Source organism: Xanthomonas sp. NCPPB 1128 (assembly GCF_001043115.1).
Classification (GTDB): domain Bacteria; phylum Pseudomonadota; class Gammaproteobacteria; order Xanthomonadales; family Xanthomonadaceae; genus Xanthomonas_A.
Window position 1 is genome coordinate 162,289 of record NZ_LFME01000002.1, and the last position, 55,649, is coordinate 217,937.

Annotated in this window: 54 protein-coding genes, 1 tRNA gene and 1 pseudogene (1 of these 56 running past the window's edge); 29 read left to right on the plus strand and 27 right to left on the minus strand. The window is 69.0% G+C overall.

Annotated features, from left to right (window positions below; all coding sequences use genetic code 11):
• From ACP93_RS02750 to ACP93_RS02760, 3 genes are all read left to right on the plus strand, one after another.
• Positions 1 to 381, plus strand: the 3' portion of a protein-coding gene (locus ACP93_RS02750) for a type III pantothenate kinase (protein ID WP_048489258.1). Its footprint begins 375 nt before the window's first position; only the last 381 of its 756 coding nucleotides appear in the window; the start codon falls outside the window, past its left edge; the stop codon is at positions 379 to 381.
• Positions 382 to 508: 127 nt separating this feature from the next.
• A complete protein-coding gene (locus tag ACP93_RS22050) occupies positions 509 to 1,360 on the plus strand; it encodes a hypothetical protein (RefSeq protein WP_053069675.1) in 852 nt (283 codons plus the stop codon).
• 101 nt (positions 1,361 to 1,461) lie between these two features.
• Positions 1,462 to 1,537, plus strand: a tRNA-Thr gene (locus ACP93_RS02760).
• Between the two features lie 10 nt (positions 1,538 to 1,547).
• On the opposite strand, the gene ACP93_RS22435 is transcribed toward ACP93_RS02760, so the two are convergent.
• Positions 1,548 to 1,673, minus strand: coding sequence for a hypothetical protein (locus ACP93_RS22435; RefSeq protein ID WP_255347923.1), 126 nt, complete (start codon positions 1,671 to 1,673; stop codon positions 1,548 to 1,550).
• A gap of 219 nt (positions 1,674 to 1,892) precedes the next feature.
• On the opposite strand from ACP93_RS22435, the gene ACP93_RS20980 reads away from it, so the two are divergent.
• Positions 1,893 to 3,614: a hypothetical protein gene (locus tag ACP93_RS20980; RefSeq protein ID WP_082143351.1), complete on the plus strand. Its 1,722-nt coding sequence runs from the start codon at positions 1,893 to 1,895 to the stop codon at positions 3,612 to 3,614.
• A gap of 185 nt (positions 3,615 to 3,799) precedes the next feature.
• Here the strand turns inward: ACP93_RS20980 and ACP93_RS02770 are convergent, their stop codons facing one another.
• Positions 3,800 to 4,135, minus strand: coding sequence for a hypothetical protein (locus tag ACP93_RS02770; protein ID WP_228135943.1), 336 nt, complete (start codon positions 4,133 to 4,135; stop codon positions 3,800 to 3,802).
• Positions 4,136 to 4,317: 182 nt separating this feature from the next.
• Here ACP93_RS02770 and rocF point away from each other — a divergent pair, with 182 nt between their 5' ends.
• The 4 genes from rocF (at position 4,318) to ACP93_RS02790 (ending at position 6,175) form a co-directional block, all read left to right on the plus strand.
• Positions 4,318 to 5,241, plus strand: a complete 924-nt coding sequence (gene rocF, locus ACP93_RS02775; RefSeq protein ID WP_048489260.1) for an arginase — start codon at positions 4,318 to 4,320, stop codon at positions 5,239 to 5,241.
• 142 nt (positions 5,242 to 5,383) lie between these two features.
• Positions 5,384 to 5,536, plus strand: a complete 153-nt coding sequence (locus ACP93_RS02780; protein WP_048489261.1) for an entericidin A/B family lipoprotein — start codon at positions 5,384 to 5,386, stop codon at positions 5,534 to 5,536.
• A 103-nt stretch (positions 5,537 to 5,639) separates the two neighbouring features.
• A complete protein-coding gene (locus ACP93_RS02785; RefSeq protein WP_010341024.1) occupies positions 5,640 to 5,774 on the plus strand; it encodes an entericidin A/B family lipoprotein in 135 nt (44 codons plus the stop codon).
• A 185-nt stretch (positions 5,775 to 5,959) separates the two neighbouring features.
• Positions 5,960 to 6,175: a CsbD family protein gene (locus ACP93_RS02790; RefSeq protein ID WP_010341025.1), complete on the plus strand. Its 216-nt coding sequence runs from the start codon at positions 5,960 to 5,962 to the stop codon at positions 6,173 to 6,175.
• A 70-nt stretch (positions 6,176 to 6,245) separates the two neighbouring features.
• Here ACP93_RS02790 and ACP93_RS02795 read toward each other — a convergent pair whose 3' ends face one another.
• On the minus strand, positions 6,246 to 7,148 hold the full coding sequence (locus ACP93_RS02795) for a hypothetical protein (RefSeq protein WP_228135933.1): 903 nt from the start codon (positions 7,146 to 7,148) through the stop codon (positions 6,246 to 6,248).
• A gap of 150 nt (positions 7,149 to 7,298) precedes the next feature.
• Between ACP93_RS02795 and ACP93_RS02800 the strand changes: the two genes are divergently transcribed.
• The 3 genes and pseudogenes from ACP93_RS02800 to ACP93_RS02810 all read left to right on the plus strand — a co-directional run.
• On the plus strand, positions 7,299 to 8,591 hold the full coding sequence (locus ACP93_RS02800) for a tryptophan--tRNA ligase (RefSeq protein ID WP_048489263.1): 1,293 nt from the start codon (positions 7,299 to 7,301) through the stop codon (positions 8,589 to 8,591).
• 298 nt (positions 8,592 to 8,889) lie between these two features.
• Complete coding sequence (locus tag ACP93_RS02805) at positions 8,890 to 9,822, plus strand: MBL fold metallo-hydrolase (RefSeq protein WP_048489264.1); 933 nt, start codon at positions 8,890 to 8,892, stop codon at positions 9,820 to 9,822.
• Between the two features lie 108 nt (positions 9,823 to 9,930).
• Positions 9,931 to 10,041: pseudogene (locus tag ACP93_RS02810) on the plus strand (peptidase); the annotation flags it as partial.
• A 383-nt stretch (positions 10,042 to 10,424) separates the two neighbouring features.
• Here ACP93_RS02810 and ACP93_RS02815 read toward each other — a convergent pair.
• Positions 10,425 to 10,916 (minus strand): hypothetical protein, encoded by a 492-nt coding sequence (locus tag ACP93_RS02815; RefSeq protein WP_228135934.1) that lies wholly within the window; start codon positions 10,914 to 10,916, stop codon positions 10,425 to 10,427.
• Between the two features lie 509 nt (positions 10,917 to 11,425).
• Between ACP93_RS02815 and yedA the strand changes: the two genes are divergently transcribed.
• Positions 11,426 to 12,328, plus strand: coding sequence for a drug/metabolite exporter YedA (gene yedA, locus ACP93_RS02820; protein ID WP_048489267.1), 903 nt, complete (start codon positions 11,426 to 11,428; stop codon positions 12,326 to 12,328).
• Entirely contained in the window at positions 12,325 to 13,242 is a 918-nt protein-coding gene (rarD, locus tag ACP93_RS02825; protein ID WP_048489268.1) for an EamA family transporter RarD, read from the plus strand. Before yedA ends, rarD begins: the two co-directional genes overlap by 4 nt.
• 41 nt (positions 13,243 to 13,283) lie before the next feature.
• On the opposite strand, the gene ACP93_RS02830 is transcribed toward rarD, so the two are convergent.
• The 5 genes from ACP93_RS02830 to ACP93_RS02850 all read right to left on the minus strand — a co-directional run bounded on the left by ACP93_RS02830 (position 13,284) and on the right by ACP93_RS02850 (position 20,113).
• Positions 13,284 to 14,432: an alpha/beta hydrolase gene (locus tag ACP93_RS02830; protein ID WP_048489269.1), complete on the minus strand. Its 1,149-nt coding sequence runs from the start codon at positions 14,430 to 14,432 to the stop codon at positions 13,284 to 13,286.
• Positions 14,433 to 14,582: 150 nt separating this feature from the next.
• Positions 14,583 to 15,893, minus strand: a complete 1,311-nt coding sequence (locus ACP93_RS02835; protein WP_048489270.1) for an ABC transporter permease — start codon at positions 15,891 to 15,893, stop codon at positions 14,583 to 14,585.
• Between the two features lie 64 nt (positions 15,894 to 15,957).
• The gene (locus ACP93_RS02840; RefSeq protein WP_048489271.1) at positions 15,958 to 17,115 is read right to left on the minus strand and encodes an ABC transporter permease; all 1,158 of its coding nucleotides are present in this window, start codon (positions 17,113 to 17,115) and stop codon (positions 15,958 to 15,960) included.
• A 13-nt stretch (positions 17,116 to 17,128) separates the two neighbouring features.
• On the minus strand, positions 17,129 to 17,818 hold the full coding sequence (locus ACP93_RS02845) for an ABC transporter ATP-binding protein (protein WP_048489272.1): 690 nt from the start codon (positions 17,816 to 17,818) through the stop codon (positions 17,129 to 17,131).
• Positions 17,819 to 18,865: 1,047 nt separating this feature from the next.
• Complete coding sequence (locus ACP93_RS02850) at positions 18,866 to 20,113, minus strand: efflux RND transporter periplasmic adaptor subunit (RefSeq protein ID WP_048489273.1); 1,248 nt, start codon at positions 20,111 to 20,113, stop codon at positions 18,866 to 18,868.
• A gap of 251 nt (positions 20,114 to 20,364) precedes the next feature.
• On the opposite strand from ACP93_RS02850, the gene ACP93_RS02855 reads away from it, so the two are divergent.
• The 5 genes from ACP93_RS02855 (at position 20,365) to ACP93_RS02875 (ending at position 25,832) form a co-directional block, all read left to right on the plus strand.
• On the plus strand, positions 20,365 to 21,267 hold the full coding sequence (locus ACP93_RS02855; protein WP_048489274.1) for an ABC transporter ATP-binding protein: 903 nt from the start codon (positions 20,365 to 20,367) through the stop codon (positions 21,265 to 21,267).
• The gene (locus ACP93_RS02860) at positions 21,264 to 22,049 is read left to right on the plus strand and encodes an ABC transporter permease (protein WP_048489275.1); all 786 of its coding nucleotides are present in this window, start codon (positions 21,264 to 21,266) and stop codon (positions 22,047 to 22,049) included. The genes ACP93_RS02855 and ACP93_RS02860 overlap by 4 nt, the downstream gene beginning before the upstream one ends.
• A 100-nt stretch (positions 22,050 to 22,149) precedes the next feature.
• Positions 22,150 to 23,352 (plus strand): sensor histidine kinase, encoded by a 1,203-nt coding sequence (locus ACP93_RS02865; protein ID WP_048489376.1) that lies wholly within the window; start codon positions 22,150 to 22,152, stop codon positions 23,350 to 23,352.
• A 52-nt stretch (positions 23,353 to 23,404) separates the two neighbouring features.
• On the plus strand, positions 23,405 to 24,007 hold the full coding sequence (locus ACP93_RS02870; RefSeq protein ID WP_026143841.1) for a response regulator transcription factor: 603 nt from the start codon (positions 23,405 to 23,407) through the stop codon (positions 24,005 to 24,007).
• A gap of 103 nt (positions 24,008 to 24,110) precedes the next feature.
• Positions 24,111 to 25,832, plus strand: coding sequence for a sensor domain-containing diguanylate cyclase (locus tag ACP93_RS02875; RefSeq protein WP_048489276.1), 1,722 nt, complete (start codon positions 24,111 to 24,113; stop codon positions 25,830 to 25,832).
• On the opposite strand, the gene fhuE is transcribed toward ACP93_RS02875, so the two are convergent.
• The 3 genes from fhuE to ACP93_RS02890 form a co-directional block, all read right to left on the minus strand.
• Positions 25,816 to 27,972 carry a ferric-rhodotorulic acid/ferric-coprogen receptor FhuE gene (gene fhuE / locus ACP93_RS02880; RefSeq protein ID WP_048489377.1) on the minus strand — a complete coding sequence of 719 codons (2,157 nt, stop codon included), beginning with the start codon at positions 27,970 to 27,972 and terminating at the stop codon, positions 25,816 to 25,818. The two genes, ACP93_RS02875 and fhuE, sit on opposite strands and share 17 nt — an antisense overlap.
• 385 nt (positions 27,973 to 28,357) lie before the next feature.
• A complete protein-coding gene (locus ACP93_RS02885) occupies positions 28,358 to 28,936 on the minus strand; it encodes a cytochrome b (protein WP_048489277.1) in 579 nt (192 codons plus the stop codon).
• The gene (locus ACP93_RS02890) at positions 28,933 to 30,030 is read right to left on the minus strand and encodes a catalase family peroxidase (RefSeq protein ID WP_048489278.1); all 1,098 of its coding nucleotides are present in this window, start codon (positions 30,028 to 30,030) and stop codon (positions 28,933 to 28,935) included. The genes ACP93_RS02885 and ACP93_RS02890 overlap by 4 nt, the downstream gene beginning before the upstream one ends.
• Before the next feature lie 206 nt (positions 30,031 to 30,236).
• Here ACP93_RS02890 and ACP93_RS02895 point away from each other — a divergent pair, with 206 nt between their 5' ends.
• Positions 30,237 to 31,187 carry a calcium/sodium antiporter gene (locus ACP93_RS02895; protein ID WP_048489279.1) on the plus strand — a complete coding sequence of 317 codons (951 nt, stop codon included), beginning with the start codon at positions 30,237 to 30,239 and terminating at the stop codon, positions 31,185 to 31,187.
• A 135-nt stretch (positions 31,188 to 31,322) separates the two neighbouring features.
• On the opposite strand, the gene ACP93_RS02900 is transcribed toward ACP93_RS02895, so the two are convergent.
• The 6 genes from ACP93_RS02900 to ACP93_RS02925 are packed head-to-tail and all read right to left on the minus strand — an operon-like array spanning position 31,323 to position 37,232.
• The gene (locus tag ACP93_RS02900) at positions 31,323 to 31,694 is read right to left on the minus strand and encodes a Na+/H+ antiporter subunit G (protein ID WP_048489280.1); all 372 of its coding nucleotides are present in this window, start codon (positions 31,692 to 31,694) and stop codon (positions 31,323 to 31,325) included.
• Complete coding sequence (locus ACP93_RS02905; protein ID WP_010341381.1) at positions 31,691 to 31,975, minus strand: K+/H+ antiporter subunit F; 285 nt, start codon at positions 31,973 to 31,975, stop codon at positions 31,691 to 31,693. The genes ACP93_RS02900 and ACP93_RS02905 overlap by 4 nt, the downstream gene beginning before the upstream one ends.
• Positions 31,972 to 32,475, minus strand: coding sequence for a Na+/H+ antiporter subunit E (locus ACP93_RS02910; RefSeq protein WP_048489281.1), 504 nt, complete (start codon positions 32,473 to 32,475; stop codon positions 31,972 to 31,974). Before ACP93_RS02910 ends, ACP93_RS02905 begins: the two co-directional genes overlap by 4 nt.
• A gap of 1 nt (position 32,476) precedes the next feature.
• Entirely contained in the window at positions 32,477 to 34,039 is a 1,563-nt protein-coding gene (locus tag ACP93_RS02915) for a monovalent cation/H+ antiporter subunit D (RefSeq protein ID WP_048489282.1), read from the minus strand.
• Positions 34,036 to 34,401, minus strand: coding sequence for a Na+/H+ antiporter subunit C (locus ACP93_RS02920; RefSeq protein ID WP_010341385.1), 366 nt, complete (start codon positions 34,399 to 34,401; stop codon positions 34,036 to 34,038). The genes ACP93_RS02915 and ACP93_RS02920 overlap by 4 nt, the downstream gene beginning before the upstream one ends.
• Positions 34,401 to 37,232 carry a monovalent cation/H+ antiporter subunit A gene (locus ACP93_RS02925; protein ID WP_048489283.1) on the minus strand — a complete coding sequence of 944 codons (2,832 nt, stop codon included), beginning with the start codon at positions 37,230 to 37,232 and terminating at the stop codon, positions 34,401 to 34,403. The genes ACP93_RS02920 and ACP93_RS02925 overlap by 1 nt, the downstream gene beginning before the upstream one ends.
• Positions 37,233 to 37,670: 438 nt before the next feature.
• On the opposite strand from ACP93_RS02925, the gene ACP93_RS02930 reads away from it, so the two are divergent.
• On the plus strand, positions 37,671 to 38,606 hold the full coding sequence (locus ACP93_RS02930; protein ID WP_048489378.1) for an NAD-dependent epimerase/dehydratase family protein: 936 nt from the start codon (positions 37,671 to 37,673) through the stop codon (positions 38,604 to 38,606).
• A gap of 134 nt (positions 38,607 to 38,740) precedes the next feature.
• On the opposite strand, the gene ACP93_RS02935 is transcribed toward ACP93_RS02930, so the two are convergent.
• From ACP93_RS02935 to ACP93_RS02960, 6 genes are all read right to left on the minus strand, one after another.
• Positions 38,741 to 39,223 carry an Mpo1 family 2-hydroxy fatty acid dioxygenase gene (locus ACP93_RS02935; protein WP_048489284.1) on the minus strand — a complete coding sequence of 161 codons (483 nt, stop codon included), beginning with the start codon at positions 39,221 to 39,223 and terminating at the stop codon, positions 38,741 to 38,743.
• A 504-nt stretch (positions 39,224 to 39,727) separates the two neighbouring features.
• Entirely contained in the window at positions 39,728 to 41,515 is a 1,788-nt protein-coding gene (locus ACP93_RS02940; RefSeq protein WP_048489285.1) for a peptidoglycan-binding protein, read from the minus strand.
• Between the two features lie 107 nt (positions 41,516 to 41,622).
• Positions 41,623 to 42,186: a hypothetical protein gene (locus tag ACP93_RS02945; protein ID WP_228135935.1), complete on the minus strand. Its 564-nt coding sequence runs from the start codon at positions 42,184 to 42,186 to the stop codon at positions 41,623 to 41,625.
• A gap of 222 nt (positions 42,187 to 42,408) precedes the next feature.
• Positions 42,409 to 42,891: a DUF4348 domain-containing protein gene (locus ACP93_RS20995; RefSeq protein WP_228135936.1), complete on the minus strand. Its 483-nt coding sequence runs from the start codon at positions 42,889 to 42,891 to the stop codon at positions 42,409 to 42,411.
• 177 nt (positions 42,892 to 43,068) lie between these two features.
• Positions 43,069 to 43,749 (minus strand): hypothetical protein, encoded by a 681-nt coding sequence (locus tag ACP93_RS02955; RefSeq protein WP_228135937.1) that lies wholly within the window; start codon positions 43,747 to 43,749, stop codon positions 43,069 to 43,071.
• Between the two features lie 168 nt (positions 43,750 to 43,917).
• On the minus strand, positions 43,918 to 44,844 hold the full coding sequence (locus ACP93_RS02960) for a phosphoribosylaminoimidazolesuccinocarboxamide synthase (protein WP_048489287.1): 927 nt from the start codon (positions 44,842 to 44,844) through the stop codon (positions 43,918 to 43,920).
• 141 nt (positions 44,845 to 44,985) lie between these two features.
• Here ACP93_RS02960 and ACP93_RS02965 point away from each other — a divergent pair, with 141 nt between their 5' ends.
• From ACP93_RS02965 to ACP93_RS02995, 7 genes are all read left to right on the plus strand, one after another.
• On the plus strand, positions 44,986 to 45,318 hold the full coding sequence (locus ACP93_RS02965; protein WP_010341396.1) for a J domain-containing protein: 333 nt from the start codon (positions 44,986 to 44,988) through the stop codon (positions 45,316 to 45,318).
• 9 nt (positions 45,319 to 45,327) lie between these two features.
• Positions 45,328 to 45,996: a ribulose-phosphate 3-epimerase gene (gene rpe, locus ACP93_RS02970; protein WP_048489288.1), complete on the plus strand. Its 669-nt coding sequence runs from the start codon at positions 45,328 to 45,330 to the stop codon at positions 45,994 to 45,996.
• A gap of 1 nt (position 45,997) precedes the next feature.
• Positions 45,998 to 46,480 (plus strand): GNAT family N-acetyltransferase, encoded by a 483-nt coding sequence (locus ACP93_RS02975; RefSeq protein ID WP_048489289.1) that lies wholly within the window; start codon positions 45,998 to 46,000, stop codon positions 46,478 to 46,480.
• Positions 46,481 to 46,697: 217 nt separating this feature from the next.
• On the plus strand, positions 46,698 to 47,636 hold the full coding sequence (yegS, locus tag ACP93_RS02980; protein ID WP_048489290.1) for a lipid kinase YegS: 939 nt from the start codon (positions 46,698 to 46,700) through the stop codon (positions 47,634 to 47,636).
• A 435-nt stretch (positions 47,637 to 48,071) separates the two neighbouring features.
• A complete protein-coding gene (trpE, locus tag ACP93_RS02985) occupies positions 48,072 to 49,547 on the plus strand; it encodes an anthranilate synthase component I (RefSeq protein ID WP_048489291.1) in 1,476 nt (491 codons plus the stop codon).
• Positions 49,478 to 50,617, plus strand: a complete 1,140-nt coding sequence (locus ACP93_RS02990) for a threonine aldolase family protein (RefSeq protein WP_228135938.1) — start codon at positions 49,478 to 49,480, stop codon at positions 50,615 to 50,617. Before trpE ends, ACP93_RS02990 begins: the two co-directional genes overlap by 70 nt.
• A 21-nt stretch (positions 50,618 to 50,638) precedes the next feature.
• On the plus strand, positions 50,639 to 51,418 hold the full coding sequence (locus ACP93_RS02995; protein ID WP_048489293.1) for an SIMPL domain-containing protein: 780 nt from the start codon (positions 50,639 to 50,641) through the stop codon (positions 51,416 to 51,418).
• Positions 51,419 to 51,514: 96 nt separating this feature from the next.
• On the opposite strand, the gene ACP93_RS03000 is transcribed toward ACP93_RS02995, so the two are convergent.
• From ACP93_RS03000 to ACP93_RS03010, 3 genes are read right to left on the minus strand one after another with little or no spacing between them, the layout of a single operon-like run.
• Positions 51,515 to 52,297 carry an alpha/beta fold hydrolase gene (locus tag ACP93_RS03000; protein WP_053069676.1) on the minus strand — a complete coding sequence of 261 codons (783 nt, stop codon included), beginning with the start codon at positions 52,295 to 52,297 and terminating at the stop codon, positions 51,515 to 51,517.
• A gap of 21 nt (positions 52,298 to 52,318) precedes the next feature.
• Positions 52,319 to 52,642, minus strand: coding sequence for a YciI family protein (locus ACP93_RS03005; protein WP_048489294.1), 324 nt, complete (start codon positions 52,640 to 52,642; stop codon positions 52,319 to 52,321).
• Between the two features lie 28 nt (positions 52,643 to 52,670).
• Positions 52,671 to 53,372, minus strand: a complete 702-nt coding sequence (locus ACP93_RS03010) for an FMN-dependent NADH-azoreductase (RefSeq protein WP_275452263.1) — start codon at positions 53,370 to 53,372, stop codon at positions 52,671 to 52,673.
• 60 nt (positions 53,373 to 53,432) lie between these two features.
• On the opposite strand from ACP93_RS03010, the gene ACP93_RS03015 reads away from it, so the two are divergent.
• Positions 53,433 to 54,338 carry a LysR substrate-binding domain-containing protein gene (locus tag ACP93_RS03015; protein WP_048489295.1) on the plus strand — a complete coding sequence of 302 codons (906 nt, stop codon included), beginning with the start codon at positions 53,433 to 53,435 and terminating at the stop codon, positions 54,336 to 54,338.
• Between the two features lie 697 nt (positions 54,339 to 55,035).
• On the plus strand, positions 55,036 to 55,617 hold the full coding sequence (locus tag ACP93_RS03020) for an anthranilate synthase component II (RefSeq protein WP_019799299.1): 582 nt from the start codon (positions 55,036 to 55,038) through the stop codon (positions 55,615 to 55,617).
• Positions 55,618 to 55,649 lie beyond the last annotated feature (32 nt).

Sequence of the window (55,649 nt, forward strand, 5' to 3'; positions counted from 1 at the left end):
GACTTGCTCGATCGCGACGGCCTGCACCATGGCGGCCGCATCGCACCGTCGCCGACCGTGATGCGTCAGGCGCTGCAGCAGAAGGCGGCGCAGCTGCCGGCCGAGGGCGGCGATTACCACGAGTTCGCTGCCGACACCGCCGACGCACTGGCCTCCGGCTGCGACGGCGCCGCGGTGGCGCTGATCGAGCGCAGCCTGCAGCAGGGCGAGGCCTTGCTGGGACGGCGACCGCGGCTGCTGCTGCATGGCGGTGGCGTGCCGCCGCTGTTGCACGCGCTGCCGGTGGCCGAGCTGCGCCCCGCGCTGGTCCTGGACGGGCTGGCGCTGTGGGCGCAGGCGCACGCTGCGGCCGGTGCCGGTGCCGGTGCCGGTGCCGCCTGAGCGGGCCGGCGCAGGCGGCCGCGATGCGGCGCGGCGTGGCCGAGGCAGACAGTGCGCCGAGGCGGCCAGGCCCCACACAGACGCCACTGTCTCTCCCAAGCTGCATCGCACGCTCTAGAATCCGGCCATGCTCGTTCGCGCCCTGCTCGTCGTCCTGACCATCCTCAACCTCGGCGTCGCGGTGTGGTGGGCGATGCAGCCGCCGACCCCGCCGGCGGTGCCGATGCCGGCCGTACCGGCCGGGGTGGCGACGCTGCAACTGGTCAACGAGGCGCCGGCACCGGCTGCTGCGCCAACTCCGCCGGCGGCCGCGCCTGTCGCCGCGCCAGCCGATGCGCAGGCCGACACCGCCGTCGCCGCCGATGCGGCCGACTCCACCCCAACACCGGCCAGCACACCAGCGGCTCCCACCACCGTCGCACCCGAAACCGCGCCCACGCCACCCGCCGTCGCCGCCCCTGCGCCCGCTCCCACCCAGACCCAGACCGATCCTGCGGCCAAGCCCGCCGCCGACGCGGCGGTGTGCCTGAGCGTGGGACCGTACGCGGACCGCGATGCGGCGCAGGCGGCCGTCGCCGCGCTGGCGACCGGGGGGGCGCGTCCGCGCCTGCGCGAGGACGCCGACAGCGGCGTCACCAGCTTCCGTGTGGTGCTGCCGACCATCGGCGGCGAAGATGGCCTCAGGCAGGCTACCGAGCGCATCGTCGCCGCCGGCATCCGCGACTATTACCCGTTGCGCCAGGGCGAGGCCGGCAATGCCATCGCCCTGGGCCAGTACCGCAGCCGCGAAGGCGCCGAGCGCCGCCGCCAGGAACTGGCCCGTGCCGGCTTCAACGCCGACCTGATCCCCAGCGGCGGCAATGGCCAGTCGCGCTGGTGGCTGGATCTGCGCGCCGACTCCGCGGCGCAGGCCGCGGCCTTGCGCCGCCAGCTCGGTGCGGCGCGCCAGCGCAGCGTCGACTGCGCCACGCTGCGCTAGAATGCCGCGCCTGTCGGTGTGTAGCGCCTTGTCTTGGGACGTGTCGAGGCCCGCGTCAGCAGGTAGACTGACCCGGCCCGCCCGCGGGCGTCGTGCACCTTGCCGCTTTAGCTCAGTCGGTAGAGCAACTGTCTTGTAAACAGTAGGTCATCCGTTCGATTCGGATAAGCGGCACCATACTTCGTAGTCAACGCCGTTTCGCGCTTCTCTTCCTGGACCTGGGGTGCAGCTTGGTCGCACGCTGCTCCAGGTACTCGCCCAGCAGCCCGAGCGGCTCCACGCCGAGCGCCTCGGCGAACTCGACTAGCTCCACGGCGTCGATCCGGGGCTCCCCGTGCACGCACTTCGGCACGAACGTCTGCGTGTTGCCCAGGCGCTAGGCCAGTTCGACCTGCACAAGCCAATCCGCTTGCTGGCCGCTGGCGCTGGCATAGGTAGGGCCGTGCCTATAGCCGGCTGGTAATGATAGTCCTTCTTGCATTGTTCAACGCGGAAAGCATCATTAGGGGAGGGGAAGCTAAGAAGGGCAGATATGTCGGTCGAACAATGCTTTGCAGGAGCATGTTTCACTTCTTTGGATGCTAGTGCTCCGAAGATATTTGGGTTCTCGGAGTTCCTTGCGGGTCTCGCGCTCATGATTTTGGCGTGGACTATCGCTGACGTTCGCTATCGTTTCCGCATCAGAACGGCACCGATTCCTCTTCAAGGGTTGACCTTTGGTGTCGTGGTCACGGTTGGGGTGCTCGCTCTCTTGACCGACTTGTGGCGTGCGGAGGAATGGTTGGTGCCGCGAGGCAAATTACTTTCGCCTGCGTCTTGGCAAGCAATTCTGGCGGGCTTGTTCCTGCTGACGTTCCTGACCTGGGCATGGTTCGCCTTCATCAAGCCACCTATCTATGGCAAACGAAATGCAGAGAGCTTCGCTCAAACGCTTTACCGGTTCGTTCTCAAAGGGTCGCCTACTGATCTTGCAGTGGTGGCGGATGAGCTTGCGCACTCGGCTAAGTCACTCGTCAAATCTGCTACGAACAGAGTTCGGTTTGAACGCTTCCGGGAAGAAGAAAATGACCATGGCCAACGCACTGAGCCTCCAATGGTGGAGGCATATGCCAATGACATTCTTCTGCTGATTGCAGATAAGAGACTTTGCCGGGCGATTGTCGGTTCCTCACCAGCCACCGCGTTGGCCATCTTTCAGGAAATTGGTCGAACGAAGAAGTATGGGATCCAGATTGAGGCATTTGCCAAAAACATAGTAAACGAGGCGTTAGCCAACAAAGAGTCCTTCTTGTATCACGAAGCTGAAGGCTATGAATCTGGTTTGATTGGATATATCAAGCCACTTAGCCAGGCAATGTTTTCGAATCATGAGATGGTCGAGGAAGTGCAGACTATGCTCGACCCCGACATTTGGAAGAAGTCGGAATGGGATTCCGATCAATGGAAGGCATACTGTCGAGTGGTTCTGATGACCTTCCAAGACTACGTGGAAAGAGGATTCTGGAATCACTCCTCTGTTTTGTATCGTGCCAAGGGTTACATCGAGCACGCGGCATCTGACCTATACAAAATCAACGGACTCTCTAGAGCTTGGGATAACGATTCGGTTCGCCGCCTTCGTGTTGTCATTGAATTTATTCAAAACGCAGTGAAAATTCTGGATGGGAAGGAGGTGCCAGAGCACTTCCGGCTGCGAATAAGGGAGAAGTATGGCCACCCTCACGAATCATTCTATGATCACATTGCCAGCCTGATCTTCGAGGTGATATTCCATGCATCAGCTGTAAGGTCGCCTCAATGGGAGTGTTGGACGATTCAGCACAATTCGGTGTGGGGAGAAATTTTCAGCTTTCACCACTTGGATAATCCTGCTGGTAAAGTCATCAAATTCAAACTTCGGCGTCTCCTGTACGACGAAGTCGCAGACATGAGAAGGTTTCCTAATTTCAAGGGTGCAAAGATTCTCGCTTTTTGCTTAAACGTAATGGGACTGAGGTTGAGTCAAGGTAACCATGATAAGGATAGTCGAGCTCTGCATAAGGTCATCCTTGCTTGGACAAAGCGGAACTATGCTTGGCTACACGAGTACAATCCGAGAATCGCGGAGCACTGTCTTGTTGATGGCCTTACGTTCGAGGTCGACAGCCTTAGGATCGTAAAAACCTACCCAGCGGAAGGGCTGAGGCGAGAGCCTACATATGTGTACCTTGATGTCGATCCTGTGCCGCCTGGAGACGGGCCATCTGCTGGATAAGCATGTCGAATCATTAGGCCTTCCGTGTAGCGTCCAGTACGCTTTAGCCTGATACTGAGCAACGCGGACCGAACTGGACGACATAGGCTCACCTGGGAGCCCGAACGCAATTGCGAAGCGACAGCCATTCGCCGAAGCCTACCTGGATCGCTGCGCAATGCCTGGGAGTTGTACTGCTGCCGGACCTACGGGCTTCGCGGCATGAGCAAGGGCTGCGCACGCGCGGAAAGCGGGCACCCCTGCTGCTGCAAGAAGGCGATGGCCTCTCTGGTGCGCCGGAGCAGCCCGGTGTTCGCGATGAAGGTCGTCTTCGCTCCCTGGAACTCCAACACGACGTTCTCGGTTCCACGCGCCTTCCGATAGTCCATCCTGGCGATCTCACGGTACGGACGGGTGCGCGTGCGCAGGACGCGATACTCCACGAGGTCCGCGTGCAGGATCAGCGTGGGGTTGAGGCTGTTGTGCGCCCATGCGAACCAGGGAAGGAACGTGGACCCGGCGAACGCGGCCTCCAGGGTCACGATCAAGGGCTCTTCCAAGGCGATCTCCAGAAACGGCGGAGCAGCTTAGCCAGCCAGCGCCGTGGGCGTCCAACCGCACGCCTTTGGCAGCCGCAATGTACATGCCGCCTGCTGCGGCGCGGCGAGTCGTGTCATGCCGGTCCCGCTAGACTGGGTCACTTTTTTGGCTGGAGCGTATGCGCATGAAGTCGTCTTTTCTGCCGGTGTCCCTGATCGGCGTTCCCACCGACATCGGGGCCGGCCACCGGGGTGCGCGCATGGGGCCGGAGGCGCTGCGCATCGCCGGCCTGCACGAGGCGCTGGCCAATCGCGGCGTGGAGGTGCGCGATATCGGCAACATCGACGGCCCGCGCAATCCCTGGCAGGCGCCGGTGGACGGCTATCGCCACCTGGACGAGGTGGTGGCCTGGAATCGTGCGCTGATGGAAGCCAGCTATGCCGAACTGCGCGCCGGGCGCATGCCGATCGTGCTCGGCGGCGACCACTGCCTGGGGATCGGCTCGATCACCGCGGTGGCGCGGCATTGCCGCGAGCAGGGCCGCAAGCTGCGCGTGCTGTGGCTGGACGCGCACTCGGACTTCAACACCAGCGAGGTCACCCCGTCGGGCAACGTGCACGGCATGCCGGTGGCCTGCCTGTGTGGGCTGGGCCCGCAAGCATTGACCGAACTCGGTGGCAGCGCGCCGGCGCTGCGTCCGGAGCAGGTGCGGCAGATCGGCATCCGCTCGGTCGACCCGGACGAGAAGCGGCTGATCAAGCAGCATCGCGTCGACGTGTACGACATGCGCTACATCGACGAGATGGGCATGAAGCGGACCATGGAGGCGGCGCTGGACGGGCTCGACGCCGACACCCACCTGCACGTCAGCTTCGACGTGGACTTCCTCGACCCCAGCATCGCCCCGGGCGTGGGCACCACCGTGCCGGGCGGGCCCAACTACCGCGAGGCGCAGCTGGTGATGGAGATGATCGCCGACAGCGGGCGCATGGCCTCGCTGGACATCGTGGAGCTGAATCCAGTGCTGGACCACCGCAACCTGACCGCGGAACTGGCGGTGGACCTGGTGGAGAGCCTGTTCGGCAAATCGACGCTGATGCGGGACTGATCAGCGCGGCCTCAGCCTGAATGGGTCGCCGGTTCATTCACGTGAAATCCACAGTCGTGACGGCAGATTCACCGCCAGACGGTAGTGCGGCGACGCCTATCGCCGCCCACCCGACCACCTGCGATTGACGAGGACGACCACGATGAAGCGACTGACCACCCTGTTGATGTTGACCCTGTTCTGCGCTGGTGTCCTGACCGGCTGCAACACCGTTGCCGGCGCCGGCAAGGACATGCAGAAGGCGGGCCAGAAGGTGGAAAACAAGGCGGACGATTGCAGCGCCGGCAAGTGCTGAGCGCCCCGGTCGATCGCGGCGGCGACGCGCTCCGCGCCCGACCGATCCACGAGTTTCGTGCGGCCGTGGTGGCCGCGTTCCATGACCATGAAGGAGTGAACCTATGAAGCGTACGTTTGCGTGGATGCTGCTGGCGATGTTCTCGGTGGGCCTGCTGTCCGGCTGCAACACCGTTGCCGGTGCCGGCAAGGACGTGCAGAAGGCGGGCGAGAAGGTCGAAGACGCCGCCAAGAACTGAGCCTCGTCTCAGCTTCGAAAAACGGGTCGGCTTGCCGGCCCGTTTTTTTTGCTCGGCTAGCGTCCACGGCGTAACGGTTCACGATGCTCATGCATCGCTGACGCTGCGTTGATCGGCTCGCGACGAGCGCCGCGCGATGCTGCGCGGGCGGCGTACGGCGCCGCTTACACATCACGAGAGATGCCATGAACAAAGACATCATTGCCGGCAAGTGGACCCAGCTCAAGGGCAAGATCAAGGCGCAGTGGGGCGATCTGACCGACGACGACTTTGACGTCGCCGAAGGCAACACGCAGTACCTGGCCGGCAAGCTGCAGGAGCGCTACGGTTGGGCGCGCGATCGCGCCGAGAAGGAAGTGCACGCGTTCCGCGACAGCCTGGGCAAGGAATACCACGACTGAGGCGCCCGCCGCCGCAGCGTCGTCGACACGGGCCGCCTTGCGGCCCGTGCTTTTTGGGCGCGCGGGAAGCTCAGCGCTCCGGCGGATCGGGCACGTAGTCGCCGGGAAACGCGCTTGGCGCAACCGCCACGCGCCGCGGCGGCAGGTTCCGCGGCAGCACGCCGCGTGCGATCAGCCGCGCGCGGCTGTCGTAGCGCAGCTCTGTCCGTTGCATCGGCACGTCGCTGGCGCGCTCGAATTCGGTGACGTGCGAGGGCGACCATTCGCGCGCGCCATGGCCGGTGCCCAGACGTTGCTGCACGGAAGGAGCGGCGCTTTCCTCGCGCGCATATGCCCGCGCGTCGGCCGCCGGCGCTGCCGCGAGCGGCGCGGCCGCACTGCGTTGGGGAATGTTTGCGGCCGCTGCCGGTGCAGGTATCGCATCCGAAGCGGGGACGCTCGGCCTTGCCGCGCGCGCGGTCTCGGCGGCGACCTTCGCGGCGTCGATTCCCGGTTCGCCCAGGGCGGTCTCGGGCCATGCCTGCGCTTCGTCGAACACCGCCATGCCGATCACGCCCACGTTGCGCGGGCGCCCGGTACGTGCGGCATAGCTGTCCTCCAGGTCGGTGAACACGAACTGCGCCACGTCGTCGGACGATTTGCGCCAACCGGCGATCTCGGTCTGTTGCCATGGCGCCAATACATAGCCGCGCTGGTCGCTGGCCGCGGTCTGGCCGCTGACCGCGTTGACGCCGTCCACCGACAGCACCACCAGCACCCGCGCACCGGTCAGGTTGGTCAGGCGCAGCGCGTAGCGATGGCCGGGCGTGGCGGCGATCCAGCGCTCGCCGCGCCAGGCATGCGCGGGCAGCGGATCGTCGCCGGCATCGCGATCGATCACCTGCAGCTGCACCGCCGGCGCCGAGGTCGGCGGCGCAGGCCATGGACGGAAGCCGCACAGCCCGCCGATGCACACCAGAGCGAAGGCGAGCACGGCGAGGGAACGACGGGGCAAGGACGGAGCAAGAGCATGCATCGCGGTGACTCCAGGACGGGGACGCCGGATTGAACGCACCACGCGCCGGAACGGGGTTGTCGCGCAGCGGGTAAACTCGCCGGGTTTCCCCCGAGCCGTCCATTCCGCATGACCACCCGCGTTCTCACCGGCATCACCACCTCCGGCACGCCGCACCTGGGCAACTACGTCGGCGCCATCCGTCCCGCGCTGCAGGCCAGCCGGCGCCCTGGCATCGAGAGTTTCTTCTTCCTGGCCGACCTGCACAGCCTGATCAAGGCGCAGGACCCGGCGCGGACCCAGCGCTCGACCCTGGAGATCGCGGCGACCTGGCTGGCGGCGGGGCTGGATCCGAAGCAGGTGTGGTTCTACCGCCAGTCGGACGTGCCGGAGACCAACGAACTGACCTGGTTCCTGACCTGCGTCGCCGGCAAGGGCATCCTCAACCGTGCGCACGCCTACAAGGCCGCGGTGGACAAGAACCGCGCCGACGGCGAGGACGACGATGCCGGGGTCACCGCCGGCTTGTTCATGTACCCGGTGCTGATGGCCGCCGACATCCTGCTGTTCAAGGCGCAGCAGGTGCCGGTCGGCCGCGACCAGATCCAGCACATCGAGATGGCGCGCGATTTCGCGCAGCGCTTCAACCACGTCTACGGCCGCGAGCACTTCGTCCTGCCCGACGCGCTGATCGACGAGCAGGTGGCGACGCTGCCCGGGCTGGACGGGCGCAAGATGAGCAAGAGCTACGACAACACCATTCCGCTGTTCGCCCCGCGCGAGGAGTTGAAGAAGCGGGTGTTCGCCATCGTCACCGATTCGCGCGCCCCCGGCGAGCCGAAGGACACCGAGGGCTCGGCGCTGTTCCAGCTGTACCAGGCCTTCGCCAGCGCCGAGGAGACGGCCGCGTTCGCGCAGGCGTTCGCGACCGGCATCGGCTGGGGCGAGGCCAAGCAGCAGCTGTTCGAGCGCATCGATGCCGAGATCGCGCCGATGCGGGTGCGCTACGAGGCGCTGATGGCGCGCCCGCAGGACATCGAGGCGATCCTGCGCGACAACGCGCAGCGCCTGCGCGAACGCTATGCGATCCCGTTCCTGGCCGAGCTGCGGCACGCGGTGGGCTTGCGCGACCTGTCGGCGCAGGCCGGCGGCGCCACCGAAGCGGTGACGGCGAAGCCAGCGCTGCCAAGCTTCAAGCAGTATCGCGAGGCCGACGGCCAGTTCTACTTCAAGCTGCTCGATGGCGAGGGCGTGCTGCTGTTGCAGAGCGGCGGCTTCGCCTCGCCGCGCGACGCCGGGCAGACCATCGCCGCGCTCAAGCAGGCCGCGCAGTCGGACGTGCTGCAGGCAGCGCCTGTGACCCTGGAAGCACCGGCCGAGACGGTGCTGGCAGCGCTGGCGCGGCTGCGCGAGGCGGGCTGAGCGCTCGCACGGCGGTCCTTCGTAGGAGCGGCTTCAGCCGCGACGCCTCAACGGCAAAGCGTCGCGGCTGAAGCCGCTCCTACAAGGTCCTACACGTCACACGGCGCGTCCTGTGGCGATACCAAGCGCGGGTGTCCGCCGGCCGCATGCCGTCGGGACTGAAGTCCCTCCCACCATGGGCGCTCGCGGTCGTCGGGGCGGTTCCGTCATCCGTCCTCATTCGGCCCTTGCCGCACAGCACTCGCAGCGCCCTCCATACCGCCTAGAATGGAGCCTCGCCCAGCCACGCTTCTGCGCCATGCCACGCGATCCCAGCATCCATCTCGTCGATACCGGCTTCCAGCGCGCGCAGTTCGATGCCGCCTACCTGATCGTGGAGAACGGGCGCGGCGCCTTCGTCGACTGCGGCACCAGCCATGCCGTGCCGGTGCTGCTGGACGCCCTGGCGCACGCCGGTCTGGCGCCGGCCGACGTGGACTGGCTGATCCTCACCCACGTGCACCTGGACCACGCCGGTGGCGCCGGTGCGCTGCTGCAGCACCTGCCGAACGCGCGCCTGCTGGTGCATCCGCGCGGCGCGCCGCACATGATCGATCCGGCGCGGCTGATCGCTGGCGCGACCGCGGTGTACGGCGAAGCGGAGATGGCGCGCAGCTACGGCACCATTGTGCCGGTGCCGGCAGAGCGTGTGGTGGTAGCCGAGGACGGTCATCGTGTGGCGCTGGCTGGGCGCGAACTGCTGTGCATCGACACGCCCGGGCACGCGCGCCATCACCTGTGCTTGTGGGACGCACGCAGCCGCAGCTGGTTCAGCGGCGACACCTTCGGCCTGTCCTACCGCGAACTGGACAGCGCGCGCGGCGCGTTCGCGATCCCGACCTCGTCGCCGGTGCAGTTCGAGCCGGAGGCGATGCAGGCCTCGATCCAGCGCATGCTCGGCTACGCGCCGCAAACGCTGTATCTCACCCATTACGGTCCGGTGGAGGGCGCCGACACGCTGGCGGCGGAACTGCTGGAGCAACTGGAGGCGATGGTGGCGATCGCGCGCGGCTGCGACGGCCGCTCCGACCGCCATCGCTGCCTGGTCGCGGCGCTGACCGCGCTGTATCTGGAGCGGGCGCGGCTGCATGGCTGCCCGTTGGACGATGCCGGCGTGGAGCGCGTGCTGCACATGGACATCGAGCTCAATGCGCAGGGCTTGGCCTGCTGGCTGGATCGTCCCGCGCGCTGAACGGCGCTTCGATCCCACGCACGCGGCTGCGTCGCCGCGCTGTCTCGGCACGACGTCATTCTCTACACTGTGTGGCCCCCTTGTTGCCAGGTCGTGACCGTGAACCCGATGCGCATGTTGCTGCTGTCCGCTTCCCTGTTCATGGGAGGTGCGGCACAGGCGGCCAACGATGCGCTGGCAGGCGATGCGGGCGGCGATGCCGACGCGCTGGAGCGGCACGCGTTGCCGGCGTCCTGCGATCCCTCCGAAGCCTGTGGTCCGGCGATGCCGGGCTGAGCGATGTCGCGTCGAGCGACACACAAGTGCCATCGCAGCACGTTGGCTGCGCAGTGCCGGGGCCGTTGGCGATGGCGGGCGACGCGGGCGTTGCGCTGGGTGCGCGGTAGAAGTGGATCTTCGCTGGCGGCGCAAGGCCACCCGTAGGAGCGGCTTCAGCCGCGACGGGGCGTTACCAGCAATGCCTGTCGCGGCTGAAGCCGCTCCTACGAGAGAACAGCGCGGTGTTCGGCAAGGCCGCGAAAAGCGCGCTCTAGAAGTGATCTGAAACCGTTTCTACCGTGCCAGGCGCATGCGGTCGCCGCAAGGCGACCATGCCGCACTGCTCAGGCGGTGGTGTCGATCAACCCGCCGATGATGCCCTGGTTGAGCATGTCGCCGGTCACCGTGCCACTGAGGCTGGGATTGGCTTGCAGCAGCGACGACAGCTGCGGGGTAAGGCCCTGGCTGCTGAAGACGCCGTTGGCGTTGTACAGGCCCGGCGTCGACGGTGGCGCGGTGATGGTGCCGAGCAGGCCCTGGTCGTAGGTCTGGGTGGCCTGGTCGAGGCTGGGATACGGCGAGGTGGCCGCCGAGGTCGACGTGCCGGTGCCGGTGGTCGGCGTCGAAGACCCGGTGGTGGAACCGGCGGTGCCGTTGGCCGAGGCCGCATCGGCCGGGCCGGCGCTGACGATGCTGTTGAACAACCCGGCCGCGTTGTAGGTCAGGCCCGTGTCGGCCAGGGTGCTTCCCGCAAGGCCGCCGAGGCTGAAGATCACCGAGGCCTCGCCGGACAGTTCCACGGCCTGCTGCACGGCCGCCGGATCGTTACTGCTCACGACCGGATTGCCGGCCTCACCCGCGTCATTGGAGGCGCTCGATGCGGGAAAGCCATAAGGCGATGTGCCGTAAGGATTGACGGTGCCGAGCGGCGACAGTGCAGTCTCGATGGCCATGGTCGGGGCCCAGCGCGCAGAGGTATTGGCGCACTGATACGCCCATCCGGCTGAACGGACTCTTAGGTGTTTCTGGATGTCGCGATGTACCTGCACCGGCGACGGCTGCGCTGCCATGGACGTCCCGGTGCAGTCGGCGCGAGAGCATCCGAACCGTATCCCGCGACACGCTGCGGACGCGAAGTCGATTCCATTTCCCTGCCGGCGCGTGGCGCGGGCGTGGGACGACCTGATGGGGTGCCTGCGACTGCCGCCGAGGACTGGACGAAGCATGGGCAGCCGTCCCGCAGCGGGATTGCGCAAAACAGCGTGCCGTCGGCGGCACCGCGCGTGGCTGTCGCCGCCCGTGGCCGCTGCCCTAGAATTGCGCCATACCCGTTCCGCGTGCACGCATGTCTTCCCCTTCTTCCACGGTCGCCGCCGCACCTGCGCGCGGTGGCTTCGTCGTTCTCGCCCTGTTCCTGGTCTATGTCGTCTGGGGCTCGACCTATCTGGCGATCCGCTTCGCCCTGGAGGGCGGCGCGCCGCCGCTGAGCGTGGTCTCCGGAACCCGCTTCGTGATCGCCGGCAGCGTGCTGTACGCGGTGCTGCGCTGGCGCGGGGTGGCCGCACCCACGCGCGCGCAGTGGCGGCCGCTGGCCATGCTCGGTGCGCTGATGCTGGTCTGCGGCAATGGCCTGGTGGTGCTGGCCGAGCGCCAGGTGTCCTCGGGGCTGGCGGCGGTGGCGGTGGCCTCGGTGCCGCTGTGGATGGCGCTGTTCGGCACGCTGCGCGGCCATCACGCCAGCCGCGGCGAATGGCTGGGGATCGTGGTCGGCTTCGCCGGCGTGGTGTGGCTCAATGCCGGCAGCAGCCTCAATGCCAGCCCGCTGGGCCTGGTGCTGCTGTTGATCGCGCCGGTCGGCTGGGCGTTCGGCTCGGTGTGGTCGCGCGGGCGCGACCTGCCGATGCCGTTCATGGCCGCCGCCGGGCAGATGCTGTGCGGCGGCGTGATGCTGGTGGCGATCGGCCTGTTGAGCGGCGAGCGCCTGCACACCTTGCCGAGCGCACAGGGGATGCTGGCGGTGGCCTACCTGTGCGTGTTCGGCTCGATCGTGGCCTTCACCGCCTACGTGTGGCTGCTGCAGAACGTGCGCCCGGCGCTGGCCGGCAGCTATGCCTACGTCAATCCGGTGATCGCGGTGGCGCTGGGCAGCTGGCTCGGCCAGGAGCGTTTCAGCGCCAGCGACTTCGGCGCGATGGCGGTGATCCTGGCCGGCGTGGTGGTGATCACCGTGGCGAGGACCCGGCGATGACCGTGGTCGCCGGGCAGGAGGCGCGGCGCGGGCTGTGGATCACCGCGGCGACCTTCGCACTATGGGGCGTGGTGCCGGTGTACTGGCACCTGCTGCAGGCGGTGCCATCGCCGCACATCATCGCCCACCGCATCGTCTGGAGCACGCTGCTGGTGGTGGCCTGGCTGGTGTACAGCGCGCGCCTGCAGTGGTGGCGACGCATCGCCGCGCAGCCGCGCGCGCTGGCCACGCTGGCGCTGAGCAGCCTGGCGATCGCCTTCAACTGGGGCCTGTACATCTGGGCGGTCAATGCCGGCCATGTGATCGAGACCAGCCTGGGCTACTTCATCAATCCGCTGGTCAACGTGCTGCTCGGGGTGCTGGTGCTGCATGAGCGGCTGCGCCCGTTGCAGTGGCTGGCGGTGGCCTGCGCCGCGCTCGGCGTGGCCTGGCTGACCGTCGACGCCGGCACGCTGCCGTGGATCGCGCTGGGCCTGGCCGGCTCGTTCGGGCTGTACGGCCTGCTGCGCAAGCTGGTGCAGGTGGACGCGGTGGCCGGGCTGGGCGTGGAGAGCCTGTACCTGTTCCTGCCGGCGCTGGGCTTCGTGCTGTGGGGCGAGGCCGGCCACGGCGGCGGCTTCGCCGGCGAGTGGGGCTGGCGCAACGACCTGCTGCTGGTGTTCGGCGGCGTGGTCACCGCGGTGCCGCTGATCGGCTTCGCCTATGGTGTGCGACGCATCCCGCTGTCGCTGGTGGGGTTGCTGCAGTACATCGCGCCGAGCCTGCAGCTGTTGCTGGGCGTGTGGTTCTTCCGCGAACCGTTCGACGCCGGCAAGGCGATCGGCTTCGCCGCGATCTGGATCGGGTTGCTGTTGTTCGCCGGCGAAAGTCTTTGGCGGTCGGGCGTGTGGCGGCGAGCGGGGATTAGGGATTAGGGATTCGGGATTGGCAAGAGCAGAAGCAGCGCAGCCCGCTGTTACGAATCCCCAATCCCGACTCCCGAATCCCGTTTCACCGTCAGCTGCAGCTCGGGGTCTGCGCGCGGCGGCAGCGGCTGCGGACAGCGACCGTCGTGGCGCTGCGCCGGCAGGTCGGCGAACCAGTCCTCCACGGTCGGCGCGGGCAGGTCCAGCCGCATCGGCAGGCTCAGGTGGTTCTCGCCTGGCATTTCCAGGTAGTGCGCGCGCGGCGCGTCCAGCGCCAGCAGGCGGCCGTGCGCCACCGGGATGTGCTGGTCGGCGCTGCCGTGCAACAGCAGCACGCAGGCCGGTGCGGCGCGTGCGGCGGCGGTGACGTCCACCTGGTCCAGGTTCAGCGCCAGGCGCTGGTTGGCGTTGGCGATCACCGCGTCCAGGTTCTGCCCGCCATAGCGCCAGCGCGCCAGGTCCATCGCCGCGCTGGCCATCCAGCCGCGCGGGCGGCTGGCGAGCATGTGCGGGATCATGTCGCGGATGCCACGGCCGGCGTTGGCGAAGGACTCCATCGCGACCACCCCGTCGACCTGGTCGCCGAGCTTCTGCGCGGCGAACAGCGCGGTGGCCGCGCCGTAGGACACGCCGAACAGGTATACCGGGCCCTGCACCTCGCCGCTGGCGCGCAGGGCGCGGATCACCGCGACCACGTCGTCGGACTCGCGGGTGCCGTAGCCGGCCGGGCCGCCGCCGGAGCGGCCGTGGTTGCGCAGGTCGATGCTGATGCTGCGGTAGCCGGCCTGGGCCAGGTCCAGCGACCATGGCAGCAGCGAGTCGCCGTCCATCATCCAGCCGTGCAGCAACACCACGGTGCCGCGCGGGGCCATGTGCGTGGCCGGCGCCGGCGTGCCCACGTCCATGGCGAAGTCGGCATGCTCGTGGCCGCCGGCGTCGCGGCCGGCGTGTTCGTAGCGATACCGCATGTGGTAGTCGCCCGGGTCGATGGCGCGCCAGAAGATCGGGATGCCGCCCGGCACCACCACGTGGCCGCTGCGGTTGGGCAGGGTCGCCAGCAGGCTCTGGATGCGTTCCTCGTCCATCAGCGGCGACACGCCGCCCGGCGCGACCAGGCGGTCGCTGAGCGAGGTGGAGGAGCAGGCGCTCAGCCACAGGCTGGCGCAGAGGACGAGCAGCAGGCGCAGGCGCGAGGACATGGGGGTGGCGGCGTGGAACCAAATGGCCGCGCAGGCTAGCGCCTCGGCGGCGGCCGTTCTACCGCGTTTCGATGACGAAACGATGACGCGTCAGCGGCCATTGGGCCGGGCCGGGACGGCGGTCCCGGCCCAGCGCGTTCAGCCGTGGCGCTACAGCGCGCGCAGGGCGGTGGTGATCGGCAGGCGCGCGGCGCGCAGCGCCGGGAACAGGCCGCCGACCAGGCCGATGCCCAGCGCCCACTTCAGCCCGGTCCACAGCAGCGGCGGCGAGACCTTGAACTGGAACACCACCTGGCTGAAGTTGCTGCCCAGCGTGGAGACGCTGTAGCCGTTGAAGATCGCCCAGGCGATCAGTCCGCCCAGCACCCCGCCGAGCAGCGCCAGCAGCATGGTCTCCAGCATCACCGCCACCACCACCGGCAGCCCGCGAAAGCCCAGTGCGCGCATGGTGGCGATCTCGCGGGCGCGGGTGGCGACCGCGGCGTACATGGTGTTGAGCGCGCCGAACACCGCGCCGATCGCCATGATGGTGCCGATGAAGGTGCCCAGGACCTCCAACACCTTGCTCAGGTTGCCGCCCTGCTTGCGGTAGTACTCGCGGGTGGTGAACACGTCCAGTTTCAGCCGCGGGTCGGCGTCCATCGCCGCCTTGAACTGGCGGAAGCCGTCCTGGCCCTGGGTGCGCACGCTGATCGACTGGTAGGCGCTGCGGTTGTAGGTGGTGGCCAGGGTCTGGGTGTCGGTCCACAGCTCCGAGTCATGCGCGTCGCCGCTGGCGAACACACCGACCACGGTCCAGGCCTGGTTGCCCAGGGTCAGGGTCTGGCCGAGCTGCAGGCCGCGGAACTGCGACTGCGCACCCTTGCCGACCACGATCTCGCGCAGGCCGGGGGTGAAGCGACGGCCCTGCACGATCTTGACCTTGTCGTGCACCGCCCAGCCCTGCTCGCCGACGCCGCGGAACTGCGCGTTGACGTCGGTGCCGTCGGACTTGGACTGCAGGTTCACCACCTGCGACAGTTCCGGCGAGACCAGCGGACGGTTGTCGGCGCCGCGCGCCACGCCGGCCAGGCTGGCGATCAGCGGCACCTGGTCGCGGATGATGACCGAGTTGGTCTCGGCCTGGGAGCCGCCGCGCAGCACGATGGCGGTGGTGTCGTCGCCGGTGCTGTCCAGGGTGGTCTGGAAGCCCTGGCCCATCGCCAGCATCGCCACCAGCACGCCGACCACGCCGGCGATGCCGACCACGATCACCGAACTGGCGCCCCAGCGCTGCGGCAGGCTGGCGATGCCGATGCGCGCGGCCGCCAGCGACAGCCGGCCGCTGCGGGTGACCAGCAACAGGACCGCCAGCATCGCCACCAGCGCCAGCACCAGGAACCAGGGCAGGGCGATCCAGATTCCCAGGCCGATCGCCAGCGCCGCGATCGCCAGGACATTCCATAACCATTGCATCTTCATTGCGTTGTTCCTCGGGTCTGCGTTGCCGTCCGTGGCAGCGATGTGCTGGAGAGAAGGCGCGGGCTCAGCGCCCGGCCAGGGCGTCGACGATCTTCAGCCGCTGCGCGCGCAGCGCCGGCAGCAGGCCGACCACCACGCCGATGACCAGCATCAGCACCGCGCCGATCAGCCAGGTCTGTGCCGGCACCGCGTGCACCGGCAGCGCGCCGCGGCTGGCGCTGGCCAGCACCGGGGCCGCCGCCGCCGCCAGGGCCATGCCGAGCAGGCCGCCGAGCACGATCAGCAGCACCGACTCCACGATCACCAGGGTCAGCACCGTGCGGTCCTGGAAGCCCAGGGTCTTGAGCGTGGCCAGTTCCGGGATGCGTTCGCGCACCGCCTGCGCCATGGTGTTGCCGGTCAGCAGCACCAGGGTGAAGAACACCGCGCCCATGATCGAGGTGACGATCAGGCCGATGTCGGCGAACTGCTTGACGAAGGCCTGCTGGAACGCCGACTCGGTCTGCGACTTGGTCTCGTGGTCGGAGTTGGCCGACAACGCATCGATCGCCTGCGCCACGCGCGAGGCGTGCTCGGGGTTGTCCAGCCGCACCGTGTACCAGCTGACCTTGCCCTTGATGTAGTCGTTGCTCTCGTCGAAGTACTTCCAGTTCATCATCAACTGGTTCTCCGCCTGCACGTTGGCGCGGTCCTTGGCGCGGAAGATCGCCTTCAGCTCCAACGGCCAGTCGTTGCTGCCGCCGCGCGGGAAGATGGTGGCCTGCAGCGGGATCACGTCGCCGACCTTCCAGCCGTGCTTCTTCGCCAGCGCTTCGCCCACCGCCGCCCCGGTGCGGGTGTCGCGGAAGGCCTTGAGCTGCTCCGGCGGCATCTCGTATTCGCTGTACACGTCGAAGAAGTTCGGCGCGACCGAGAAGTTGGGGAAGAAGTCCTTGGGATCCTTGTAGATGCCGCCGAACCACATCGCATAGGTCACGTCGCGCACGCCCGGCACGCTGCGGATCTGCGATTCCAGGCGCACTGGCAGCGACTGGGTAATCGACAGGCGCGAGGCCACGACCAGGCGGTTGACCCCTTCCACCGAGCCGCCGGCGGTGAACGCCACGCGCACCGAGTCGAGCAGGCCGAACAGCAGGAACGCGACGATCACCGAGAACAGGGTCAGCAGCGTCCGTGTCTTGCTGCGGAACAGTTGCGCCCAGATCAACGAGAAATACTTCATGGCATCGCCTCGCTCAGTGCGCGGCCGGCGCGTCGGCCAGCTCGCCCTTGTCCAGGTGCACGGTATGGGTGGCGTACTCGGCGGCCTTGGGATCGTGGGTGACCATGACGATGGTCTTGCCGTGGCTGCGGTTGAGTTCCTGCAGCAGGCCCAGCACGTCCTCGGCCGAGCGCCGGTCAAGGTCGCCGGTGGGTTCATCGCAGATCAGGAAGGTGGGATCGGAGACGATGGCGCGGGCGATGGCCACGCGCTGCTGCTGGCCGCCGGACAGTTCGCTGGGCTTGTGGTTGCGGCGGTCGGCCAGGCCGACCAGGGTCAGCGCGATCTCGGCGTTGCGCTTGCGCTGTGCGGCGCCGAGCGAAGTCAGCAGCAGTGGCAGTTCGACGTTCTTCTGCGCGGTGAGCATGGGCATCAGGTTGTAGAACTGGAACACGAAGCCGACGTGGTGGCTGCGCCAGGTGGCGAGCTGTCCGCCGCTCATGCGGTCGATGCGCTGGCCTTCGATCTCGATCTCGCCACCGCTGGGCGAGTCCAGCCCGCCGATCAGGTTGAGCAGGGTGGTCTTGCCGGAGCCGGACGGTCCCATCAGGGCGACGAAGTCGCCGCGGGCGATATCCAGGTCGATGCCGTGCAGGACCTGGACTTTCTCGGGGCCGCGCTGGTAGGTCTTGGTGACGTTGCGCAGGGTGACGAGGGTGGACATGGTGGTGTTCCTGGCGGTGGACGAGGTGGAGGCGATGCGGTCGCCGATGACGGCGAGGGATTACCGTTGCGGTTGCGGTTGCGGTTGCGGTTGCGGTTGCGAGTGCAGTTGTTGCTTTTGCTTTTGCTTTTGCTGTTGCTTCTGCCGTTGCCGTTGTTCTTGCTTTTGACTTGTCGGGTTCCCTTCCGAAGCGGCGGCCAGCGCGGGGAAAAACCCGAAGGGCGGCGTACATGGATGTACGCCGTCCGCGGCAGGGGCAGGATGCCCCTTCCGCGGATCCCCGGGCTGGACGCGGACCCGGAGCGCGCAGCGCGGAGGGCGCGAAGGCAGGGTGTGCTTTCTTTTGGTTACTTTTCTTTGCACAAGCAAAGAAAAGTAACTCGCCGCAAGGCGAAAGCTTTGCTCTTGCAATTGCTCTTGCACTTGCTGCTACTGCGGCGGCCGCTGGATCGTAGGAGCGGCGTTAGCCGCGACAGACATGACCAATTACGTTTGTCGCGGCTAACGCCGCTCCCACAGTTTTTCTCATCTGACACCAAAGCTTGGAGCAAAGGCTTTCGCCCTTTCGGGCGAGTTACTTTTCTTTGCTCGCGCAAAGAAAAGGTAACCAAAAGAAAGCGCGCCCTGCCTTGCGCCCTCCGCGCTACGCGCTCCGGGTCCGCGGATGCACCGGGGATTCGCGGAAGGGGCATCCTGCCCCTGCCGCGAACGGCGCACATCCATGTGCGCCGCCCTTCGGGTTTTTCCCCGATCCATCCGCCGCTGCGGAAGGGAACCCGGTAGAGCAAAAGCAAGAGCAACAGCTACAAACAACAGCAACAGCAACAGCAACAGCAGGAGCAGGAGCAGGGAGCGTCACTCGGGTGGCCGCCTTCTCGTGGAGACTGCGCCGAAAAGATCGCCAAAGCACAAACGCAAGGACTGCAACAGCAACTGCATGGACTGGAGCTAGAACGGTGTGGCTGCGGTGGGACGCCGTTGGAAAGTGCCCCCCTTCGAGTGCGACATCGGGTGCTGACGCAATGCGCAGCACACCATCGTGCTTCGCTACTGTGCCGCGGCCTCCGCCATCTTTACCTGCATGCCGGCATGCAAAGCCTCCGGCGGATCCAGGACCACCGTGTCGCCTGCGGCCAGGCCGGACAGCACCTGGCGGTCGTCGCCCAATGCGATGCCTGTCTTCAGCGCGCGCTGTTCGACCGTGTTGTCCTCCTTGACCGCGAATGCCACGTCCTGGCCGGCGCGCTTGACGATCGCCGCGCCCGGCACCCGCACGCCCTGCGGCGTGTTCTGCGCCTGCGGCTGCGGCGCTTCCAGGAAGCTGACCCGTACACCCATCTCCGGCACGATCCGCGCGTCCTTCTGCTTCAGCGCCACGCGCACCTTCACCGTGGCCTTGCCGCGGTCGGCGGAGGGGATGATCGCGATCACCTCGGCCGGGATCTTCCAGTCCGGATACGCATTGAGCACGGCTTCCACCGGCATGCCCGGCTTGACCCGGCCGATGTAGGACTCGCCCACCTCGACCTCGATCTCCAGCGACTCCATGTCGACGATGGTGCCGATGCCGGTGCGGGTGAAGCCGCCGCCGGCCGACAGCGGCGAGACGATCTCGCCCGGCTGCGCCGCCTTGGCGGTGACCACACCGGAGAACGGCGCACGCACGATGGTGTTGTCGACGTTGAGATCGGAGATCGACAGCTGGTTGCCGGCCACCGCGACGTTGCGCTGCGCGTTCTGCAACTGCGCGCGCAGGGCGTCGCGCTGCGCCACTGCCTGCTCGTACTGCGAACGCGAGACCAGTTGCTGGCCGGCCAGGGTCTGCAGGCGCTGCGCATCGGCATCGGCCTGGCGCACCTGTGCCTGCATGTTGGCGACCAGGCTGCGCGCCGCATCCAGTTGCGAGGCCGACAGCACCCGCTGCGCGTTGGCGTCGATCGGGTCCAGCGTCGCCATCACCTGGCCCTGCTCGACGCGCATGCCTTCCTCGATGCGCACCTCGCGGACCTTGCCGGTGATCTTGGCCGACACCGTGGCCATGCGCCGCGCCACCACGTAGCCGCTGGCATCCAGCACCGAGGCGCTGCTGCTGCCGGGGGCGATCGCCACTACCGCGGCGGTGCGCACCTCCAGCGGCTTGCTGCGGCCGAACAGCAGCCAGGCGCCGGCACCCAGGGCGAGCAGCACCACCAGCAGCACCACGGCGATCCACAGCCCGCGCCGCGACGGCGGCTCGCTCGGCGGCGCCTTGCGGTCGATACGGAGTTCCTTGAGCAGGTCGGAGGAAGTACTCATCGTGTCCTTGAACGAAAACGGTCGGCGCGCTGCAGTGTGCGAGCCGCCGGTTGCCCTGGGCATGGCCGGAAGTCACTTTCTGCGATGCGCTGTAGCGGGAGAACGCCGCCCCTCGGCGTGGATCGCAGCATGCGGCAATCGTGCCGGGGCTGCCAGTGACAGATGTCATTCGATGCAGTTGACGCGCCGCACTGGGCGCCGTCCCCGCCGCGGCGCAGCCTAGGCACTCCCTGCCATCACTGGAGTTGTCCATGCCTGACCACGATGCGTTGCCGCTGGCGCAGCTCAGCGGCGTCCACAAGCGCTATGGGGCGCTGGTCGCGCTGGACGGGGTCGACCTGCAGCTGCGCCGCGGCCAGTTGCTGGCGTTGCTGGGCGCCAACGGCGCCGGCAAGAGCACGGCGGTGAGCCTGCTGCTCGGGCTGCAGACGCCCGACGCCGGCAGCGTGCGCCTGTGCGGGCAGGATCCGCGGGCGCTGGCGGCGCGACGCCAGGCCGGGGCGATGCTGCAGACCGCCGGGTTGCCGGAGACGCTGCGCGTGGGCGAACTGCTGCTGCAGGCGCGCGGTTACTACCCGCAGCCGCGCAGCGTCGCCGACTGCGTGGCGCTGGCCGGGCTGGACGGGCTGATGGCGCGCCGCTACGGCCAGTTGTCCGGCGGCCAGCAGCGGCGCGTGCAGTTCGCGATGGCGATCTGCGGGCGGCCGCGGGTGCTGTTTCTGGACGAGCCCAGCACCGGCCTGGACATCGAGGCGCGGCAGGGCCTGTGGCGGGCGATCCGCGAACTGGTCGCCGACGGCTGCGCGGTGCTGCTGACCACGCACTATCTGGAAGAGGCCGAGGCGCTGGCCGACCGGGTGGCGGTGCTGCAGCGCGGCACGCTGATCGCCGAGGGCAGCGTCGCCGAGCTGCGGGCGCGCTTCGAGCAATGCACCATCCGCTGCCGCAGCGCGCTGCCGGCGGCGCAAGTGGCGCAATGGCCGCAGGTGCGCCGCGCCGACACCCGCGACGGCGTGCTGGAGGTGGTCGCCGAGCCGGCCGAGCCGGTGGTCGCGCGGCTGCTCGCCAGCGATCCGGCGCTGCAGGCGCTGGAAGTCCGCCGCGCCGGCCTCGCCGACGCCTTTCTCGCCATCACCCGTGCGGAGGCCGCATGAACCGGATCGATGTTTCCGTTGCTCCGCCGGCGGCCGCCTGGTCGTTGCGCGACCAGGTCGCGCTGCTGCTGCGCGAGATCCGCTACGAGGTGCTGCGCTGGCTGCGCACGCCCTCGTTCGCCGTGCCGACGCTGCTGTTCCCGCCGCTGTTCTACCTGCTGTTCGGGGTGCTGCTCAATCATGGGCGCCACGACGCGGCGGTGTACCTGATGGCCAGCTACAGCGTGTTCGGGGTGATGGCGCCGGCCCTGTTCGGGTTCGGGGTCGGCCTGGCGCTGGACCGCGAACGCGGGCTGTTGGCGCTCAAGCGCGCGATGCCGGTGCCGCCGCTGGCGCTGCTGCTGGCGCGCACCGCGCTGGCGATGCTGTTCGCCCTGGCGATCGGGGTGCTGCTGCAGGCGCTGGCCGCGCTGCTCGGCGGGGTCGTGCTGACCCCGGGCCAGCGGATCTGGCTGCTGCTGGTGGACGTGCTGGGCACGTTGCCGTTCTGCGCGATCGGGCTGGCGCTGGGCGCCTATGCCGGCGGCAGCGGCGCGCCGGCGCTGGTCAACCTGATCTACCTGCCGATGGCGTTCCTGTCGGGGCTGTGGATCCCGCTGCGGATGCTGCCGGCGTGGCTGACCACACTGGCGCCGCTGTGGCCGTCCTACCACCTGGGCCAGCTCGCGCTACAGGTGGTCGGGCAGGACGACCGCCGTGGCAGTGCCGGCCATGTCGCCGCGCTGCTGGCGGTGACCGTGGTGTTCTACGCGCTGGCGCAGCGGCGCCTGCGCCGCGGCTGATGGCGCGCCGCGCCGATCCCGGTGCCGCCGCGCAATCCCGCGTGGCGGCGCCTTCGCTAAGCTATGCGCCGCGGCGGCCGTGCCGCCCTGGGAGCCCGACGTGATCGCCTTGCTGCACGCCTCGCCCGACTCGCTGATCGCCCGCCGCATCGGCTGGAGCTCGGCCAAGTCCAGCACCCACTGGTTCGTATGGCTGTCGCTGGTGTGGTCGATCTGGCTGTTCGTCACCCCGCTGTACGAACCGCATTACTTCCGCAACTGGGTCGCGCCGACGCTGGCCAGCTATGCGGTGTTCCTCGCCTTGTACTACGTGGCCTATTACCGCCACCGGCGCTACCTGCCCTGGTGCGTGGCCGGCATGGCGGCGCTGGCGTTGCTGCTGTTGCCGTACAACCCCGGTGCGCAGTGCTACATCATCTATGCCTGCGCCTTCCTGGCGTTCTGCCTGGAGCCGATGCGCGCGGTGGCGGCGATGCTGGCGTTGCTGGCCTTGTTCGCGCTGGCCTGGACGCTGCGCGGCTGGTCGCCGCTGTACATGGTCAGTGCGGTGGTGATCGGCCTGTCGGTGGGGCTGATGAACATCAGTTTCGAGCGCCGTGCGCGCGGCGAGGCGCAACTGCGCCTGAGTCACGAGGAAGTGCGGCGCCTGGCGGCGGTGGCCGAGCGCGAGCGCATCGGCCGCGACCTGCACGACCTGCTCGGCCACACCCTGTCGCTGGTGGCGCTGAAGTCGGACCTGGCCACGCGCCTGCTCGCCCACGATGCGGCCGCGGCGCAGCGCGAGATGGAGGAAGTGGGCCAGGTTGCCCGCGAGGCGCTGAGCCAGGTGCGGCGCGCGGTCAGCGGCATCCGCGCGGCGCAGCTGGCGGCGGAGCTCGCCTCGGCCAAACTGCTGCTGGAGTCGTCGGGGGTGACCTTCCGTTACCAGGTCGAGGCGTTGCCGCCGTGCCCGCAGCTGGAAACGGTGTTCGCGCTGGTGCTGCGCGAGGCCGCCACCAACATCCAGCGGCATGCGTCCGCCCGCAACGCGCAGCTGCGGTTGTGGTGCGAACGCGGCCAGGCCCTGCTGGAACTGCGCGACGACGGCCGCGGCGGGGCGCTGCAGCCGGGCACCGGGCTGAGCAGCATGCGCGAGCGGCTGGAGGCGGTGGGCGGCAGCCTGCGCATCGCCTCCGAGCGCGGCCTGGGCACCTGCCTGGTCGCCGCCGCGCCGTTGCCGCGGGTCGAGGCGGCCGTCGTGCCGGAGGCCGCAGCGGCGACGCGGATGCCCACGCCGGCGGACCAGGACGCCGCGCTCGGCTGAGCGCCGGCCTGGCCCGGGCACTACAATGGGCCGACAAGGACCGGGGGGTGCCGTGATTCGTTTAGTGCTGGCGGAGGACCAGGCGATGGTGCGCGGTGCGCTGGGCGCACTGCTGGGCCTGGAAGCGGATCTCGACCTGGTCGCCAGCGCGGCCGACGGCGAGGCCGCCTGGCGCGCGCTGCAGGCGCATGCGCCGGACCTGCTGGTCACCGATATCGAAATGCCCGGCCTCAGCGGCCTGGAACTGGCCCAGCGCATCCAGCGCCAGCAGTTGCCGGTGCGCGTCATCATCGTCACCACCTTCGCCCGCCCTGGCTTCCTGCGCCGCGCGCTGGACGCCGGGGTCGGCGGTTATCTGCTCAAGGATGCGCCCCCGCAGCGGCTGATCGAGGCGATCCGCCAGGTGCACCGCGGCGGCCGCGCGATCGATCCGGAGCTGGCGCTGGAAGCCTGGTCCGAGGCTGACCCGCTCAACGACCGCGAGCGCCAGGTGCTGCGCCTGGCCGGCGAGGGCGCCTCGGCCGGCGACATCGCCACGCAGTTGGGTCTGTCGTCGGGCACGGTGCGCAATTACCTGTCCGAGGCGATCGGCAAGCTCGGCGTCGGCAACCGCATCGAGGCGGCGCGGCTGGCCCGGCAGAAGGGCTGGCTGTGACGCGGCGCGCGGTTCGGCCTGAAACTTGCATGGCTCCCTGCGCTTGACTGCGCAGCGCAGTGCGGGGCGCGCGCGGCCTTCCTTCCACCCACTGGCCGACGCCATGCCCTCCACCACGATCAACCGCTATGGCGTGCCGCTGGCCCTGCTGCTGCTGTTGGGCATCAGCGGCGGGGTGCTGGTGGGCAGCGAACGCTTCCTCGCCGATGCGGCTGCCGTGCAGCGCAGCCATCAGGTCATCGCCGAGATCAACGGCCTGCAGCTCAACCTCGCCGACTGCGATGCCTCGCTGCGCGGCTTCCTGCTGCTGGACAGTCGCGAACACCTGGCCGACTTCCAGGCGTGCCAGCGCGCGCTGCCGCCGCGGCTGCAGCAACTGGCCGTGCTGCTGCAGGGCAACCCGGCCCAGCAGCAACGGCTGCAGCAGGTGCAGGCCCAGATCCAGACGCGCATGCGCGACAGCGCGCATGCGGTGGCCCGCTTCGAGGGCAAGGCGGTGGGGGCGCGCAAGCCGGATCCGGTGCGCGCGCGCCTGGGCCGCGAGATGTCGCAGGCGATCCGCCGCAACACCGACCGCATGGTGCGCAGCGAGCGCGCGGCGCTGGCCAGCAGCGCCCGCTCCACCGCCGCCAACGCCGACCTGTTGCGCCGGCTGGCGGTGGTCGGCATCCCCGCGGTGTGCGCGCTGACCCTGTGCCTGTACCTGCTGCTGCGCCGCGAGATCGGCCGCCGCAGCCAGGCCGAGCAGCGCGGCCACCATGCCAATGCGCTGCTGGTGGGCACCGTGCAGCAGATGCAGCGCACCGAACAGGATCTGCGCACGCTCAACCGCTGCAGCCGCGGGCTGCAGAGTTGCGTGCAGCAGGACGAGGCGGTGGAGGTCGCGCGGCAGGCGCTGGAGCGCCTGCTCGGCACTGCCGGCTGCAGCGTGTACTGCACCGACGCGGCGGGCGAGCAGGCCATTTGCGTCGCCCACTGGGGCGAGGATGCGGTATGCGCGCCGGCGCTGTCGCTGAGCGGCTGCGAAGGGCTGCGCCGCCGCGCCACCCAGATCCAGCGGCCGGGCGAGGCACCGGCCTGCGCGCACGCCGCCGGCGGCGCGCGGCATGGCACCTGCGTCCCGATGATGGTGCAGGGCGAACCGCTGGGCCTGATCCATCTGTCCAGCCGCGATCCGACCGTGCTGGAGCGCCTGCACCTGGTCGAGGTGGTGGCCGAGCAACTGGCGATGGCGTTGCACAACCTGCAGTTGCGCCAGCGCCTGCGCACGCAATCGATCCGCGATCCGCTGACCGGGCTGTACAACCGCCGCTACCTGGAAGAATCGCTGCTGCGCGAGCTGGCCCGCTGCGAGCGTCGCGACCAGCCGCTGGCGCTGATGATGCTGGATCTGGACCACTTCAAGGCGCTCAACGACCGCCTCGGCCATGCCGGTGGCGATGCCTTGCTGGCGGCATTCGGCCAGTTGCTGGCCGGGCTGGTGCGGCCGGAGGACATCGCCTGCCGCTACGGCGGGGAAGAATTCACGGTGATCCTGCCCGGCGCCAGTGCCGAGGTGGCGAAGCGCCGCGCCGAGCAGATCCGCGCCGCGGTGGCGGCGCTGCAGGTGCAGCACCAGGGCCAGACACTGCCGCCGGTGACCGTGTCGATCGGCGTGGCCGCCTATCCCGACCACGGGCGCAGCACCGCGGAACTGCTGCGCTGCGCGGATGCGGCGCTGTACCGCGGCAAGCGCAGCGGCCGCAACCGCGTCGCCGCCGCCGGCGACGCGCCATTGCGCGCCGAGACGGACCCCGGCGTTCGCCTGCTCAGAACGACCAGCTGAAGCTGAGCGTGCCGCTGCGCGGTTCGCCCCAGGCGCCGTAGCCGTAGATCTGCGCGTAGTAGCGCTTGTCCAGCAGGTTGTTGAGGTTGAGCTGCACCGAGAACGCCGACGACAGGCGGTAGCGCGCGAAGGCGCTGACCAGCGCGTAGCCGCTCTGTTCGAAACGGCCATAGGTGGCATCGACGTAGTAGATGCGGTTCTGCCAGTTGACGCCGCCGCCGACGGTCAAGTCGCTCAGGCTGCGCGGGGTGTAGCTGCTGTAGAGCTTGAGCGTGGTCTGCGGCAGCTGGCTGTTGATGTCGGCGCCGGCGACGTCCTTGGCGACGTAGCGCGCCGCGCCGAAGGTGGCGTTCCAGCCCGGCGCCAGCTCGCCGTTGAGTTCCAGTTCGAAACCGCGGCTGACCGTGCCCTGCGCCGCGACGTAGGCGGTCTCGGTGGTGCCCTGCACGAATCCGCTGGTGGCCTGGGCGACGTTGTCCTGGTCGATGCGGAACACCGACAGCGCGGCGTTGAGGCGGTCGTCGAACCAGGCGCCCTTGATGCCGGCCTCGTAGCTCTTGCCGATCACCGGGTCCAGGTAGGCGCCGCTGGCGGTGCGCGCGGTCTGCGGCTGGAAGATGTCGGTGTAGCTGGCGTAGACCGACCAGACGTCGTCGAGCGTGTACACCAGGCCGGCATAGGGCGTGGTCTTCTCCTGATGCAGGACATAGCCCGCCCCGCTCTCGCTGCCGTCCACCTTCCAGTCGGTGTAGCGCGCGCCCACGATCAGCTTCAGCGGATCGGCCAGCGACAGCCGTGCCGCCGCATAGCCGGCCTTCTGGGTGACGGTGCCGCGGCTGAACTCGCTGATCGGCGACCAGGCCGGCTCCGGGTACGCGCCGGTCCAGCCCAGGTAGCTGGGCAGTGGCCCGGGGAAGTCGAACGCGCCGGTGTTCACGTAGCGGCGGCGGTTGTAGCTGACTCCGGCCATCAGTTCGTGTTCGCGTCCGCCCAACTGGAACGGGCCTTCGGCGTAGGCATCCAGGCCGTCGACCTTGCGCCCGGTGATGTAGTAGCCCGAATACGGCACCACGCCGGCGCCGGTCTGCCGGTCGAAGCCGTAGATCGTGTAGTACGGGTAGAACAGCTTGTCGGTGACGTCGGTCTGGTCGTGGGTGGCGTTGAGCTTGAGTTGCCAGCCATTGCCGAAGGCGTGCTGCAGGGTGGCGAAGGCGCGCTTGCTGGTGGTGTCCCAGAACGTCCAGTCCGCGGCCGGGTTGAACCAGCGCGGGTAGTCGGTGCGGCTGCCGTCGGCGTACCACAGCGGAAAGCCGCCCCACGTGACGCCGTCGGACTGCTTGTTCTGGTAGTCGTAGCCCACGCTCAGTTGCGTGTCCGGGGTCAGGTCGGCATCGATCACCGCATAGCCCAGCGCTTTGCGCTGGCTGTATCGCTGCACGTACGAATCGGTGTCCAGGTAGCTGCCGATCACCCGCGCGCGCACCGTGCCGCTGGCGTTGAGCGGGGTGGTGACGTCGACCGTGGAGCGCGTGCGGCCCCAGCTGCCGGCGCTGACGGTGACGCTGCCGGTCAGTTCGGCGCTATCGGCGTGCTTGCGGATCAGGTTGACCGAGGCCGACGGGTTGCCGGCACCGGTCAGCAGGCCGGTGGCGCCGCGCACCACTTCCACGCGGTCGTACAGCGCAAGGTCCAGCGCCGAATCGCCGTAGCTCCAGTTCTGCACCATCGTGGTCGGGATGCCGTCGAACTGGTAGTTGTCGATGTAGAAGCCGCGCGCGTAGAACTCGAAGCGCTCGCTGTCCGAGCGCGTGCTGGACACGCCGGTGGTGTTCTCCAGCACGTCGATGATGTCGTCCAGGCCCTGATCCTCGATGCGCTGGTGGCTGATGATGCTCACCGACTGCGGGATCTCCCGCGGCGCCAGCTCGAAGCGGGTGCCGGCGCTGGTCTTGCGCACGCTGTAGCCCTCGGCGCGCTCGCCCTTGACGCTGATCTTGTCGAGGGTGGTGACGTCGCGTTCGGTGTCCTCGGCGCTGTCGGCGGCGGCTGGCGCCGCGAAGGCAGGCACGGCGGCCAGCAGGCAGGCCACGGCCAGGGCCGAACGGCGCGGAAAACGACAGGCGGGGGCAATACGGGACATCGCGGACTCCAAGGCAGCAGGCAGGGCCATCGCCGGCGCGAATGCAGCGCCGGACGACGTCGAGGGTGAGCTGGCTTGGCGCGTGGGCTCGCAGGCCGGCGTGGCGGGCTGCGGAACAACGGCGCTGGCTGGCGCGGCCGCGGTGCCGGATCGCCATGGAGGCAACCGGTGCGCGGGAACAACACGGGCGGACGAGCGCGCTCGTCCGCCGACAAGTGTAACGGCGGGCTGGGGCCGCGGCCATGTCGGCGCCGACACAAACGCCTGGCGCGGCCCGGAGATAGGACCGCGCCGGCCGATGCGCGCGAGCGGGGCCGGCGCGGCGGCGGTGTGTGCGTGCGCAGCCGGCAGCGCTCGCGCGGTCCCGCCTGCGTGTATGGGTGGACTACGCCTGGTCGCGCGGCGCAGCCGGGGCGACCGGCGTCGCCGCGCCGCGTGCCATGCTCGAGAACACGCCGTCGCGGCGTACCCAGGCATGGAACAGCGCCGCGCACAGGTGCGCCAGCACCGTGGCGAACAGCAGGTAGGCCAGCCAGCCGTGCGCGCTGCGCAGCCAGGCGTACAGCGCCGGGCTGTGCGGCGCGATCGGCGGCAACTGCACGCCCGGCCACAGCACGATCGGGTAGCCGCCGGCCGAGAGCATCGACCAGCCCAGCAGCGGCATCGCCAGCATCAGCGCGTACAACAGCCAGTGCGAGGCGTGTGCGGCGGCCTGCTGCCAGCGCGGCAGGTCGGCCGGCAGCGGCGGCGGCCGATGCAGCAGGCGGTTGCCCAGCCGCACCAGCACCAGTAACAGGATCGCGATGCCCAGCGGGCGGTGCAGGTCCAGCAGCCAGGGCCGCTGCGACACCGAGGCGACCATGCCAACGCCGACGAACAGCATGGTCAGGATCATCGCCGCCATCAGCCAGTGCAGCACGCGCGCGAGCAGGTTGAAGTGGGCGGAGCGGTCGTCGCGGTTCATTGCGCACCTCCGTGTGGCTTCCCGGTGGCGTCGGGCGCCTGGCCGCGGGCGATCTCGCGCTCGCGGCGGTTGAAGGACTGCGAGTACACCGCCGAGCGCGCGGCCAGGATCGGATCGTCGGAGGCGGCGATGCCGTGCGGCAGGATCAGCGGATCGTAGTTGAGGTCGCGGCACGGCCCGGTGGCCTGCGGTTCGGCATGGTCCAGCACCAGGGTGCCGGCGACCACCTGCTGACGGTCCTGCGGCAACGGCTGCGACGGGTCGTCGACCGGGTCGCCGGGCGCGGCCACGGTCAGCACCAGGTCCCAGCGCAGCGGCCCGCGCGCCAGCCGCGCCTGCAGGTCTTCGCTGAGGAAGTCGGCATCGGCCTTGGCGCGTTGCTCGGCCGACAACGGCGCGAACGGGGTCTGCGGCCGCATCGACCAGCGCACCGCATGCGTGCTGCCGTCGGCGGCGGTGAAGCGGAACGCGTTGACGCCGTTGTACTGGGTGTTGGCCCAGCTGTCCGACCACGGCGCGGTCTTGGCCCACTCCTGGAACTTCTTCGCCTCCGGGTAGCGCTGCAGGAACGCCGCCATCTTCGCCGGGTCCGGCTTGCCGGTGGCCGGATCCGGCCGCGCGGCCAGCGTCTGCGCCATGAAGCCCTCGGGGCTGGCGACCACGAAGAACGGGAAGCTGTTCATCGCCGTGCGCCATTCCTGGCCGTCGTCGCTGCGCAACTGCAGCGCCATGCTGCGCACGCGGGCGGCACCGTCGGCGCCATGCGGGTCGCCGCCGCCGATCGACAGCCGGCCCAGCACCGGCACCGAGGATTGCGCGAACACCCGCGCCGAGGACAGCGCGCTGCCCTGGCCGTTGCCCTCGAAATGGCCGCTGACGCACACGCCCTTGCTGTGCGCACGGCGAAAGCCCGGATGCGGCGGGCCACCGGCTTCGATGGCGTCGGTCATGCGCTGCGCGGTCAGCCGCTGCGGGCCGCCCAGCCAGCCGGCGCTCCAGGCGAAGGCGGCGGCGAGTACGGCGGCGATCGCGGCGATGCCGGCCAGCGCCAGCCAGGGCCGCCGGGGGGGCGGCGTGGGATCGGGACGGGACATGGGCGGCTCCTGTGGCGGCGGCGAGGGAGGGGCGTGGTCGGGCGCGTGGCAGGCGCTAGCAGACACGCTCGGGCATGAACGTGGTGCAGTCGTCGCGGTGCGCGTGCTGGCTGGCCTTCGCGCTGCGCCGTCGCAGCCGGCACGACCACGGCGGCGTCATCGGCGCTGCGCATAGAATCGCCGCATCTTGGGGCAGGGAGTCGACGATGGCGGGTGCGATCGGCTGGGTCGTGTTGGGGCTGGCGTTCCTGGCGCTGGGTGGGGACTCGATCGTGAAGGCGGCCTCCGGCCTGGCCCAGCGCTGCGGTGCCTCGCCGTTCGTGGCCGGGTTGTTGCTGGTGGCCTTCGGCACCTCGCTGCCGGAACTGGCGGTCAATGCGCGTGCCTACGCAGTCGGCGCGCAGGACCTGGCGCTGGGCAACGCGGTCGGCAGCAACCTGGCCAATCTCGGCCTGACCCTGGGCCTGGCCGCGCTGGCGGCGCCGCTGCTGCTGCGCACCCGCCTGTTGCCGCCGCTGCTGGTGCTGCTGACCCTGGCAACGCTTGCGCTGATCGGCTTCGGCCTGGATGGGGCGATCTCGCGCGCCGAAGGCGTGGTGCTGCTGCTGGCCTTTGTCGGCGTGGTCGCGTTCCTGTTGCTGCGCGCACGCCACGAGCCGGCCGCGCGCCAGCTCGGGGTGTCCGGCTATGCGGTGACCCGCACCGGGCTGGTGCTGAACCTGCTGCGCCTGCTGATCGCCATCGTGCTGTTGAACGCTGGCGCCAACCTGGTGGTGGCGCATGCGCCGCGGCTGGGCGCGGCCTGGGGTCTGTCGCCGCTGCTGGTGGGCCTGCTGCCGGTGGCGATCGGCACCGCGCTGCCCGAAGCCGCCGCCGCGGTGGCCGCAGCACGCCGTGGCCAGGGCGACATGGTGGTCGGCCACGTGCTGGGCGCGAGCCTGTTCAATCTGCTGGTGGTGATCGGCGGCATGGCAGCGCTGCGGCCGCTGCCGTTGCCGGCCTCGTTCGTGCGCCTGGAACTGCCCGCGGCGATCGCGCTGGCGGTGGTGCTGTACCCGATGCTGCGCGGCGATATGCGCCTGAGCCGCGGCGAGGGCGCGGTGCTGCTGTTGGCGTTCCTGGCGTGGGTGGGGTTGGAGCTGGCGTTGGTGGCCTGAGTGCCGGGAGTGGGGATTCGGGAGTGGGGATTCGAAAAAGCGGCTGGCTTCAGTCGTAGGAGCGGCTTTAGCCGCGACGGGCGTTCCCGGTAAAGCCTGTCGCGGCTAAAGCCGCTCCTACGCAGACCTGCGCGCTCAGCGCTCCTCCGGCTGCTCCGGCGGCGGCAGCCCTTCCTGGTCGGCGTGGTCGCTGCCCGGCACCTGCGGGCGTTGCTCCAGCATCAGCGACAGCGCTGCCTTGGCCATCATGTGCGCGCTGATCGGCGCGGTGATGAACAGGAACGCGGTGATCAGCAGTTCGCGCGGCTGCGGATCCTGGCCCAGGAACAGGTGATAGCCGACCGAGGCCAGCAGCACGCAGCCCACGCCCAGCGTGCTGGCCTTGGTCGGGGCATGCAGGCGCTTGAAGAAGTCCGACAGCTTCACCAGCCCCAGCGCGCCGATCAGGATGAAGAAGCAGCCGACGATCAGCAGCAGCGACAGCACGACCTGCAGCACGCCGATCATTCGACGATGTCCCGGCGCAGCACGTACTTGCTCAGCACCACGGTGCTGCCGAAACCGAGCATGGCGATGATCAGCGCCGCCTCGAAGTACACCGGCGAATCCAGGTACATGCCGAACAGCATCAGTTCGGCGATCGCGGTCACCGACAGCGTGTCCAGCGCCAGGATGCGGTCGGGCACGGTCGGCCCGCGCAGCAGCCGCCACAGCGCCAGCAGCATCGCCAGCGCCACCACGTGCATGCACACGACGATCGTGGTCTCGATGAACATGTGGCTGGTCATGGGAAGATCTCCATCAACGGCGCCTCGTAGCGCGTCTTGATCTGCCGGATCACGGTCTCGGCATCGTCCAGGTGCAGCACGTGCACCAGCAGGTACTTGCGGTCGTCCGACAGCGCCGCCGACACCGTGCCCGGGGTCAGGGTGATCATGCTGGTCAGCGCGGCGATGCCGTGGATGTTGGCGATGTCCAGCGGCACCCAGATGAAGCCGGGGTGGATGCGTTTCTCCGGGCCTAGCACCTGCAGCGCCACCACCACGTTGGAGCGCACGATGTCCCAGGCCGCCACGCACAGCATCTTCGGCACCGAGCGCAGCGAGCCGATGCGCGCGAACTCGCGATCCAGGCGCGCGGCGAACAGCGGCACCGCCACGCCCAGCACCGCGCCCAGCAGCAACTGGCCGAGACTGAAGCTGTCGCTCATCAGCAGCCAGAACGCGGTGACGGTGATGCTCAGCGGCCAGGACGGGAACAGGCGGCGCGACCAGGGACGGGCGGACATGTCAGGGCTCCCGCAGGATCGGCGCGGTGCCGCGCAGCTGGGTGGTGTAGTCGGCTGGGCGCAGCAGTTGCGCGGCGGCGGCCTCGCTGTAATGCAGCAGCGGCCCGGCGGCCACGGTCATCGCCACGCCGTAGCCGAGCAGCAGCACGGTGGCGACGGTTTCCAGCGGCCGTGCCGGCGCCTTGCGCGGTGCCGGGCGCGGCAGCTCCACGGTGCCATCCTCGGCGGTGTCCTGGTCGCCGGGCACGCGCCAGAACAGGCGCACGCCGCCGCGGGTCAAGCCCATGATCACCATCAGGCTGCTGAGCAGCACTGCGGCCCACACCGGCCCGGTCAGCCCGCCCGGCGTCGCGCTGAGGATCGCCACCTTGGCCAGGAAGCCGGACAGCGGCGGCAGCCCGGCCACCGAGATCGCCGCGATCAGGAACAGCACACCGGGCACGGTCTTGCCCGGCAGCGGCGCGATGATCTCCTTGCGATCGCTGGCGCCGCCGCGGCGACGCCGGATCAGGTCGGCGATCATGAACAGTGCCGCGGCCACGAAGCTGCTGTGCGCCAGGTAGTACAGGCCGGCACCGAGCGTGCCCGGCGCATCCAGGGCGAAGGCCACGAACAGCGTCGCCGCCGAGACGATCACCAGATAGCCGATCAGCACCCGCAGGCGCACCGCCGCCAGCACTCCCAGCGCGGCCAGCAGCAGCGTCGCCAGGCCCAGCCACAGCAGCCAGTCGCGGCCATAGCCGTCCAGCGCCTGTGCCTGGCTGCCGAGGACCAGCGTGCTCACCCGCAGCACCGCGTACAGCCCGACCTTGGTCATGATCACGAACAGCGCCGCCACCGCCGCCGGCGCGCGCGCATAGGTCTCCGGCAGCCACAGGTACAGCGGCAGCAGCGCGGCCTTGGCGCAGAACACCAGCAGCAACAGGCCGAACGCGGCCTTGATCAGCGCCACGTTCTGCGGCGGCGCCTGCGCCACGCGCTGCGACAGCTCGGCCATGTTCAGCGAGCCGAGCAGCGCGTAGAGCAGGCCCAGCGCGATCAGGAACACCGTGGAGGAGGTGACGTTGAACACCACGTAGTGGAAACCCACGCGCAGGCGCAGGCCGCGCCCGCCGCTGAGCAGCAGGCCGTAGGAGGCGATCAGCATCACCTCGAAGAACACGAACAGGTTGAACACGTCGCCGGTCAGGAACGCGCCGTTGAGGCCGACCAGCTGGAACTGGAACAGCGCATGGAAATGCGGCGCGCGCCGGTCCCAGCCGGCGCAGGCGTGCAGCAGGCAGGCGCCGGCGAGCAGGGTGGTGGTGGCCAGCATCCACGCCGACAGGCGGTCGGCCATCAGCACGATGCCCAGCCGCGAGGGCCAGTCGCCGAGCAGGTAGGCGTGGACCTGGCCATCGCTCACCTGCACGCACAGCGCCAGTACCGTCGCCGCCAGCGCCGTCATCGCGGTCCACGCCACCGCGCGACGCACCTTGCGGCCATAGCGGCGGTGCTCCACGAACAGCGACAGCGCCGCGCCGAGCAACGGGATCAGGATCGGCAGGATCAGCAGATGGGTCACGGCGCCTCGCCTTCGCCGTCGCCCGGGTCAGGGCGCGCATCGACGTGGTCGCTGTGGTTGTCGCCGCGGCTGCGCATCGCCAGCACGATGCTCACCGCGGTCATCGCAAAGGCGATCACGATCGCGGTCAGCACCAGCGCCTGCGGCAGCGGATCGGCGTGCTCGGCCAGGGTCGGAGCGATGCCGTCGCGCAGCACCGGCGCCTTGCCCTGCACCAGCCGGCCGCCGGCGAAGATCAGCAGGTTGGTGGCGTAGGACAGCACGGTCATCCCCAGGATCACGTCGAAGCTGCGCGCGCGCAACAGCAGGTACACGCCCACCGCGGTCAGCACGCCGATCGCGCTCGCCAGTGCCAGTTCCATCAGTGCATCTCCCCGGTGATGGGCGAACGCCGCGCCGGGTCGATCTGCCCGCGCTGCGAATCGCGGGTGCGCGAAGGCTTGATCGTGCCCATCATCGACAAGGTCAGCATGGTGCCGCCGAACACCACCAGGTACACGCCGGTATCGAAGACCAGCGCGCTGGCCAGCGGTACGGTGCCGATCAGTGGCAACTGCAGATCCAGATGACCGCTGGTCAGGAACGGCACCCCGAACAGCATCGAGCCCATGCCGCCGACCGTGGCCAGCAGCAGGCCCAGGCCGATGCAGCGGATGTAGTCGAAGCCGAAGCGCGACTCCACCGAGGCCGCGCCCTGGATCACGTACTGCATCAGCAGCGGCACCGCCAGCACCAGCCCGGCGATGAAGCCGCCGCCGGGCGCGTTGTGGCCGCGCAGGAACAGGAAGATCGACACGGTCAGGGTCAGCGGGAACATCAGCTGCGCCAGGTCCGCCGGCACCGGCAGCTTGATCGGCGGCCCGGGCATCACCTTTTCCGGCGCCATCCGCGCGCGCCGCAGCAGCGCGTGCACCACCAGCGCGGCGATGCCGAACACGGTGATCTCGCCGAAGGTATCGAAGCCGCGGAAGTCCACCAGGATCACGTTGACCACGTTGCGGCCATAGGCTTCCGGCAGCGCGCGCTGTAGCAGCTCGCCGGCCATGGTCGTCGCCGGCCGGGTCATCACCGAATACGCCAGCAGCGCCATGCTGCCGCCGGCGACGATCGCCAGGGCGGCATCGCGCCAGCGTCGCCAGCGTCGCGGTTCCGGCGGCGAGGCCTTGGGCAGGTAGTTCATGCCCAGCAGCATCAGCACCAGGGTCACCATCTCCACCAGCAACTGGGTCAGGGCCAGGTCCGGTGCCGACAGGAACACGAACACCAGGCTCACGCCCAGCCCGCTGCCGCCGAGCACCAGCACCGCCAACAGGCGTTGGTGGTACAGGAACAGCGTGGACAGCGCGCAACTGACGATCAGCAGCCACAGGCCCCAGCCCAGCAGCGGCATGCCCTGCGGCGCCGGCCACTGCTGCCACAGCGGCGGCGCGTGCAGCAGCGGCGCGGCCACCACCACCACCGCGGCCAGCACCAACCAGCGCAGGCTGCGCTGCAGGCGGCCGTTGGCGAGCACGCGGGTGAAGCGCGCGGCCACGCCGAACAGGGTCTGCACATGCCAGTGGAACACGCGCTTGCCCAGTGACCGGCGCACCTCGGTGTACAGCGCGGTCAGCCGGCGCAGGCCGAAATACAGCGCCACGCCGCCGACCACGCCGGCGATGCTCATCGCCAGCGGCGCGTTCCAGCCATGCCACACCGCCAGGCTGTAGTCGGGCAGGGCGTCGCCGAGGATCGCGCCGGCGGCGGCGCGCAACACCGGCGCCACGGTCAGCGCCGGCACGATGCCGACCGCCACGCACACCAGCACCAGGATCTCCACCGGGATCTTCATCCAGCGCGGCGGCTCGTGCGGCATCGTCTGCAGATCGCGCGGGCCCTTGCCGAAGAACGTTTCATAGACGAAGCGCAGGCTGTAGGCCACGCCGAATACGCCGGCCAGCAGCGCCGAGGTCGCGGTGAACAGGCGCATCGCCGCCGGGCCGTCGGCGCCCAGCGCCTCGGCGAAGAACATCTCCTTGGACAGGAAGCCGTTGAGCAGGGGGATGCCGGCCATCGACAGCGAGGCGGTGATCGCCAGCGCGCTGGTCACCGGCATCCAGCGGCGCAGGTTGCCGAGCCGGCGCATGTCGCGGGTGTGGGTCTCGTGGTCGATGATGCCGGCGGCCATGAACAGCGAGGCCTTGAACACCGCGTGGTTGAGGATGTGGAACACGCCGGCCACCACCGCCATCGGCGTGGACAGCCCGAACAGCATGGTGATCAGGCCCAGGTGCGAGATCGTCGAGTACGCCAGCAGGCCCTTGAGGTCGTGCTGGAAGATGGCGAACCAGGCACCGGTGAGCAGGGTGACCGCACCGATGCCGCTGACCGTGTAGAAGAACAGGTCGCTGCCGGCCAGCGCCGGATGCAGCCGCGCCAGCAGGAACACGCCGGCCTTCACCATCGTCGCCGAGTGCAGGTAGGCCGACACCGGGGTGGGCGCGGCCATCGCGTGCGGCAGCCAGAAATGGAACGGGAACTGCGCGCTCTTGGTGAAGATGCCGAGCAGGATCAACCCCAGCGCCCACGGATACAGTGCGCTGGCGCGGATCACGTCGCCAGCGGCGAGCACCGCGTCGAGCTGGTAGCTGCCGACGATGCGCCCCAGCAGCAGCACGCCGCCGAGCAGCGCCAGGCCGCCGCCGCCGGTGATCACCAAGGCCATGCGCGCGCCGTCGCGCGCGTCCTGGCGATGCGACCAGAAGCCGATCAGCAGGAACGAACTGATGCTGGTCAGTTCCCAGAACACCATCAGCAGCAACAGGTTGCCGGCGATCACCATGCCCAGCATCGCGCCCATGAACAGCAGCAGATAGGCGTAGAAGCGCGCCGCGTTCTCGCGTGCGCTCAGGTAGTAGTGCGCGTACATCACCACCAGCGCGCCGATCGCCAGCACCAGGCCGGCGAACATCCAGGCCAGCCCGTCCAGGCGCAGCGAGAACTGCAGGCCGATCTGCGGCAGCCAGGCGTGGTCGGCGCGGACGATGCCGCCTTCCAGCACCGTCGGTGTCAGTGCGCCCAGTATTGCCAAGCCCGCCAATGGCGCCAGCGCAGCGGCCCAGGCCAGGGTGGCGCGCGAGCGGTGGCGCAGGGCAACCACGGCCGCCGCCATCAGAAACGGCAAGGCCAGCAGGATGTCGAGGGCGGGGATCATGCAGGGAATACGAGATTCGCGAGCAGGAGCCCGAGTGTAACAGGCGCGTCACGGCGGTGGCCGGCGCGGGAACGAGAAGCGTGCACGGTCATGGCGACAGCGTAGCTGCTGGCAGGTGATGTGCTTGCGAGCGCGCGTGGGATGGGGACGCTGGCGATGCGCTATACGCCATGCGTGCTGCGCGGCGCGCGCCTGGCGTGTGGCCCAGGCATCGCCGTGGGTGAGCGCGTTCTGCAGTGCGTCGCGCGTCGCGCTCCATCCGGACGTTGGTGCGTGCGGCTCGGGTCGGGTCACCGGTGAGAGGGGACGATCGCTCGCGGCTGCGCATGCCTGCGCAACGCATCGCTTGTCAGGCTCACCGTCCGTGGTTTGACGTGCTGCAGGCCGATCCAGCGTGGTTCCAGCCGCAAACGGCGGCGCACCCACTATGCTGTGCAGATGACCGATTCGCTTGCTGCTGCATCCGCTTCCCCGATTTCCGTCGCCTCGCCGCGCATCGCGCTGGTGTTCGGCGGCAGCGGCCAGATCGGCGAGCGCCTGCTGCAGCGCCTGTTGGCCGACGGATGGCAGGTGCATGCCTACTCGCGTCAGGCGCGTGCGCCGCAACCCGGCCTGCACTGGCATGCCGGCGAACTCAGTGCGCTGCAGGCGCCGCCGGTGGCGGCCGACGCGGTGTTCAGTTGCGGGCCGCTGGACGCCTTCGCCGACTGGTACCGACGCGCGCCGGTCGTCGCGGCGCGCGTGGTCGCCTTCGGCTCCACCAGTCTGGAGGTCAAGCGCGATTCGCTGGATGCCGCCGAACGCGACGTCGCCCGGCGCCTGCGCGAGGCCGAAGCGATCGTGTTCGCGGTCGCCGCCGAGCGCGGCGCGGCGGCGACGGTGTTGCGGCCGACCCTGGTCTACGGCGCCGGCCGCGACCGCACCCTCAGCGCGATCGCGGCGCTGGCGCGGCGCACCGGCTGGTTCGTGCTGCCGCGCAGCGCCCGCGGCCTGCGCCAGCCGGTGCACGTGCAGGACCTGGCCGACGCGGCGCTGGCGGTGCTGGCGCATCCGGCCACGCACGGGCGCAGCTACGCCCTCGGTGGCGGCGAGACGCTCAGCTACCGCGAGATGGTGCGGCGGGTGCTGGCCGCACTGCGGCCGCCGGCGCGGCTGCTGACGCTGCCGCATGCGCTGTTCGCGTCGGCGCTGGCGCTGGCCCACGCCTGCGGTCGCCTGCAGGGCATGAACCGCGCCGCACTGCAGCGCATGCGCGAAGACCTGGCGTTCGATCTGCACCCGGCGCGGCAGGATTTCGGCTACGCGCCGCGCGCCTTCGCGCCGGATGCGGCGATGCTGGGCCTGGAATCAGGGGACACGGCGCAGCAGGGGTGAGGCAACAACGTCGCGCGCACGCGCCAGCCAGGCGCGGATGGCGCGCAGGCACCGCGATGGACCAGGGAAGCGGGGGGATGCCGTAGTGGCCGCGTCCGCCTGGCGGCGATGCGCGGCAGCGTTCTCGACCGCGCTCAGTAGCGCCAGTGCATGCGCCGGTACAGCTTGGCCAGCACCCAGGCCGGGCCGATCAGCAGATAGGTCAGGTCGGTGAGGAAGCTGGGCCGGTGGCCTTCCAGTGCGTGCCCGATGAACTGGGCGATCCAGGCCACCACGAACACGCCGACCGCCAGCCACAGCAGCCCCTGCAGGCCCAGGTGCGCCTCCAGCAGCCGGCACAGGCAGCCGCAGAAGAAGAACGCCGCCAGCATGCCGTAGCCCAGCGTGCGCGACAGGCGGTTGTAGTACATCCACGCCGCGAACATGCCCAGCGCCGCCCACAGCCCGCTCTGGAACCAGGTGCCGCCGACCGGGATGCACCACAGCAGGGCCACCACCGACCACAGGATCGCCGGCACCGCGACCACGTGGATGCGCTGGTTGGCGGCATTGCGGTGATCGTCGGAATAGCTGGCGAAATAGCGGTCGATCGGGCGCGCGTAGGCGGTGGTATCCATCTTCCCTCCCAGGAACCGGCCCAGCATAGCGCCATCGCCGGAGTGATGCGGAGACACTGACCCGGCGGAGGGCGGCGATCGCGGTGACGGGATCGTCTGAGGCGATCTGGCGAAGCGACAAGCCGTTGTCTCCAGCACGGACGCCTTTCCCGTTCGCAGGTCGCGCCGACACCGCGCAGTCGCTCATCACCGCAGCGGGCATCGAGGCCGTCCCGCCAACGGAGCGAGCGTTGGCGCACCACTGCACTTTCGTGAAGTGCGGCCTCAGCCGCAACGGGGGTTGCCGGGGGACGCACCGGTCAGGGTTGGAGTCGCCATCACAAGACAACGGGCATCTGGTTCGATCGTGCCGGATGCAGGGGATGAGAGGTGCCTTTTCGTTTCGACGAACGGCGTCCGAACGATGTCGGACACCGCCTGATCGATCACCGTAGGCGAGCGGTGGCGTCGCCGATCAGGGGCGATCGCGCTGTCGGCGCGATCGCCCCGCCACGGTTCGGCCGCTCAGGCGCGCGCCATGGCCTTGTTCGCCTCTTGCTGCTGCTCGCGCTGCACCGACTCCTGCTGCTGCGCGGACTGGCTGGCCAACTGCGCGCTGGTCTGCTCCAGCGGCGGTGCGGGCTGCTGCAGGTCCACCACCGCACGGAAGCCCGGCGTGGTCCCGGCGACGAAGGCCTTGTCGTTCGCCACGTTGACCTCCTTCAGCTTGTCGGGACTGTCGATCCCGGCCTGCTTGGCCTGCAGGGTGAGATTGGCCACCGCCTCGTTCGACAGCTTGGCGTGCGGCGGATTGGCCTTCTCGGCACCGCGATCGGCCTCGGCACGCATCTTGTCGTACAGCGGCGTATCCGGATGCCCCGGCTCACCCAGCTGCGGACCCTTCGCCGGCTTGGCCTGCGCCTGCTCGGCGGCCGCCAGCCCGGCACGCGTGTCGCGGCCGACGATACCGTCCTGGGTGAGCCCGCGCTGTTTCTGCAGCGCCGTGACCGCTTCGTGGGTGTTGTCGCCGAAGCGGCCGTCTTCCTCCAGCGGACGGCCTTGCGCATCGCGGATGCCGAGGCGGTTGAGGTGCTGCTGCAACTCGCGCACTTCCGGACCCTGATCGCCCTGGCGCAGCGTGCCGTTGCCGTGCTGTGCGTGATCGCGGCCATGCGCGTCGACCTGCTGGCCGCGGTTCCACCAGGTTTCCGGGCTGACGGCCTTCCCGTTCGCATCGTGCATCTGGTAATGCACGTGCTGCGCATACTGGTTCGCCCCGTTCGGACCGCGTCCGCCCATGGTGCCGATCGCATCGCCGGCGCGCACGGTATCGCCCTCTTTCACCGAGCGCGAATCCAGGTGCAGGATTTCGTGCGAGTTGCCCTGCGCATCGCGAATCTTCACCGTGCCGTACTGGCCGCCGGAGAAAGTCACCGTGCCGGAGATCGGCGCGTGCACCGTCGGGTGCTGCCGGTTGATTCCCGTCTGGCCGCCTTCGTAGTTGAAGTCGGTGCCGCCGTGCGGGCCGCGGGCGCGGTGTTCGCCATAGTGCCCGGTGATATGCGGGTCGACCTTGCCCTGGCTTGGCAGCATGCGTTCCATGGTCTGCTGGAAGTTGCTGTGGCTGGCGCCGTGCGATTGCGGCGTCGGCGTGGCCGTGTGCTGCTGGCCGCGCCCCTGCTCGTGTGCCTGCCCTTGCCCTTGCCCTTGCCCTTGTCCCTGTCCCTGTCCCTGGGTGCGCGACTGGTGCTGCTCGACGAACTGCTGATAGCGATCCAGATAGGGCGTCACCTCGCGCCGCGAAAGGGCCAGACCACCATAGTCCTTGCTCGGGCCATCGTGGTGGTACTTGTAGATATGGTCTTCGCCCTGGCCACGGCGCTGGGCAAGGTCGCGGTTGTCGATGTAGTGCTGCACCAGTGCGCGCGACTGGGTTTCCACATCGAACCGGTTGGCATTGTTGACGCCGTAGTGCGCACCGGTGCGGTCGACGAACTGGCCAAGGCCGGACGCCGAGGTGGTGCCGGCAGCCGCGTCGGGATTGAAGCCCGATTCGACCCGTGCGATGGCCAGGACGTAGGCGGTTTCCCGCGACGACAGGCCGGCGTTGCGCGAGGCGCCGATCAGGCTGTCGATCACCCTGGACTGCGTTTCCGGCGAGGCATCGCCCCAGCGCCTCGACTCGCCGTGCAGACGACCATCGTTGGTGTCGATGGGTTCGCGGTAGTGGCTCCAGGGCTTGATGTTGTCGCTGCGATAGCCGGGCCCTCGCGGCTGCACCATGTCGTTGTAGATCGTGTTGTTGTCGCTCATGTGCGTTCCTTTCTGTGAGACGGATTCTTCCTTGGGATGGGTGTTGCTCCATGTACTGCGTACTGCGGGTGCCATGTGCCGTTCCTCGGCGCACGGTCATGCTTGGCTCAAGGCAGGAACGGCTCCATGTCTGGATGCTTCAGGCCCAGTGCCTCGAGCTGGTGTTCGTATTCGTCGTTGTTCGGGCTTTGCTGGCCCTGTTCTTCGCGCAGCGGCGGATTCGCATGATTGAGCAGCTGGCCCTTGCCGTCGTAGAGGAAAAACCACTCGCAGAACTCGCAGCCGTACGGCAATTCACCGTATTGCACGACGAAGTACGCGTCGCCCTTGGCGTCTTCGCTGCAGCCCAGTCCCACGGCCGTGTAGTCGGCCATTTCAGGCGGGGGCGCGAGGGGCTGCTGCTGTCCGTTACGCTCCAGGGCAACCTGGGTCTTGGCGGGAGCGGACGCATCCGCGGAAGGCAGCGGGGTCAAATGCAGACGCGCTCCAGGGCATTCCTTGATCATGCCGTCTTTTCCTTGTCTGGCCGAATCGGATGAAACGGGCGCGGCGGCAGCCTCAGTGGCTGCCGGCTTCGGCGCCGCGTCGCTCGCAGGGTGGGGTTGGCCGCCGCAGGCGGCGAGCAACAGCGTCAGGCCGAGCGCGGAAGACAGGGTGATCGGATGTGGCATCGGCTCCTCCTTGGCGGGCGGTTACGCAGCCGAAAATCTGCTGCTGCTCGAAGTTGCAACCAGCGACAATGCACGCTGCCGTGCACTGCCAAATCGGTCTTGTGGGTAGCCTGCCTGGAGATCGCCCACTCGGCTCGGCTGCGAATCGGCGGCCAGCGACCGTAAAGCGATACAGGTCGGGCAGCATGTCGGCAGCACCTCCATGGCCAGTCCAGTCACGCGCTACAACCCCTGGTCGTCGACCTTCACCAGCGTCCAGCACGGCTTCTGCGTGAACTGGTAGACCTGCTGGTCGCCGGTATCGGGAGTGCGCACCATGACCTGCCGGCCCTCGGCGTTTTGCGATACCACGACCTCGCGCCCGCCCTTGCGGGCCGCGTCCAGGTTGGGGATCACCGGCCATTCCACCTCGGCCAGCGGCACATTGCGGGTGACCGGTGCCGGCTCCGGCTGCGCATCCGGATCGATGTGGACCATCGTCAATGGATCGGCGGTGGCCTTTTCCTGCACCGCGATGTCGGTGCTGAAGCGCTTGAGGAAGGCATCGAAATCGGCATCCTGGCAGCGCGGCGCGGCCGCGGTGGCTGCGGTCTGCGAGGGCGCGGCCGTCGCTGCGGCCACCGTGGAGCCAGCCGGCTGCGCCTTGCACGCGACCAGGGCCGCTGCCACTACCAGGGACGTCAGAATGGGGTGTGCAGTAGCCAACGGATCCTCCTGATCGGGTCGGGCGGACACTCGCCCTTCGGGCGGGTGAGTTTAGTTCACCAGGATCATCATGTCGTGAAGCCGAGGCGGGGCGTTGCCGCGGGCTCTGCAACGCCCAACGAGGCCTGAAAGTCGCTCGCTCAATCCGCTATCGAGCAACGTACATGCCGCGACGGATCACAGTCCGTTCGCGAAGACATCCAGCTTTTGCGGTTCTATCCATCCCTGCGCACAGTCGCCTTCAGGGCGCGTATTGCCTCCAACGGTGCAATGTATGCCCTGCTTGGGCTGTGCCACAAAGTCAACCGGACGCTCACCATACTGCTTGCAGATCGGCTTTTCCCGGCACGCGCTGACGCTCGCAGGCGGGATGGCGACCACGTAGTAGTAGGCGGCGTGTTGGCCCGCATGCGCGGTCGCCAGGATGCAGAGGAACTGCCCATCAGACAGCCTGGCGGCGACCTGCGCCTTGCTGCCGGTCACCGGCAAGGCGTCCAGAAGTGCGGCGTCGGGTTCGGCTACGCCTGCGAAGTTTCCCTCCGCGTCGCAGCGTGGGGACATGTCGACATCGTAGAAATCGCCGGCGTCCATGTCGCCCGCCACGCAGCCGCTGCCCTTGGCCGCATTTTCGCAACGAAGGTGCAAGGACTTGGCCAGTGCTGCAACGCCGTCATCCTGGCGGGCAGTCCGTGATGCGGTGGGCGCGCGAACGGATGCGGCCTTGTCTGAAGATGCAGCGTGAGCGGACACGTCAGCGACGGGGCGTGCGGAGGGTGAGGCGTCGGCTTGCCGAGGGCTACAGGCGGCCAGCGCCATGGAAAGCGCAAGAGCAGCAAAAAGTGCGGGAGAACGAGCCAACGGATCCTCCTGATCAGGTCGGACGCACGAGCGCTCGCGCGGGTGGCCGAGTCTAGTTGACCAGGATGCTCCGAGCCGTGAAGCAGCGCGAATGGCGGCTGGCCAGCGCAAGGTGGCCGCCCTCAGCGGCCGCCCTCATGCGCCGGCGCACCCGGCGCACGGCTCCACTCAGTCGACCGAAATTCCCGCCAGCCGCTGCAGCGCCTCGGCGTACTTGGCGCGGGTGCGGTCGATCACGTCCTGCGGCAGGCGCGGGCCGGGCGCGGTCTTGCCCCAGTCCAGCGTCTCCAGGTAGTCACGCACGAACTGCTTGTCGTAGCTCGGCGGGCTGGTCCCGACTTCGTATTCGTCGGCCGGCCAGTAGCGCGAGGAGTCCGGGGTCAGCATCTCGTCCATGATGTACAGGCGGCCGTCGGCGTCGGTGCCGAACTCGAACTTGGTGTCGGCCAGCAGGATGCCGCGCTCGGCGGCGAAGTCGGCGGCGAAGCGGTAGATGCGCAGGGTGGCGTCGCGCACGCGCTCGGCCAGCTCGGCGCCCACGGTCTTGACCATGGCGTCGAAGTCGATGTTCTCGTCGTGGTCGCCGACGGCGGCCTTGGTCGAGGGGGTGAAGATCGGTTCGGCCAGCTTGTCGGCCTGGCGCAGGCCGTCAGGCAGTTCGATGCCGCTGACCTTGCCGGTGCGCTGGTAATCCTTCCAGCCGCTGCCGATCAGGTAGCCGCGGGCGATGGCTTCCACCGGCACCGGCTTGAGCTTGCGGGTCACCACCGCGCGCTTGGCGTACAGGGCCTTGTCCACGCCCTCGGGCAGCACCGCGGCCACGTCGATGCCGGTGAGGTGGTTGGGCATCAGGTGCTCGGTCTTCTTGAACCAGAAGTTGGAGACCTGGCACAGCATCTCGCCCTTGCCGGGAATCGGGTCGGGCAGCACCACGTCGAAGGCCGACAGGCGGTCGGTGGCGACCATCAGCAGGTAGTCGCCGGGCGGCGCTTCGGCCGGCAGGCGCTCGCGGGGAAGATCGAACACGTCGCGGACTTTGCCGCGGTGGCGCAAGGGCAGGCCGGGCAGATCGGATTGCAACAGCGTGGTGGACACAGGCACTCCTACGGACTTCGCAATGGCGACCGTCCCGGGACCCGGCGGGCCCGCGGCGGACGGCGGGCCGCGTAGTGTACGGCCGGAATGCCCCGCTGTGCCGTAAAATGGCCGGCCCTGACGCCGCGCCCGCCCTTGCCCATGCCCTGGTACGGAAAACTGCTCGGCGCCATCGCCGGGGCCCTGCTGCTGCGGCCCACGCCGGTGCTGGGTGCGTTGATCGGGTTGCTGATCGGGCATGCCTTCGACGCGGACTGGTTCAAGCTGTCCCAGCGCGAGGATCCGTACCGGGAACTGGGCCTGACCCGCGACGCCACCGACGCCGAGATCGAACTGGCCTATCGCCGGCTGATGTCCCAGTACCACCCCGACAAGGTCGCCAGCGCCAGCCCCGAGCTGCGCGCCCGCGCCGAGAAGAAGGCCAGCCAGCTCAACACCGCCTACGACCGTATCCGCACCCTGCGCAAGCGCTGAGACCCCGCCATGTCCGACTGCCTCATCTCCCCGTCCATCCTGTCCGCCGATTTCGCCCGCCTCGGCGAGGAAGTGGATGCCGTGCTGCGCGCCGGCGCCGACTGGATCCACTTCGACGTGATGGACAACCATTACGTGCCGAACCTGACCATCGGCCCGATGGTCTGCCAGGCGCTGCGCAAGCACGGCGTCACCGCGCCGATCGACGTACACCTGATGGTCGAGCCGGTGGACCGGCTGATCCCGGATTTCGCCGAGGCCGGCGCCAGCATCATCAGCTTCCACCCCGAGGCCAGCCGCCATGTGCACCGCAGCATCCAGCTGATCAAGTCGCACGGCTGCAAGGCCGGCTTGGTGCTCAACCCGGCCACCCCGGTGGACATCCTCGACTGGGTGCTGGACGACCTGGACCTGGTGCTGGTGATGTCGGTCAACCCGGGTTTCGGCGGCCAGGCCTTCATTCCCTCGGCGCTGGACAAGCTGCGCGCGATCCGCGCCCGCATCGACGCCAGCGGCAAGCCGATCCGGCTGGAGATCGACGGCGGCGTCAAGCCGGACAACATCGCCGCGATCGCCGCCGCCGGCGCCGACACCTTCGTCGCCGGCTCGGCCATCTTCAATGCGCCGGACTACGCCGAGGTGATCGCGCAGATGCGCGCCGCGGTCGCGGGGCGTTGAGATGACGGCGCTGCGCATCCGCCCGGCGGTGGCCGACGATGCGGCGCTGATCCTGCGCCTGATCCGCGACCTGGCGCGCTACGAGCGCGCCGAGGACGCGGTGCAGACCGACGAGGCCGGCCTGCGTGCCAGCCTGTTCGGCGCCGACGCCCGCGCGCATGCGCTGATCTGCGAGGCCGACGGCCAGCCGATCGGCTACGCGGTGTACTTCTACAACTATTCCACCTGGCTCGGCCGCAACGGCCTGTACCTGGAAGACCTGTACGTGGACCCGGCGCACCGCGGCGTGGGTGCCGGCAAGGCGCTGCTGCAGCATCTGGCGCGCCAGGCGGTGGCCGAGGGCTGCGGCCGCTTCGAATGGTCGGTGCTGGACTGGAACCAGCCGGCCATCGACTTCTACGAAGCGGTCGGCGCCCGCGCGCAGGACGAGTGGACCGTGTACCGGCTGCAGGGCGAGGCGCTGGCCAGGTTCGCCGCCGGCTGAGCGGCGCTGGACGGCCAAAAGAAAAGAACCGCACCGTCGCCGGTGCGGCCCCTGGGAGATAAATCGGAGGCTGATCCTGCCTCCATCCGTCTTCCTTGCTATGGCCTCCCATGTTCCGGACGCTCGGTGACGCGCGTATGACAGCGCACGCGACTGGATTCACGCATCGCCCATGCCGCGCCGGCTAGCGTGGCGGCTCCACCCTGGGATGGTTCGCATGGCCGCAGCGCATTGGCGTCTGATCCTCAACGGCAAATCGGCCGGCGACGAGGCGTTGCGCGAGGCGGTCATGGCCATGCGCGCGCGCGGCGTGGCGCTGCAGGTGCGGGTGACCTGGGAGCAGGGCGATGCCGAACGCTACGTGGCCGAGGCGGTGGCCGACGGCGCGGCCTGCATCGTTGCCGCTGGCGGCGACGGCACCCTGAGCGAGGTCGCCACGACGCTGGCGCATCGCCAGGAACCGGCCGCGTCGCTGCCGGCCCTGGGCCTGGTGGCGCTGGGCACGGCCAACGATTTCGCCACCGCGACCGGCATTCCGTTGCCGCCGCTGGAGGCATTGGAGCTGATCGCACGCACGCCGGCGCTGCCGATCGACCTGTTGCGCATCGACGCCGAGCATGGCCCGCACTGGTGCGCCAACGTCGCCAGCGGCGGCTTCGGCACCCAGGTCACGGTGGAGACCGACGAAGGCCTGAAGAAGATGCTGGGCGGGCTGGCCTACCTGGTCACCGGGATGAGCCGGCTGGGCCGGATCGACCCGATCCGCGCGCGCTTCGAGGGGCCGGACTTTGCCTGGGAAGGCGACTTCATCGCGCTCGGCCTGGGCAACGGCCGCCAGGCCGGTGGCGGCCAGGTGTTGTGCCCGGACGCGCTGCTCGACGACGGCCTGCTCGACCTGACCCTGGTGCCGGAGCTGACCGGCGAGGTCGCCGCGACCCTGGGCACCCTGGTCACCGCCGGCAAGCAGGCCGCGCTGGAGCGGGTGGCGGTGCGCGCACGCCTGCCGTGGCTGCGCATCGAGGCGGCGCAGCCGCTGACCCTGAACCTGGACGGCGAGCCGGAAACCTCGCGCCACTTCCGCATCGACTGCGTGCCCGGTCGCCTGCGCATGCACCTGCCGCCGGCGTCGCCGTTGCTGCAGGCGCGCCGAGGCTAACGGGCCGCAGCGCACGCCATCCATCTGCTCGCGTGTTGCTCTTGTAGGAGCGGCTTCAGCCGCGACAGACATTCCCGGTAAGGCCCGTCGCGGCTGAAGCCGCTCCTACGACAGGCGACGTGGCGACGACTCAGCGCGATCGTGGGCGCGCACATGATGACCAGAGCGCACACCTTTGACTCCACATGGGCGCACTGGGCAAGTGCGCCCATGTGGGAGGGACTTCAGTCCCGACGCGACACCCTCGCAGACCGCTTCTACACCGCGCTCGATCGGTCGCGTCTGCAACCGTTGCCAGTCGCCGCAGTTGCGGTAAAGTAGCCGCCGTGTCCAGCCTGACGACCCCGCTTTCCCTCACTTCCGCTCGCCGTGCGTGGCGATGGTGGCCTGCAGCCGTCGTCCGCCCTGTCACCGAGTCCCGGAAGGAAAGCCGTCTTGATTACCCGCGAGCAGTTCCAGCGCTACGCCGCTGAAGGTCACACCCGCATCCCCGTCGTCCGCGAAGTGCTGTCCGACCTGGACACGCCGCTGTCGGTCTATCTCAAGCTCGCCGACGCCCCGCACACCTACCTGTTCGAATCGGTCGAAGGTGGCGAGCGCTTCGGGCGTTACTCGATCATCGGCCTGCCGGTGCGCCGCGTGTACACCTTCCGCGGGCATACTCTGGACGTGCGCGACCATGGCGAACTGATCGAGCGCCGCGAGGTCGCCGATCCCTTCGCCGAGGTCGAGGCGCTGCGCGCGCAGCATGTGGTGCCCAAGCTGGCGGGCGTGCCCGGCTTCACCGGCGGCCTGGTCGGCTGGTTCGGCTTCGAATGCATCGGCTACATCGAGCCGCGCCTGGCCGGCGCCGTCGCCCGCGACGAGCTGGACACGCCGGACATCCTGCTGATGCTGTCCGAGGAAGTGGCGGTCTTCGACAACCTCAAGGGCCGCCTGTACCTGATCGTGCATGCCGACCCGACCGAGGCCGACGCCTGGGAACGTGCGCAGGCGCGCCTGGATGCGCTCACCACCACCTTGCGCCAGCCGGGCGCCGGCTACCCCGCGCCGCTGGCGCGCGACGTGCTGGACGAGAGCGATTTCGTCTCCGGCTTCACCCGCGAGGGCTTCATCGCCGCGGTGGAGACATCCAAGGACTACATCCGCGCCGGCGACATCTTCCAGGTGGTGCTGAGCCAGCGCCTGAGCGTGCCGTTCACCGCGCGCCCGGTGGATGTGTACCGCGCGCTGCGCGCGCTGAATCCGTCGCCGTACATGTATTTCCTCGACGTCGGCGACACCCAGGTGGTCGGTTCCTCGCCCGAGATCCTGGTGCGGCTGGAGAACGGCCAGGTCACCGTACGCCCGATCGCCGGCACCCGCCCGCGCGGCAAGACCCCGGAAGAGGACCAGGCGCTGGAGGCGGAACTGCTGGCCGATCCGAAGGAGCGCGCCGAGCACCTGATGCTGATCGACCTGGGCCGTAACGATGCCGGCCGGGTCTCGCAGGCCGGCAGCGTCGCGGTCGGCGAGCGCTTCGTGATCGAGCGCTACAGCCACGTCATGCACATCGTCAGCGAAGTCACCGGCACCTTGCTGCCCGGCCTCAGCTACGCCGACGTGCTGCGCGCCACTTTCCCTGCCGGCACCGTCAGTGGCGCGCCGAAGATCCGCGCGCTGGAAGTCATCCGCGAGCTGGAGCCGATCAAGCGCAACGTCTACGCCGGCAGCATCGGCTACCTGGGCTGGCACGGCGACGCCGACACCGCCATCGCCATCCGCACCGCGGTGATCAAGCATGGCCGCCTGCACGTGCAGGCCGGCGCCGGCATCGTCTACGACTCCGACCCGCAGGCCGAATGGGACGAGACGATGAACAAGGGCCGTGCGTTGTTCCGGGCGGTGGCCGAAGCGGCGAAGGGGCTGTGAGCGCCGCCGCATCGCCGCGGATCGGCTTCCGCAACGACTACAGCGAAGGTGCGCATCCGTGCCTGCTCGCCGCGCTGGCCGCGGCCAGCGACGAGCAGAACGCCGGCTATGGCCTGGACCGGCACAGCGCACGCGCCGCGCAGCTGATTCGCGCCGAGATCGGCTGCGCCGACGCCGACGTGCATCTGCTGGTCGGCGGCACCCAGACCAACCTCACCGCCATCGCCGCGTTCCTGCGCCCGCACCAGGCGGTGATCGCCGCTGCCTGCGGCCACATCGCCACCCACGAGACCGGCGCGATCGAGGCCACCGGGCACAAGGTGCTCACCGTGGACGCGGCCGACGGCCGGCTCACGCCGGAGCGGATCGCGCCGCTGCTGGCCGAGCACGGCAACGAGCACATGGTGCAGCCGCGGCTGGTCTACGTATCCAACACCACCGAGGTCGGTACGCTGTACCGCAAGCGTGAGCTGCAGGCGCTGCGCACCTTCTGCGACGCGCATGGCCTGCTGCTGTTCCTGGACGGTGCGCGCATCGGCAGCGCGCTCACCGCCGAGGGCAACGACCTGACGCTGGCCGACGTCGCCGCACTGACCGATGCGTTCTACATCGGCGGCACCAAGAACGGTGCCTTGCTCGGCGAGGCGCTGGTGATCGTCCATGCGGCCTTGAAAGCGGATTTCCGCTACCTGCTCAAGCAGCGCGGCGCACTGCTGGCCAAGGGCATGGTGCTGGGCACCCAGTTCGCCGCGCTGTTCGAGGACGGCCTGTTCTACCAGTTGGCCGCGCACGCCAACCGCATGGCCGCGCGGCTGCGCGACGGATTGGCCGCGGCCGGCGCTCAGTTCGCCTCGGATTCGCCGACCAACCAACTGTTCGTGATCCTGCCCGCCGCCGCGGTCGAGACGCTGGCGCAGCGCTACGACTTCGAGCGCTGGCAGGTGCTGGGCGATGGCCGTTGGGTGATCCGCTTCGTCACGTCGTGGGCGACGCAGGATGCGGCGGTCGACACGTTGATCGCGGATTTCGCCGCGCTGCTTCAATCCGGCGCGCAGCGTGCGGCCGGCTGACATTCCGCCAAGGAGAGGAAAATGAAAATCCGTACGCTTGTTGCCTGGGCCGTTGCCGCGGTGCTGGCCTTGCCGGCCGTCGCCAGCGCGCAGGTCAACAGCCTGCCGTCGCAGCCGCACCTGTTGGTGAAGGGTGAGGCGCAGCGCGAGGTGATTCCTGATCGCTTCAATATCAAATTGACGTTGGAAGCCGTCGATGTTGCGCCGGAAGCGGCACGCGCGCGGGTGCAGGAGGATGCGACGAGTGTCCTGTCCGCCTTCAAGCAGCACCATGCCCTGAGCAACAGCGTACAGGCGTCCACCTTGTCGATCGCGCCGGAACGGCGCTACGAGAACGACCGTCAGGTGTTCAAGGGGACCAAGGTACAACGCACCTTGTCTGCCGACTTTTCCACGCTCGACGATGTGCGCCAGTTCCTGGCCGGGTTGAAGACCAGTCAGTCTCTGCAGGTCTCCGCGATCAGTCCCGCCTACAGCAAGGAAGCGGAGGTGCGCGCTGAACTCAAACGCCAAGCGGTTGAGCAGACGCGTGTTTCGGCACAAGAGTTGGCACGCGCCTACGGGGTGTCGCTGGGCGGGCTGTATACGATTTCCACGGTCGCCCCCAACTTTGCCTACGGAATTCAGGCAGGGACCTGGCAAGGAGGGCGAAGCCAGGTTGGTGACGGTTACGGATACAGCCTGGACGCCATCCAGGTGACGGGCAACCGCGCGGCCGCGGCGCCGTTGGCCGAATCCCTCGAAGCCGGCACCCTCACCCTTTCCGAAAACGTCTATGCGGTCTTCCTGATCGCGCAATGAATCCGGTGGCGTGCTGCGTGCGGCGGACACCGAGGCGATGCGCCGTCTGATCCGCCCGGCGCGCCGCGCGATGGCACCCAGGCATGGGCCAGCCGCTCACCGCGCTGCGTCGCGCGCCGCGCGGTCGATGAAATCGGCGACCGCCTGCGGATGCGACACCGGCGACAGGTGGCTGGACGCCACGTGCCGGACCTGCGCGCCGATGTCGTGCGCCAGTTGCCGTTGGATCGTCGGCAGCAGTGCGTGATCGTTGTCGGTGACCAGGTACCAGCTGGGCTTGCTGTGCCATGCCGCATGCGAAATCCTGTCGGCGAAGGCGCGCGCGGCCATGGGCTGTTGCATGGCAGCGAGTACACGCACCTTGTCCATCGGCACATCGCCGGCCATGACGGTTCGAAAGGCCGTCGGCGCATCGAGCCACACCAATCCGTCCGCATCGGGCGTCATGCCGTCCATCGGCGCGTGCAGCCGGGTCAGCAGGTCGGCGACCGATTCGTTGCTGTCGGGCACGAGGGCGGACAGATAGACCAGGCCGCGGACGTTGTCGGCATTGCCTGCTTCGGTGATGACCGCGCCCGCCCAGGAGTGCCCGACGAGCAGGACCGGCCCCCGCTGACGCGCCAGCACGCGGCGCGTCGCGGCGACGTCGTCGGCCAGCGAGGTCAGCGGGTTCTGCACGGCCGTCACGTGGTAGCCCTTGCGCTGCAGTCGCCGCACGACCTCCGCCCAACTCGATCCGTCCACGAATGCACCGTGCACCAGCACGATGTTCGGCACGGCAGCGCGGAGCGTCTCGGCCCGGCTCGACTGCGGAAACGCACTGGCTGCGAGCACACCGGCGACCGCAAGGCCTGCAAGAAGCTTGATGGTGAATGCCATGGAAAGTCCTTTGCCGTGTGCTCAGGCGGGCTGGACGCTGACCACGGCAGCGGCGCCTGCCCAGCACGCGGCCAGTGCGTCGGCGCGGATCGCCGGCTCGAAGCCCTGCACCGACACCGCGACCAGGCCTTGGGTCACGAACGGGTCGTCCGCCATCATGGCGTCGAGTTCGGGGCGGCTCGTGCATGACGCCAGCACGATCCCCCCGGATTTGTCCGCATTGGGTCCTGCCGCCAGGATGCGGCCTGCCTGGATGTGGTGCGCCAGCCAGTGCCGATGGGCATCGAGATGCGCCTGGATGTCCTCGGGCGGGCGGATGTAGGTCAACGCGACGATGTAGAGCATGCGGATTCCTCGAGCAAGTGTCGGGTGGTCAGTGCAGGGCGATCTGGCGCGCGACGTCGGTCGCGGCACTGCGGGCGGCGGACATGGCCTGTGTGGCCAGTACATCGCCTTTCGAAAGGGGTTCGGCACGAACGACATGCACATCGGTGATGCCCATGAAGCCCAGCGTGGCCTTGAGATAGGGCTCCTGGAAGTCCAGTGGCGCGAGCGGGCCGCTGGTGTAGATGCCACCGCGCGTGGTCACGATCACCACGCGCTTGCCAGTGGCCAGCCCTATCGGACCGTCAGGCGTGTAGCGGAAGGTCCGGCCGGGCTGCACGATCCGGTCGATCCACGCTTTCAGTTGCGTGGCGACCGAGAAGTTGTACATCGGCGCGCCGATGACCACGACGTCGCTGGCCAGGAATTCGGCAACGAGCGTTTCGGATCGCGCATGCTCGGCGGCCACGCTCGCTGTGTCCGCCTGTGCGGTCAAGGGGCGAAACCCAGCCGCGATGGGGCCGTCCAGATGCGGAATCGCCTCCGCGACGAGATCGCGGTAGCGGATCTGTGCCGCGGGCGCGTGTGCCAGCAACTGGGTCACGACCAATGCCGTCAGCGCTCGGGACGCGGACGCATCGCCGAGGATGCTCGAATCGAGGTGGAGGATGTGCATGGTGTTCTGTCCGCTGTTGGGGGAGTGGAGCTGCGCGCGGGTCGGCGCCGGCTCGGCGATGCGCAGGATGGCCATCGGGCCGCTGGGCGTCCAAGACGGAATATGGGAAAGTTGAGACCCAAAAGGACGCACCCCATGCTCGATCTGCGCCAGCTTCGGTACTTCGTTGCGGTGGCCGAAACCGAGAACGTCGGCCGCGCGGCCGAGCAGCTGTACATCTCGCAGTCCCCGCTGAGCAGGCAGATCAAGCAACTGGAGGAGCAGTTGGGCGTGCTGTTGTTCGAGCGCAGCAAGCAGCGCATCCGGCTCACCCAGGAGGGGCGCGATCTGCTCGGCGAAGTGCGGACGCTGATGGCCAACGCCAATCGGGTCGAGACCTTCGCGCGGCGTCTCGGCGCGGGCAGCGCCGGGCGCCTGGCGATCGGCTATGTGGAGGGCGCGATGTATGCGAACGTGGTCAGCCCGAGCGTGCGCGCGTTCCGGATCGCCAGCCCGTCCGTGCTGCTGTCGCTGCAGGGACTGGGCACCGCGGTGCAGTTCGACTACCTGCGCCGACACATGCTCGACGTCGGACTCGCCTACAGGCTGCCGGAGCGCGATGCCGGCCTGAGCGGCGCCCTGGTGCTCGACGAGCCGTTGACGCTGGCACTGCCGAAGGGGCATCCGTTGTCCCGCTCGCGCAGCATCAAGCCGGCGCAACTCGACGGGCAGACCTGGATCGCGGTGACGCGCCAGCCGGTGGACACGATCCGCTCGGCCTTGCTCGCCGCCTGCCAGGATGCCGGTTTCACGCCGGACATCGCCTACGAGACCTCGGATCCGCTGGCCTCGCTGTACCTGGTGAGTGCCGGACTCGGCGCGGCGCTGGTCCAGTCCGCATTGAAGGAGCGCGCGCCGGCCGGCATCGTGTTCCGCGATCTGGCGTGGCTGAAACTGCGGGTGAGGCTCTATCTGGTCTGGCGCAGCGACGACGCGCGTCCGATCGTCGCCACGTTCCGCGAGGCGGTCGCCACCTTTGCCGGACATCCGCTGGACGTTTGAGCGCAGCGCCTGCGGCGACCGGCGGATCGGAAGGTCGACCGGTCCGCCCTGCTGTCACGGAGCGCGGCAACGGGCCGTTGACGCGGCGTGCTCGCCGTCGCCGCATCGGCGCCGCAGCGTGTTCGCGTGCACCGTTGCCCGGGCGACGCGACCGGCGCGGCGTGCAATCGACAGTGCCGAACGCGGGCATTACACTCGGAACCGGCCCGTCGCCTCTGCCTGCAGCGGTGGCCGGACCCTCCATCGATCAAGTGGCCGAGTGCATGACCCGCAACATCCCGTTCAACGTGGTGCATTGGTGGCGCTTCTCCTAGAAGCGGCGCACCCCTGCGGTCCATGACTGCACGTTCGCCGCCGTGACCGGTGGCGGCTCCCCTCGGCTCCCGGCATGGCGGCTCCCAGCGAAGGAGAGTTGTCTTGTCCCCCAATCGATCCACGACGCCCATGCCTGCCGTGCGCCACGGCGCCTGTCCGCTCGCCCGCGTCCGTGGAACCGGCGCCTCCCTCCACGGCTCGGCGGCATGCATGCATGCGCGGTCAGCCGCTCCCCGTGCTGTCGTTGCGGGTTCTGCGCAGCCACGATGGCGGGCGCGGACGATGCGATGCGGTTGCACCGCACCTAGCCATCGTGTCAGTTCCGCACGCGGATCGGCGCTCTCTCCCCAAGACATGCAATTTAAATCAATAGGTTAAGTCGATGACCGTCCTGATGCTGGATAACTACGACAGCTTCACCTACAACCTCGTGCAGTACCTGCAGGCGCTCGGCGCCGAGGTCAAGGTGGTGCGCAACGACGCGCTCAGCGTGGACGAGATCGAGCGCCTGGCGCCCGAGCGCATCGTCATCTCGCCGGGGCCGTGCACGCCGAACGAGGCCGGGGTGTCGCTGCAATTGATCGAGCGGCTGGGCCAGCGCACGCCGATCCTGGGCGTGTGCCTGGGCCACCAGAGCATCGGCCAGGTCTACGGCGGGCAGGTGGTGCGTGCCGGCACCATCATGCACGGCAAGACCTCGCGCATCCGCCACGAAGGCCGCGGCGTGTTCGCCGGCCTGCCGGACCGCTACGAGGCCACTCGCTACCACTCGCTGGTGGTGGAGAAGACCACGCTGCCCGACTGTCTGGAAGTGACGGCCTGGACCGAACACGACGACGGCACGGTGGAGGAGATCATGGGCCTGCGTCATCGCCAGTTCCCGGTCGAGGGCGTGCAGTTCCATCCCGAGTCCATCCTCACCGAGCATGGCCACGCCTTGTTGAAGAACTTCCTGGAGCGCTGAGCGCGCTGCGGCGCGACCACCGCCGCGCCTTC

Coding starts and splice junctions, on each gene's coding strand:
- ACP93_RS22050 (WP_053069675.1), top strand. CDS start 509: ATGCTCGTTCGCGCCCTGCTCGTCGTCCTGACCATCCTCAACCTCGGC.
- ACP93_RS20980 (WP_082143351.1), top strand. CDS start 1,893: ATGTCGGTCGAACAATGCTTTGCAGGAGCATGTTTCACTTCTTTGGAT.
- rocF (WP_048489260.1), top strand. CDS start 4,318: ATGAAGTCGTCTTTTCTGCCGGTGTCCCTGATCGGCGTTCCCACCGAC.
- ACP93_RS02780 (WP_048489261.1), top strand. CDS start 5,384: ATGAAGCGACTGACCACCCTGTTGATGTTGACCCTGTTCTGCGCTGGT.
- ACP93_RS02785 (WP_010341024.1), top strand. CDS start 5,640: ATGAAGCGTACGTTTGCGTGGATGCTGCTGGCGATGTTCTCGGTGGGC.
- ACP93_RS02790 (WP_010341025.1), top strand. CDS start 5,960: ATGAACAAAGACATCATTGCCGGCAAGTGGACCCAGCTCAAGGGCAAG.
- ACP93_RS02800 (WP_048489263.1), top strand. CDS start 7,299: ATGACCACCCGCGTTCTCACCGGCATCACCACCTCCGGCACGCCGCAC.
- ACP93_RS02805 (WP_048489264.1), top strand. CDS start 8,890: ATGCCACGCGATCCCAGCATCCATCTCGTCGATACCGGCTTCCAGCGC.
- yedA (WP_048489267.1), top strand. CDS start 11,426: ATGTCTTCCCCTTCTTCCACGGTCGCCGCCGCACCTGCGCGCGGTGGC.
- rarD (WP_048489268.1), top strand. CDS start 12,325: ATGACCGTGGTCGCCGGGCAGGAGGCGCGGCGCGGGCTGTGGATCACC.
- ACP93_RS02830 (WP_048489269.1), bottom strand. CDS start 14,432: ATGTCCTCGCGCCTGCGCCTGCTGCTCGTCCTCTGCGCCAGCCTGTGG.
- ACP93_RS02835 (WP_048489270.1), bottom strand. CDS start 15,893: ATGAAGATGCAATGGTTATGGAATGTCCTGGCGATCGCGGCGCTGGCG.
- ACP93_RS02840 (WP_048489271.1), bottom strand. CDS start 17,115: ATGAAGTATTTCTCGTTGATCTGGGCGCAACTGTTCCGCAGCAAGACA.
- ACP93_RS02845 (WP_048489272.1), bottom strand. CDS start 17,818: ATGTCCACCCTCGTCACCCTGCGCAACGTCACCAAGACCTACCAGCGC.
- ACP93_RS02850 (WP_048489273.1), bottom strand. CDS start 20,113: ATGAGTACTTCCTCCGACCTGCTCAAGGAACTCCGTATCGACCGCAAG.
- ACP93_RS02855 (WP_048489274.1), top strand. CDS start 20,365: ATGCCTGACCACGATGCGTTGCCGCTGGCGCAGCTCAGCGGCGTCCAC.
- ACP93_RS02860 (WP_048489275.1), top strand. CDS start 21,264: ATGAACCGGATCGATGTTTCCGTTGCTCCGCCGGCGGCCGCCTGGTCG.
- ACP93_RS02875 (WP_048489276.1), top strand. CDS start 24,111: ATGCCCTCCACCACGATCAACCGCTATGGCGTGCCGCTGGCCCTGCTG.
- fhuE (WP_048489377.1), bottom strand. CDS start 27,972: ATGTCCCGTATTGCCCCCGCCTGTCGTTTTCCGCGCCGTTCGGCCCTG.
- ACP93_RS02885 (WP_048489277.1), bottom strand. CDS start 28,936: ATGAACCGCGACGACCGCTCCGCCCACTTCAACCTGCTCGCGCGCGTG.
- ACP93_RS02890 (WP_048489278.1), bottom strand. CDS start 30,030: ATGTCCCGTCCCGATCCCACGCCGCCCCCCCGGCGGCCCTGGCTGGCG.
- ACP93_RS02895 (WP_048489279.1), top strand. CDS start 30,237: ATGGCGGGTGCGATCGGCTGGGTCGTGTTGGGGCTGGCGTTCCTGGCG.
- ACP93_RS02900 (WP_048489280.1), bottom strand. CDS start 31,694: ATGATCGGCGTGCTGCAGGTCGTGCTGTCGCTGCTGCTGATCGTCGGC.
- ACP93_RS02905 (WP_010341381.1), bottom strand. CDS start 31,975: ATGACCAGCCACATGTTCATCGAGACCACGATCGTCGTGTGCATGCAC.
- ACP93_RS02910 (WP_048489281.1), bottom strand. CDS start 32,475: ATGTCCGCCCGTCCCTGGTCGCGCCGCCTGTTCCCGTCCTGGCCGCTG.
- ACP93_RS02920 (WP_010341385.1), bottom strand. CDS start 34,401: ATGGAACTGGCACTGGCGAGCGCGATCGGCGTGCTGACCGCGGTGGGC.
- ACP93_RS02925 (WP_048489283.1), bottom strand. CDS start 37,232: ATGATCCCCGCCCTCGACATCCTGCTGGCCTTGCCGTTTCTGATGGCG.
- ACP93_RS02930 (WP_048489378.1), top strand. CDS start 37,671: ATGACCGATTCGCTTGCTGCTGCATCCGCTTCCCCGATTTCCGTCGCC.
- ACP93_RS02935 (WP_048489284.1), bottom strand. CDS start 39,223: ATGGATACCACCGCCTACGCGCGCCCGATCGACCGCTATTTCGCCAGC.
- ACP93_RS02940 (WP_048489285.1), bottom strand. CDS start 41,515: ATGAGCGACAACAACACGATCTACAACGACATGGTGCAGCCGCGAGGG.
- ACP93_RS02945 (WP_228135935.1), bottom strand. CDS start 42,186: ATGCCACATCCGATCACCCTGTCTTCCGCGCTCGGCCTGACGCTGTTG.
- ACP93_RS02965 (WP_010341396.1), top strand. CDS start 44,986: ATGCCCTGGTACGGAAAACTGCTCGGCGCCATCGCCGGGGCCCTGCTG.
- rpe (WP_048489288.1), top strand. CDS start 45,328: ATGTCCGACTGCCTCATCTCCCCGTCCATCCTGTCCGCCGATTTCGCC.
- ACP93_RS02975 (WP_048489289.1), top strand. CDS start 45,998: ATGACGGCGCTGCGCATCCGCCCGGCGGTGGCCGACGATGCGGCGCTG.
- yegS (WP_048489290.1), top strand. CDS start 46,698: ATGGCCGCAGCGCATTGGCGTCTGATCCTCAACGGCAAATCGGCCGGC.
- ACP93_RS02990 (WP_228135938.1), top strand. CDS start 49,478: ATGGGACGAGACGATGAACAAGGGCCGTGCGTTGTTCCGGGCGGTGGC.
- ACP93_RS02995 (WP_048489293.1), top strand. CDS start 50,639: ATGAAAATCCGTACGCTTGTTGCCTGGGCCGTTGCCGCGGTGCTGGCC.
- ACP93_RS03000 (WP_053069676.1), bottom strand. CDS start 52,297: ATGGCATTCACCATCAAGCTTCTTGCAGGCCTTGCGGTCGCCGGTGTG.
- ACP93_RS03005 (WP_048489294.1), bottom strand. CDS start 52,642: ATGCTCTACATCGTCGCGTTGACCTACATCCGCCCGCCCGAGGACATC.
- ACP93_RS03010 (WP_275452263.1), bottom strand. CDS start 53,372: ATGGCCATCCTGCGCATCGCCGAGCCGGCGCCGACCCGCGCGCAGCTC.
- ACP93_RS03015 (WP_048489295.1), top strand. CDS start 53,433: ATGCTCGATCTGCGCCAGCTTCGGTACTTCGTTGCGGTGGCCGAAACC.
- ACP93_RS03020 (WP_019799299.1), top strand. CDS start 55,036: ATGACCGTCCTGATGCTGGATAACTACGACAGCTTCACCTACAACCTC.